40 protein-coding genes and 5 tRNA genes are annotated in these 57,671 nt (G+C 43.3%); 34 read left to right on the top strand and 11 right to left on the bottom strand.

Annotation, left to right across the window (positions count from 1 at the left end):
* Window positions 1–166 precede the first annotated feature (166 nt).
* Window positions 167–1,021, bottom strand: coding sequence for a MurR/RpiR family transcriptional regulator (locus tag ACVBIK_RS11555; protein ID WP_447164434.1), 855 nt, complete (start codon window positions 1,019–1,021; stop codon window positions 167–169).
* 315 nt (window positions 1,022–1,336) lie between these two features.
* Between ACVBIK_RS11555 and zwf the strand changes: the two genes are divergently transcribed.
* Genes zwf through ACVBIK_RS11535 form a run of 4 tightly spaced genes read left to right on the top strand, consistent with a single transcriptional unit; the run spans window position 1,337 to window position 6,030 of the window.
* On the top strand, window positions 1,337–2,809 hold the full coding sequence (zwf, locus tag ACVBIK_RS11550; RefSeq protein WP_447161955.1) for a glucose-6-phosphate dehydrogenase: 1,473 nt from the start codon (window positions 1,337–1,339) through the stop codon (window positions 2,807–2,809).
* A 10-nt stretch (window positions 2,810–2,819) separates the two neighbouring features.
* Entirely contained in the window at window positions 2,820–3,524 is a 705-nt protein-coding gene (gene pgl, locus ACVBIK_RS11545) for a 6-phosphogluconolactonase (protein WP_447164433.1), read from the top strand.
* A 10-nt stretch (window positions 3,525–3,534) separates the two neighbouring features.
* Window positions 3,535–5,361 carry a phosphogluconate dehydratase gene (edd, locus tag ACVBIK_RS11540; RefSeq protein ID WP_447169725.1) on the top strand — a complete coding sequence of 609 codons (1,827 nt, stop codon included), beginning with the start codon at window positions 3,535–3,537 and terminating at the stop codon, window positions 5,359–5,361.
* A gap of 21 nt (window positions 5,362–5,382) precedes the next feature.
* A complete protein-coding gene (locus ACVBIK_RS11535; protein WP_447161941.1) occupies window positions 5,383–6,030 on the top strand; it encodes a bifunctional 4-hydroxy-2-oxoglutarate aldolase/2-dehydro-3-deoxy-phosphogluconate aldolase in 648 nt (215 codons plus the stop codon).
* Between the two features lie 79 nt (window positions 6,031–6,109).
* Here the strand turns inward: ACVBIK_RS11535 and eco are convergent, their stop codons facing one another.
* On the bottom strand, window positions 6,110–6,703 hold the full coding sequence (gene eco, locus ACVBIK_RS11530) for a serine protease inhibitor ecotin (protein ID WP_447169724.1): 594 nt from the start codon (window positions 6,701–6,703) through the stop codon (window positions 6,110–6,112).
* 918 nt (window positions 6,704–7,621) lie between these two features.
* On the opposite strand from eco, the gene dmeF reads away from it, so the two are divergent.
* The 4 genes from dmeF to ACVBIK_RS11510 all read left to right on the top strand — a co-directional run bounded on the left by dmeF (window position 7,622) and on the right by ACVBIK_RS11510 (window position 12,190).
* Entirely contained in the window at window positions 7,622–8,665 is a 1,044-nt protein-coding gene (gene dmeF, locus ACVBIK_RS11525) for a CDF family Co(II)/Ni(II) efflux transporter DmeF (protein WP_447169723.1), read from the top strand.
* Between the two features lie 26 nt (window positions 8,666–8,691).
* The gene (locus tag ACVBIK_RS11520) at window positions 8,692–9,111 is read left to right on the top strand and encodes a MarR family winged helix-turn-helix transcriptional regulator (protein ID WP_447169722.1); all 420 of its coding nucleotides are present in this window, start codon (window positions 8,692–8,694) and stop codon (window positions 9,109–9,111) included.
* A gap of 314 nt (window positions 9,112–9,425) precedes the next feature.
* The gene (locus tag ACVBIK_RS11515; RefSeq protein WP_447169721.1) at window positions 9,426–11,045 is read left to right on the top strand and encodes a phosphoethanolamine transferase; all 1,620 of its coding nucleotides are present in this window, start codon (window positions 9,426–9,428) and stop codon (window positions 11,043–11,045) included.
* A 92-nt stretch (window positions 11,046–11,137) separates the two neighbouring features.
* Window positions 11,138–12,190: a GGDEF domain-containing protein gene (locus tag ACVBIK_RS11510; protein ID WP_447161936.1), complete on the top strand. Its 1,053-nt coding sequence runs from the start codon at window positions 11,138–11,140 to the stop codon at window positions 12,188–12,190.
* Window positions 12,191–12,333: 143 nt separating this feature from the next.
* Here the strand turns inward: ACVBIK_RS11510 and ACVBIK_RS11505 are convergent, their stop codons facing one another.
* Window positions 12,334–15,036 carry a bifunctional acetate--CoA ligase family protein/GNAT family N-acetyltransferase gene (locus ACVBIK_RS11505; protein ID WP_447169720.1) on the bottom strand — a complete coding sequence of 901 codons (2,703 nt, stop codon included), beginning with the start codon at window positions 15,034–15,036 and terminating at the stop codon, window positions 12,334–12,336.
* Window positions 15,037–15,417: 381 nt separating this feature from the next.
* On the opposite strand from ACVBIK_RS11505, the gene ACVBIK_RS11500 reads away from it, so the two are divergent.
* From ACVBIK_RS11500 to ACVBIK_RS11485, 4 genes are all read left to right on the top strand, one after another.
* A complete protein-coding gene (locus ACVBIK_RS11500; RefSeq protein ID WP_447161934.1) occupies window positions 15,418–16,308 on the top strand; it encodes a LysR family transcriptional regulator in 891 nt (296 codons plus the stop codon).
* Between the two features lie 90 nt (window positions 16,309–16,398).
* Window positions 16,399–17,502, top strand: a complete 1,104-nt coding sequence (locus tag ACVBIK_RS11495) for an efflux RND transporter periplasmic adaptor subunit (protein WP_447164428.1) — start codon at window positions 16,399–16,401, stop codon at window positions 17,500–17,502.
* 8 nt (window positions 17,503–17,510) lie between these two features.
* The gene (locus ACVBIK_RS11490) at window positions 17,511–20,585 is read left to right on the top strand and encodes an efflux RND transporter permease subunit (RefSeq protein ID WP_447169719.1); all 3,075 of its coding nucleotides are present in this window, start codon (window positions 17,511–17,513) and stop codon (window positions 20,583–20,585) included.
* Between the two features lies 1 nt (window position 20,586).
* The gene (locus tag ACVBIK_RS11485; protein WP_447169718.1) at window positions 20,587–22,077 is read left to right on the top strand and encodes an efflux transporter outer membrane subunit; all 1,491 of its coding nucleotides are present in this window, start codon (window positions 20,587–20,589) and stop codon (window positions 22,075–22,077) included.
* Between the two features lie 88 nt (window positions 22,078–22,165).
* On the opposite strand, the gene yegS is transcribed toward ACVBIK_RS11485, so the two are convergent.
* Window positions 22,166–23,110: a lipid kinase YegS gene (gene yegS, locus ACVBIK_RS11480; protein ID WP_447164425.1), complete on the bottom strand. Its 945-nt coding sequence runs from the start codon at window positions 23,108–23,110 to the stop codon at window positions 22,166–22,168.
* Window positions 23,111–23,441: 331 nt separating this feature from the next.
* Here yegS and ACVBIK_RS11475 point away from each other — a divergent pair, with 331 nt between their 5' ends.
* The 5 genes from ACVBIK_RS11475 (at window position 23,442) to prpF (ending at window position 31,138) form a co-directional block, all read left to right on the top strand.
* Complete coding sequence (locus tag ACVBIK_RS11475) at window positions 23,442–24,116, top strand: GntR family transcriptional regulator (protein WP_447164424.1); 675 nt, start codon at window positions 23,442–23,444, stop codon at window positions 24,114–24,116.
* Between the two features lie 112 nt (window positions 24,117–24,228).
* Complete coding sequence (gene prpB, locus ACVBIK_RS11470) at window positions 24,229–25,107, top strand: methylisocitrate lyase (protein ID WP_447161928.1); 879 nt, start codon at window positions 24,229–24,231, stop codon at window positions 25,105–25,107.
* Between the two features lie 164 nt (window positions 25,108–25,271).
* Window positions 25,272–26,426, top strand: coding sequence for a bifunctional 2-methylcitrate synthase/citrate synthase (gene prpC, locus ACVBIK_RS11465; RefSeq protein ID WP_447169717.1), 1,155 nt, complete (start codon window positions 25,272–25,274; stop codon window positions 26,424–26,426).
* A 204-nt stretch (window positions 26,427–26,630) separates the two neighbouring features.
* Window positions 26,631–29,267 carry a Fe/S-dependent 2-methylisocitrate dehydratase AcnD gene (acnD, locus tag ACVBIK_RS11460; RefSeq protein ID WP_447169716.1) on the top strand — a complete coding sequence of 879 codons (2,637 nt, stop codon included), beginning with the start codon at window positions 26,631–26,633 and terminating at the stop codon, window positions 29,265–29,267.
* Between the two features lie 623 nt (window positions 29,268–29,890).
* Complete coding sequence (gene prpF, locus ACVBIK_RS11455; RefSeq protein ID WP_447169715.1) at window positions 29,891–31,138, top strand: 2-methylaconitate cis-trans isomerase PrpF; 1,248 nt, start codon at window positions 29,891–29,893, stop codon at window positions 31,136–31,138.
* 211 nt (window positions 31,139–31,349) lie between these two features.
* Here prpF and ACVBIK_RS11450 read toward each other — a convergent pair whose 3' ends face one another.
* Window positions 31,350–32,006, bottom strand: coding sequence for a hypothetical protein (locus tag ACVBIK_RS11450; protein WP_447169714.1), 657 nt, complete (start codon window positions 32,004–32,006; stop codon window positions 31,350–31,352).
* A gap of 443 nt (window positions 32,007–32,449) precedes the next feature.
* On the opposite strand from ACVBIK_RS11450, the gene ACVBIK_RS11445 reads away from it, so the two are divergent.
* From ACVBIK_RS11445 to ACVBIK_RS11430, 4 genes are all read left to right on the top strand, one after another.
* Entirely contained in the window at window positions 32,450–32,752 is a 303-nt protein-coding gene (locus ACVBIK_RS11445; protein WP_447161923.1) for a YkgJ family cysteine cluster protein, read from the top strand.
* 863 nt (window positions 32,753–33,615) lie between these two features.
* A complete protein-coding gene (locus ACVBIK_RS11440) occupies window positions 33,616–34,449 on the top strand; it encodes a class I SAM-dependent methyltransferase (RefSeq protein WP_447169713.1) in 834 nt (277 codons plus the stop codon).
* Entirely contained in the window at window positions 34,446–35,543 is a 1,098-nt protein-coding gene (locus ACVBIK_RS11435) for an HNH endonuclease (RefSeq protein ID WP_447161921.1), read from the top strand. Before ACVBIK_RS11440 ends, ACVBIK_RS11435 begins: the two co-directional genes overlap by 4 nt.
* Before the next feature lie 730 nt (window positions 35,544–36,273).
* Window positions 36,274–37,248, top strand: coding sequence for a DUF4917 family protein (locus tag ACVBIK_RS11430; RefSeq protein WP_447169712.1), 975 nt, complete (start codon window positions 36,274–36,276; stop codon window positions 37,246–37,248).
* 173 nt (window positions 37,249–37,421) lie between these two features.
* Here ACVBIK_RS11430 and ACVBIK_RS11425 read toward each other — a convergent pair whose 3' ends face one another.
* The 3 genes from ACVBIK_RS11425 to ACVBIK_RS11415 all read right to left on the bottom strand — a co-directional run bounded on the left by ACVBIK_RS11425 (window position 37,422) and on the right by ACVBIK_RS11415 (window position 41,189).
* Window positions 37,422–37,979: a hypothetical protein gene (locus ACVBIK_RS11425; RefSeq protein WP_447169711.1), complete on the bottom strand. Its 558-nt coding sequence runs from the start codon at window positions 37,977–37,979 to the stop codon at window positions 37,422–37,424.
* A 2-nt stretch (window positions 37,980–37,981) separates the two neighbouring features.
* Window positions 37,982–38,920 (bottom strand): hypothetical protein, encoded by a 939-nt coding sequence (locus tag ACVBIK_RS11420; protein WP_447169710.1) that lies wholly within the window; start codon window positions 38,918–38,920, stop codon window positions 37,982–37,984.
* Window positions 38,921–39,545: 625 nt separating this feature from the next.
* Complete coding sequence (locus tag ACVBIK_RS11415; RefSeq protein ID WP_447169709.1) at window positions 39,546–41,189, bottom strand: glutathione synthase; 1,644 nt, start codon at window positions 41,187–41,189, stop codon at window positions 39,546–39,548.
* A gap of 761 nt (window positions 41,190–41,950) precedes the next feature.
* Here ACVBIK_RS11415 and ACVBIK_RS11410 point away from each other — a divergent pair.
* A complete protein-coding gene (locus tag ACVBIK_RS11410) occupies window positions 41,951–42,502 on the top strand; it encodes a DUF1090 family protein (protein ID WP_447169708.1) in 552 nt (183 codons plus the stop codon).
* Between the two features lie 172 nt (window positions 42,503–42,674).
* On the opposite strand, the gene ACVBIK_RS11405 is transcribed toward ACVBIK_RS11410, so the two are convergent.
* Complete coding sequence (locus ACVBIK_RS11405; protein ID WP_447169707.1) at window positions 42,675–43,757, bottom strand: AI-2E family transporter; 1,083 nt, start codon at window positions 43,755–43,757, stop codon at window positions 42,675–42,677.
* 282 nt (window positions 43,758–44,039) lie between these two features.
* Here ACVBIK_RS11405 and ACVBIK_RS11400 point away from each other — a divergent pair, with 282 nt between their 5' ends.
* The gene (locus ACVBIK_RS11400) at window positions 44,040–45,068 is read left to right on the top strand and encodes a helix-turn-helix transcriptional regulator (RefSeq protein WP_447169706.1); all 1,029 of its coding nucleotides are present in this window, start codon (window positions 44,040–44,042) and stop codon (window positions 45,066–45,068) included.
* A gap of 42 nt (window positions 45,069–45,110) precedes the next feature.
* Window positions 45,111–46,301, top strand: a complete 1,191-nt coding sequence (gene ftsZ, locus ACVBIK_RS11395; protein ID WP_447169705.1) for a cell division protein FtsZ — start codon at window positions 45,111–45,113, stop codon at window positions 46,299–46,301.
* Window positions 46,302–46,453: 152 nt separating this feature from the next.
* Here the strand turns inward: ftsZ and ACVBIK_RS11390 are convergent, their stop codons facing one another.
* The gene (locus tag ACVBIK_RS11390; RefSeq protein WP_447161912.1) at window positions 46,454–46,795 is read right to left on the bottom strand and encodes a hypothetical protein; all 342 of its coding nucleotides are present in this window, start codon (window positions 46,793–46,795) and stop codon (window positions 46,454–46,456) included.
* A gap of 365 nt (window positions 46,796–47,160) precedes the next feature.
* On the opposite strand from ACVBIK_RS11390, the gene ACVBIK_RS11385 reads away from it, so the two are divergent.
* The 3 genes from ACVBIK_RS11385 (at window position 47,161) to ACVBIK_RS11375 (ending at window position 52,326) form a co-directional block, all read left to right on the top strand.
* On the top strand, window positions 47,161–50,172 hold the full coding sequence (locus ACVBIK_RS11385; protein WP_447169704.1) for a UvrD-helicase domain-containing protein: 3,012 nt from the start codon (window positions 47,161–47,163) through the stop codon (window positions 50,170–50,172).
* Window positions 50,173–50,448: 276 nt separating this feature from the next.
* Window positions 50,449–51,306 carry a phospholipase A gene (locus ACVBIK_RS11380; RefSeq protein WP_447161910.1) on the top strand — a complete coding sequence of 286 codons (858 nt, stop codon included), beginning with the start codon at window positions 50,449–50,451 and terminating at the stop codon, window positions 51,304–51,306.
* A gap of 366 nt (window positions 51,307–51,672) precedes the next feature.
* Window positions 51,673–52,326 carry a CatB-related O-acetyltransferase gene (locus tag ACVBIK_RS11375; protein WP_447169703.1) on the top strand — a complete coding sequence of 218 codons (654 nt, stop codon included), beginning with the start codon at window positions 51,673–51,675 and terminating at the stop codon, window positions 52,324–52,326.
* 209 nt (window positions 52,327–52,535) lie between these two features.
* Here ACVBIK_RS11375 and ACVBIK_RS11370 read toward each other — a convergent pair whose 3' ends face one another.
* Entirely contained in the window at window positions 52,536–54,146 is a 1,611-nt protein-coding gene (locus tag ACVBIK_RS11370) for an ABC-F family ATPase (protein WP_447169702.1), read from the bottom strand.
* 340 nt (window positions 54,147–54,486) lie between these two features.
* On the opposite strand from ACVBIK_RS11370, the gene ACVBIK_RS11365 reads away from it, so the two are divergent.
* From ACVBIK_RS11365 to ACVBIK_RS11335, 7 genes are all read left to right on the top strand, one after another.
* Window positions 54,487–54,984: a VF530 family protein gene (locus ACVBIK_RS11365; protein WP_447161907.1), complete on the top strand. Its 498-nt coding sequence runs from the start codon at window positions 54,487–54,489 to the stop codon at window positions 54,982–54,984.
* A 471-nt stretch (window positions 54,985–55,455) separates the two neighbouring features.
* Complete coding sequence (locus tag ACVBIK_RS11360; RefSeq protein WP_447169701.1) at window positions 55,456–56,667, top strand: MFS transporter; 1,212 nt, start codon at window positions 55,456–55,458, stop codon at window positions 56,665–56,667.
* Window positions 56,668–57,041: 374 nt separating this feature from the next.
* A tRNA-Met gene (locus ACVBIK_RS11355) sits at window positions 57,042–57,118 on the top strand.
* 14 nt (window positions 57,119–57,132) lie between these two features.
* A tRNA-Val gene (locus tag ACVBIK_RS11350) sits at window positions 57,133–57,209 on the top strand.
* A gap of 38 nt (window positions 57,210–57,247) precedes the next feature.
* Window positions 57,248–57,324, top strand: a tRNA-Met gene (locus ACVBIK_RS11345).
* 2 nt (window positions 57,325–57,326) lie between these two features.
* Window positions 57,327–57,403 (top strand) — tRNA-Val (locus tag ACVBIK_RS11340).
* 194 nt (window positions 57,404–57,597) lie between these two features.
* Window positions 57,598–57,671, top strand: a tRNA-Met gene (locus ACVBIK_RS11335).

Raw genomic sequence — 57,671 nt, 5'->3', positions numbered from 1 at the left:
TTAAAAAATTCTGATTCTATATTACCAGACAATACCCGTTAATGTAGTAAAATTACGAACAAAATGATCTAACTCAAGTTTTTAATTTTGTGACCTGTTGCAACAATAATTTAGAAATCGGCAATTTAACTTAGGTTAAATTGCCGCAAATTATGTAGAAAGTCAGTTACAGAACTGGATCTTTGTCTATTCTTGATTCTTTTAACACTTCCTTTACTCGCTTCAAGTTTTCACGGAAACGAGGGCCTCTTCTGAGGGTAAATCCTGTTGCTAGCACATCTATTATAACTAATTGTGCCAAACGTGAAGCCATAGGTAAGTACATATCTGTATCTTCAGGCACTTCCATTGTTACTGGAAGTGTACAAACCGTTGATAACGGTGAGTTACGGGCAGTAATACCGATAACTGCAGCACCGTTTTCGCGAGCAAGTTTAGCGATGTCGATAAGCGACTTTGTACGGCCTGTGTGCGAAATAAGCACCACTACATCGCCTTCATTACTGTTTATACAGCTCATGCGCTGCATTAGAACATCGTCGAAACTGATGACAGGAACATTAAAGCGGAAGAATTTATTTTGTGCATCATGAGCAACGGATGCCGATGCCCCAAGACCAAAAAACGAAATGGTTTTTGCTTGCGTTAGAATATCTACAGCCTTATTAATCGCAGCGGTGTCGATACTTTGCCTGGCGGTATCTAAAGAGGCCATAGAAGATTCAAATATCTTGGTCGTATAAGAATCGGGACTGTCGTCCTCTTCTACATGGCGGCTGACATAAGGAGTACCATTAGCAAGGCTTTGCGCTAGGTGGAGTTTAAAGTCTGGAAAACCTTTAGTATCAAGGCGACGGCAGAAGCGGTTAACCGTAGGTTCACTCACATCAGCCATTTTAGCCAAAGTGGCGATACTTGAGTGAATAGCCGTTTGTGGCGAAGACAAAATAACTTCTGCAACTTTACGTTCAGATTTACTAAAATGGGTAAGGCTTTTTTGCACCTTTTCGAGGGTATTCATATGCGTACGTCCACTCAATAGTAATGTAGTTTTATTATATTTTGTTAAAGCTTTTAAGTTGTCGTTTTTAAACCGTGATTTCCGGAGCGTTTACGCCGACATTAATTTATAATGACAACAGGTACAAACACGATAAATTTTAGTAATTTTATCACAAAAGCATATCAGATTATGGGCTAACATACCTAATATGCTAACTTGAAGTTTATTATAGAATTTAGATGCAATTACTTATTTGTGTTGTTATATTACAACAAACGTGTGAATTCTCATCAAAAATGGTGGGGCACAGTGTCAAAAGGAGATTTTGAAGCTATGGGCATAACGACACCAAAAGCCAAAGCTTGTGATTTTGTTCTATTTGGTACCAAGGGGGATCTTGCTAAGCGTAAGTTACTTCCTTCTTTATACCAGCTTGATAAAGCAAACTTACTGAATGTCGATACGAAGATCCTCGGCGTTGCAAAAGATGACTTCAGTCAGGAAGAGTATCGCGAGTTAGTCATCACCGCATTAAAGACATTTGTTAAAGACGAACTCTGTGAAGAAACAGTGAATCGTTTCTTGAACCGTTGTCACTATATCGGCACTAACTTCACGGTTGCTGATGGTTACCAAGCATTCCATGATATTTTAGAGCCTGAGAAGCGCGTCATGGTGAGTTACTTCGCGACACCGCCAGCCATCTTCGGCGATATTTGTCGTTGCCTCCATGAACAAAATCTTATCTTCCCAGACTCTCGTGTTGTTTTAGAAAAGCCAATCGGCTCCGATCTAGCAAGTTCTCGCATCATTAACGATCAAGTCTCTGCTTACTTCGAAGAAAACCAAGTTTATCGTATCGACCATTACCTAGGTAAAGAAACGGTACAGAATTTACTTGCACTTCGCTTTGCTAACTCTTTGTTTGCCTCTAAGTGGGATAACCGTACTATCGACCATGTGCAACTCACTGTTGCTGAAGAAGTGGGTATCGAAGGTCGTTGGGGGTATTTCGACAAAGCCGGTCAGATGCGCGACATGATCCAAAACCATTTATTACAGGTGTTGACGCTTGTTGCAATGGACCCGCCAGTTAACTTAGATGCTGATAACATCCGTGATGAAAAAGTAAAAGTACTCAAGTCATTGCGTCCAATTAACGCTGACAACATTTATGAGAACACGGTTCGGGGCCAATATAGCTCAGGCTTCCTAAAAGGTGCGCCAGTACCTGGTTACTTAGAAGAAGAGGGCGCAAATGTTCAGTCTAATGCTGAAACCTTTGTTGCACTTCGCGTGGATATTGATAACTGGCGTTGGGCAGGCGTGCCATTTTACTTGCGTAGTGGCAAGCGCATGCCATTTAAGAGCTCTGAAATTGTGGTGTACTTTAAAAATCCACCCCACAACCTTTACAGCTCTAATTACCGTAACCTACCACCCAACAAGCTTACTATTCGATTGCAGCCTCATGAAGGGGTTGAAATTCAGATGTTGAATAAGGTGCCTGGCCTAGGTGAAAAGCAACGTTTGCAAACCACCAAGTTAGATTTAAGTTTTTCTGAAACCTTTAAAAATGAACGCATTGCTGATGCATATGAACGTTTATTACTCGAAGCGATGTTAGGTAATCAGGCATTATTTGTGCGCCGTGATGAAGTTGAGCAGGCCTGGAGCTGGGTCGACGGCATCATTCAAGCATGGGAAGAGACTGACGAAAAACCAAAGCCTTATCCTGCTGGAACATGGGGACCGGTGGCATCGGTCGCGCTTATCACTAAAGATGGCCGTTCTTGGGACGAGTAAGGGAGAACCAATGATTCAAGAAACTGTTTTCAAATCATTTGACAATAAAGAAGCACTCGAAGCGCAGCTGGCTGAACGCATTGCTAATCAATTGCAAGAAGCTGTTGATGCTCGAGGCAAAGCGAGTCTTATTGTCTCTGGTGGTTCAACTCCGCTTAAGTTATTTGAATTGCTCAGCAAGAAAGGTATTGATTGGAGTGATGTTTACATCACTCTAGCTGATGAGCGCTGGGTGAGTGCCGATCATGGTGATTCAAACGAGCGCCTTGTTCGCAATAATTTACTAAAAAATAGAGCCGCAAATGCGAAATTTCGTGGCTTGAAAAATATGTATTCTTCGCCAGAAGAAGGCTGCGCCATGGCGATTGAGCAGCTTGGTAGTTTCCCTAAGCCATTCGATGTTGTTGTATTAGGCATGGGTAATGACGGCCATACCTGCTCTTGGTTTCCTTGTGCCGCAAAAGCAGAACTTGACAACGCATTAACGACAACTGACTTATGTGTTGCCGTTAAGCCGGGCAATGCACCTCATTCAAGGATCTCGTTGTCGAAGTCTGCCATTTTAGCGAGTCGTCAAATTTATTTACATATCGTTGGTGAGCAAAAATTAGATGTTTACCGACAAGCACTAGCAAGCGATGACAGTCGTGAAATGCCGATTAGAGCCGTACTCGATCAGCATAAAACGCCTGTTGATGTTTACTGGAGCGCTTAAAGGAGTAATTATGCACAGCGTTGTACAATCTGTTACAGACAGAATTATTGAACGAAGCAAAGATTCTCGCGCTAAATACCTAGCGGCGCTCGATGATGCTAAAAATAAAGGTGTCCACCGCAGTGCGTTAAGTTGTGGTAACTTGGCGCACGGTTTTGCTGCATGTAACCCTGCCGATAAGTCAGCTATCAAGCAATTGAACAAGGCTAATATCGGTATCATCACTTCTTACAACGACATGTTGTCAGCGCACCAACCTTATGCTGCGTATCCTGACTTGTTGAAACAAGCATGTAATGAAGTGGGCAGTGTTGCTCAAGTCGCTGGCGGCGTGCCTGCTATGTGTGACGGCGTTACACAGGGCCAACCGGGTATGGAACTGAGTTTGCTAAGCCGTGAAGTGATTGCCATGGGCACCGCTGTGGGCTTATCTCACAATATGTTCGATGGAGCATTGTTGCTGGGTATTTGTGACAAGATTGTGCCAGGTCTATTAATTGGCGCACTGAGCTTTGGTCATTTGCCAATGCTATTTGTGCCAGCAGGCCCAATGAAGTCAGGGATCCCAAACAAAGAAAAAGCGCGTATTCGTCAGCAATACGCCCAAGGTGAAGTCGATAGAGCTGCACTTTTAGATGCAGAATCTAAGTCATACCATAGCGCAGGTACCTGTACTTTCTATGGTACTGCTAATAGTAACCAATTAATGCTTGAGGTTATGGGGCTGCAGCTACCAGGTTCATCTTTCGTTAATCCAGATGATCCACTACGCGAAGTCTTAAGCAAAACGGCTGCTAAGCAGGTATGTCGTTTAACCGAAATGGGGACCCAGTACACGCCTATCGGTAAAGTGGTTTCTGAGAAATCAGTCGTTAACGGTATTGTGGCGTTATTAGCTACGGGTGGCTCAACTAACCTTACCATGCATATCGTTGCTGCAGCGCGCGCAGCTGGCATCATCGTAAACTGGGATGATTTCTCAGAGCTTTCAGATGCCGTTCCACTTCTTGCACGTGTTTACCCCAATGGTCACGCTGACATCAACCATTTCCACGCAGCGGGTGGTATGGCGTTCTTGATTAAAGAACTGTTAGAGGGCGGTTTGCTACATGAAGATGTCGATACTGTGGCAGGCTTTGGTCTTAAGCGTTACACCCAAGAGCCGCAGGTTCGTGATGGCGAGTTAACTTGGGTCGATGGCCAACAAACAAGCTTAGATGATGAAGTGCTAACGAGCCTAGATAAGCCTTTTCAAAATAATGGTGGCCTTAAACTGCTTAAAGGTAACCTTGGCCGCGCGGTGATTAAAGTCTCTGCAGTACAAGAACAACACCGAATTGTTGAAGCGCCAGCTGTCGTTATTGACGATCAAAACAAACTTGAAGCCATCTTTAAAGCCGGCAACTTAGATAAAGATTGCGTAGTTGTCGTTAAAGGCCAGGGTCCTAAAGCGATTGGTATGCCTGAACTGCATAAGCTCACGCCAATCTTAGGAACGCTTCAAGATCGAGGGTTTAAAGTTGCGTTGTTAACTGACGGTCGTATGTCAGGCGCATCAGGTAAAGTACCTGCAGCTATCCACTTAACGCCAGAAGCGTTAGACGGTGGTCTAATTGCTAAGATCCATAACGGTGATTTAGTTCGAGTAAACGCCACAACGGGAGAGCTAACCCTACTCGTTGATGAGGCTGAACTTAACGCCAGAACGGCTGAAAAAGTTGACCTTCATAAGAGCAGCTACGGTATGGGACGAGAGTTATTCGGTGCCCTTCGTTCAAATTTAAGTAGCCCCGAAACTGGTGCTCGTTGCACGAGTGCAATTGATGAAAACTATTAATGTTTAAGGAAGAGTAACGCAATGCTTGAGAATAACTGGTCAATACAGCCACAAGATATTTTTAAACGCAGCCCTATTGTTCCTGTCATGGTGATCAATAAGATTGAACATGCCGTACCGTTAGCGAAGGCGCTTGTTGCCGGTGGTATTTCTGTGCTTGAAGTCACTCTACGCACTGACTGTGCGTTAGAAGCGATCACTAAAATTGCACAAGAAGTTCCAGAAGCATTAGTGGGTGCTGGTACTATTCTAAATAAGGCGCAGCTTGAGCAAGCGGTTAATGCAGGCGCACAGTTTGTGATTACACCAGGTGCGACAACTGAACTGTTAGAAGCTGCAATGGAAGGGACAACACCATTGATCCCTGGGGTTGCTAGTATCTCTGAAGTGATGAAAGGCATGGCACTGGGTTATACAAACTTTAAGTTTTTCCCAGCTGAAGCTTCTGGCGGTGTGAATGCACTTAAAGCCTTTTCAGGCCCATTAGCCGACATTCGTTTCTGCCCAACGGGTGGCATTACGCCAAGTAGTTATAAAGACTATTTAGCACTTAAAAATGTCGATTGTATCGGTGGCAGCTGGATTGCGCCAACGGATGCGATGGAGCAAGGCGACTGGGAGCGGATCACCGCTTTATGTAAAGAAGCCATTGGTGCATTAAAAGCGTAATTGGTTCTGAAATATTAAAAAAGCTACCAAATTGGTAGCTTTTTTGTTTTCAGCGTTGGAATAAGCCTTAAAACAGAAATTACTTGGTATTACCTGAGTAGTTAAACTGAGACTCTACCTTCCAAACACGGTAACGTACCTGGGCATTTTCTGGTAGATAAAATACTTTCGGTAAACGGCTATCGTATTTAACCATTAAGTCAGCATTGATCTTTAAGAACTTCTCGGTTTTTGCTTGCTCAAAGCAGGCCATCATAGTGCTTGGGCCTTCAGAGATCTTATCAACTTGATAGTAGCTATATCCCCACCCTTTCACTGTATGCTGTTTCAATTCACCCACTAAACGATGTTGATTACAATCAACCATTTGGGTTTGGCCAATTTCAATCTCCACCCTGTAGTCAGCTTCATTATCTAGCTTTGGTAATGTCAAAATATGCTGCTCTTGGCCAGTTGCTGGCTTAGGATACATTTTAGTTTCACTGGTAACCCCTGTGTCAGGATTGCTGTAATCACTGGCGCTATAAATCTTTGCACTGATCATATTTTGATTGACTCCAGATGGATGAGTTGGGCTGGTTGCACTGGCATTAAATGAAAAAGTAGCAAAAACTAAAGATGAGGCTAAAAGAGTACGGCCAAAGCGTTGGTTTAAGGTAGTCAGTAAGGTCATACATTCTCCAAAAGAATAGGTGTTGTGTGTCTAATACATCTATAAACGGGCTGGTTTATAAAAAGGGTTAAAAAAATAATATTTTTATTAAATGACAATAAAACCATTCTCAACGGTGTGAACAAAACTTGAACTCAACCCCATAGCGGGATGGAATATTACTTTTTATAGCCAGCTTGAAACTAGGTGGGTAAATGGATTACAAATGTGTTGATAATTTATCGGCCAGAGCTTTTGTTGTTAATCGAGCAAGTACCATAAAGCTGAGGCTTGAGGGAAGAGTCTGAAGCTGATCACATACTGGCTTTTTTTATTGAATTTTGGGATCTAAAGGCGTAAGTTTAGCTTGAGTATCAAAATAGTCGATTATCGAACTAGTTGATTATCGAACTAGTTAATTATCGAACTAGTTGATTATCGAACTAGTTGATTATCGAACTAGTTGATTATCGAACTAGTTGATTATCGAACTAGTTGGTTGCCGAACTAGTTGAAGGTCAAGGTAGATGGTTGTCAAAATACTTATCAATCAAATTAATTGGCGATCAAAATAATTGGCAGACAAAGTGGGTGAAGGTCTAAATATTTCGAAGACTTATAGTTAGTAGTTAGTAGTTAGTAGTTAGTAGTTAGTAGTTAGTAGGTCATGTGATATGGCCCTAAGACTATTATGTGCTGATGAGGTACAGCGGTCAGTCTAAACGGGTGCGTAAGCATAATGACTATGCATGATGTCTATTTATACTGTCTGTTCATAATGTCTATTTATAATGTCTGTGCATGAGGACTTATCATGATAGCTATGCATGTTTATACATAATTGAAGCCGGTAGGGCAGCAAAATACACATTTAAACAAAAGTATAAGCTCAGCGAACAAGCTTGAGGTCGTCAACAAAGCAAAAGGTAGAGGGTTGTTATGGGAAACGTTAAGCAGACAGTCATTAATTGTCCTCATAAGCAGGGTTTTTCTACCCACAATAGTGCAGGGGAGCGCAATACTGCCTATGTTCTAGTGCTAACGATAGTGACAATGTTAGCTGAGATTATTGCCGGCACCCTATACGGCTCTATGGCCTTGCTTGCTGATGGTTGGCATATGGGGACGCATGCTGCAGCGTTCATGATCACCTTATTTGCTTATCGATATGCCCGCAAACATGCTAATTCAGCAGAGTTTTCATACGGGACAGGTAAGGTGAGCGTACTGGGCGGCTACACCAGTGCAATAGCGCTAGGTCTCGTGGCGCTTGTTATGCTGGTTGAGTCTGGTGTGCGACTATTTAACCCTCATGAAATATTTTTTAACCAAGCCATTTTAGTTGCAGTGATCGGACTAATAGTGAATATCGTAAGTGTGTTTTTATTAAAAGACCATCACGGCCATGCTCACAGTCACTGTCACTGTCACTGTCACAGTCACAGCCATGCTCACAGTCATCATCATGACACTAGCGAGTATGAAAATAGCGATGACGCAGGTGATCAGCATGAACACACTCATGATAAAAGTGAAGTGAAGCATAACCCAAGTCATGACCATAATTTACGAGCAGCATATTTTCATGTACTTGCAGATGCGTTAACGTCACTACTTGCGATTGTTGCCTTGTTAATGGGTAAGTACTTTGGATTGAATTGGCTCGACCCATTAATGGGGATTGTTGGCGCCATCATCATTAGCCGTTGGGCTTGGGGGTTATTAAAGCAAACTGGTCCCATTTTGTTGGACGCGAGTATTGAACAGACGTATATCGAACAGATAAAACACACCCTTGAGCAAGAGCAGGCTCAGGTTGTCGATTTGCATATTTGGAAAATCAGCGCCGACCATTATGCAGCGAGTATGGTCATACATTGTGACTGCAATAACAACGTCGGTTATTTTAGGCAAAAGCTGTCAGATTTCGAGCGTTTATCCCATATCACTATTGAAGTTAATCCGCTGACTCAGGCACAATAAGCGCCTAATTATTAGGAACTAATTATATGAATAACCAAGATGATAATTTAAATCATGCCATGATCGAATTTTACGAGAAGTTATCATCTTGGGAAATGGCTGTAGTCAAAGATAAAGGCTTTAGTTTACCTCAAGTTCACACGGTTGAAATTTTGGGCTTAAATGGTCCAATGCGAATGAAAGAGCTCGCACAAAAGATTGGTATTACCACTGGGACATTAACTGTTCAAATCGATAAAATGGTTGATGCTGGCCTAGTTATTCGAGTCCCACATGCAAATGACAGACGCTCAATATTAGTTAAGCTGACTGAAAGTGGACGCGAAATGTTCGAAGAGCACGATAAACTTCACATACAGCTTACTCAAGACTTAACGGCTAAGTTTGATGCTACCGAGCGCGCTCAGTTATTACATTTTTTAGAAAGAATTAATCGAGAATTCTAGACAATAAGTTTAGCTGTATTAGTGGCTATACAAATATGACTCGAGAGCGGGTCATAATCAATTACACCTTCGCGCGTTACCACATGCTAAATAAGCTTGATCCCCAGTCGAACTTACCCAATCAAAACCTGTCTACTAGTCATTAGTTTCTTTCGCTGTTACAAATGATACGTTTTTTGCGAAAATGTATCATACATTTGTCTTATACGCTTTGAGTGATATGCCTCAGCTGCTAGTATAGAGGATATCTGTCGACAACAGGCTCCAGGCAAGGAAAGCCCTCAGCATTCAAAAAATTTAAGTGAGTAAACTAGGTGCTAGCACGTCTTAAAAATTTAAATAGTATTCAATTCACTGTCATACTTTCGATTTACTACGTATGCGTGTTTAATATTCCTCTTTTTCAAATCATCAAGCAGGGTATTGATAAACAGGCTGATGTTAATATGGCATTTATTGCCAGCATGCCTTTGTTTCTGTTTTTTGCTTTGTCTTTTTTATTTAGCCTCTTTAGTATTAAGTACCTGGCAAAGCCGTTTTTTATTATCCTGACGTTGATGTCATCGAGTGTATTTTTTGCGGCATTTCAATATGGAGTCGTGTTTGACTACGGCATGATTGAAAATACAGTTCAAACTAATCAGTCTGAAGCTGCCACCTACCTTAATTGGGCATCGGTCGTTAATTTTGTCGTAACAGGCGTGATCCCTTCACTGTTTATCTATAAAGCCAATATTCAGTACAAGCCTATAACGAAAGAACTGTTGCATAAGGTGATATTTATGTTGTCTATGCTGGCGGGCATAGTGGTCATTGCGATGTTTTATTATCAAAACTATGTCGCATTTGGACGTAATAACGACATTATGAAGCGTTATATCATTCCAACTTATTTTATTGGCTCCACAGTTAAATATATAAAAGTTAACTACCTACAAGAGCCGCTTGTGTACAAGCAGATAGGCTTAGATGCTAAAAACACCACAGATAAAACCAAGCCAAATTTAGTTGTTTTAGTGGTAGGGGAAACTGCCCGAGCAGCTAATTATTCTTATTATGGTTACGATAAGCCTACCAATGTACACACTCAAGATCAGGGCTTAGTCGTGTTTAAAGACACGCACTCATGCGGTACTGCCACCGCAGTATCTTTACCATGCATGTTTTCTAGAATGGATCGTGTTAATTATGATTCGCGCCGAGAAAAAGCCCAAGACAGTGTCATCGATGTGTTAAATCATGCGGGGGTCCAGCTCGAGTGGCTCGACAATGACAGCGGCTGTAAAGGTGTTTGCCAGAATATCGAACACGTCGTTATCGATCATGATAGCGACCCCAAACTATGTAATGGCGAGTATTGCTACGATCAAGTTTTACTAAATGCGCTGGGTAAGCGGCTTAAAACCATTAAAGATGAAGATACGTTATTAGTGTTACACATCATTGGTTCTCATGGGCCAACGTATTATCTACGTTATCCAGAGGAACACCGTCATTTTGTGCCAGATTGTCAACGTAGCGATATTCAAAACTGTAGTCACGAAGAGCTAGTCAACACTTATGACAATACTATTTTATATACCGACTTTATTCTTTCAGAAGTTGTTAATAAGCTAAAAGCATCAAGTGCAGAGTTTGACACCGCAATGCTCTATATATCAGATCATGGTGAGTCATTAGGAGAAAAAGGAATGTATCTTCACGGTACACCTTTCTCATTTGCGCCTGAAGAACAAACCAAAGTACCTTTCCTGGGCTGGTTCTCAGCAGGTTTTTCAAAACAAAATCACTTAGACCTTGCTTGCTTAGCGCAGGAAGCTAGCAAGGGCGGTTTTTCTCACGATAATTTATTCGATAGCTTGCTTGGTTTGATGAATGTAAGCAGCGAGGTTTATCGGCCTAAAGCTGATATCTTTTCAAGTTGTAGAAAATAAAATCAAAATTATTGATAAAAGGGGATGGCAACATCCTCTTTTTTGTTTAAAGTATTGATAAGTAAAGTTATCAAGATGGAGTGACTTATACAATGGATATGGCGCAGCATATATCAGAAACAGAACTATCAGCTAAGATTTTACGTCATGCAGTGCCTAAGATGTCTGAACTCAAAGTTCCAGTCACTCCGGAAAATTACGCTGTTTGGTATGAATACTATAAAGGGATTAACCTTGACTTAAAGCGTGCGATTGACGGCTTATTGAGTACCAACGTCAGCTTTACTCCAGATGTAAGTCATAGTTTGTATAAAAAGTATATCTTAGTTAACTCGCCAGAAGTGATTGAAAACGTCCAATTAGAAACTCAAGTACTGATAAATAGTTTACTGGCCAAAATAGCCAACATGAGTAAGGGCACATCACAATTTTCTACTTCATTAACTGACTTTAATAATGCATTAAAACAAGATCCCGATCCTATCGTTATGCAAAAATTGGTCGATAGCTTCAGTAGTGAACTCGATGAGATCATTGCAGCTAACAGTGAAATGGACAAAAGTTTAACAAGCATAAGTGAAGAGGTCGTGGCCCTTAAAACGGAGATGGTCGAGCTTCGATCCGTGGCTATGACCGATGAGCTAACGTCGTTGAATAATCGCCGTGCATTCGATAAAGAAGTGATCAGTCATATTGATAGCTTCAATCATACTAATTTTGAAAGTAGCCTATTGGTGGTCGATATTGACTACTTCAAAAGGTTTAACGATGTACATGGTCATTTAATTGGTGACAAAGTTCTGGCTTACGTTGCTCAAGCATTAAAGAACAGCGTTAAAGGAGATGATTTCGTTGCACGTTATGGCGGCGAAGAGTTTGTTATCTTGTTATCAAATACAAGACTCGAAGACGCAAGTATCGTAGCCGAGAATTTAAGGCGAAAGATCGCCGAGCGTAATCTTACGATTGGTAAAGATAAAAAGTTACCCCTTGGCAATATTACCGTCTCGGTTGGCGTAGCATCATTAAAGGCTGAAGATGATAAAGACAGTTACTTTATACGGGCTGATGAAGCCTTATACCGGGCTAAATCAGCGGGTCGAAACTGTGTCATTGCTGAAAGAGTTGTAGAAACTCCAATTTAGTTTGAACATGATTGAGTTTGAAAAAGATTGAGTACATGGTTTGAGATTTGACCAGCTTAAAGCTTGAAAGCTAAAAATGAAAAAGGCCGTTAAGATGAAATCTTAACGGCCTTTTTGTGATTGGCTCAGTTATACCAATTGTATTAATTGGGGGGGGATTTTAAATCCATATGCATGTTAATCAAGCGGTCTTCCATATCAAAAGTGACAGTAAAGCCAAGACGTTTAGCTAAGCTGGCCATATTTCTATTCTCAAACATGGTAAAGCCAGTCAGCACAAGGGTGTCGTTATCTTTGTAATACTTGATCAGTTTTTCAAGTAGCAGTTTTCCTAGGCCTTGTCCCTGGTAGTTACTGCGCACCGCCATGGCAAACTCAGCTTCGGTATTGTCAGGATCGATAGAGGCTCTTATCGCGCCTAAGGTCGTTTCTTCGCCCGCAGCATCTATCGAGGTGGCTATAAAGGCCATCTCGCGGGCGTAATCAATCTGGGTTAATACAGCCATCTCTTCATGGGTCATTTTAGAGCGCACACCAAAATAACGCTTATAGCGATCTTCATCTGACAGGGAGTTATCAAAAGCGAGATGTTTGGGTTCATCCTCCGGTAAAATCGGTCTTAACATCACTTTGCTGCCATTTTTAAGGGTGGCTATCTGCTCAAGTTCTTTTGGATAAGGTGAAATAGCCAGTCTAGAGGCGTTATCTATGGGTTCTTGTTGCAGCCCAATATTCACATCTAATAAGGTGATTTGTTCTCCAGCGCACAATACAGGGTTCAGATCTAGGGTAGCGATTTCGGGGCAATCTATGATGAGGTGAGAGATTTGCGTTAGCATAATACACAGTGCGTGCATATTTAAGCCCAGTGGCAAATGTCGATCACGAAGCTTTTGTGTTTTTAGCGCCTGGATCACCATATAGCGAGCCAATGTCATATTCAGTGGTGGCAGGGCAACGACCGCATCTTTAGTGGGTTCCCATTCAGAGCCACCTTCGCCAAGTAAAATTGCAGGCCCAAACACTGGATCATTGGCAACTGCGACGCGGATCTCTTGAGCCCCAGCAGTAAGAGCCATCTTCTGCACGATTAACCCCTCGATTTTCGCCTCAGGATTGAGTGAGATCACGCGCTCTATCATGGCCTTTGCTGCTAGTTCAACCTCAAGATCAGAGGTTAAGTTCAGCATCACGCCGTGCACGTCAGATTTATGGTGAATACTCGGTGATTGCACTTTTAGCGCGATGGGGTAACCCGCTTGGTTGGCAAATTCAACCGCCTGCTCAGGTGTGCTGGCAAACCAGGTGTCGATAGTCTTGAGCCCATAAGCATTTAAGATAGCGCTCGACTCATGGGTCTCTAGTATTGTCTTTCCTTGGTTTAACGCCTGTTGTAACCTGTCTCGCGCAAATGTTGCATCGGCGGGAATATTATTAGGGATAGATTGCGGAACTTCCTGCAACAACTTTTGATTGCGGCGATACTCCACCATGTGCATAAAAGCGCCCACGGCACCTTCTGGCGTCCGGTAAGTTGGGATCCGTGATTTTGAAAAGTGCTTACGGGCTTCATAAGCCGAGTCTTCGCCACTCCAATTGGTTAAAATATTGATCCGGTGACGATTCGGGTGTTCTGAAATTGTTTTAGCAATAGCTTCAGCTATCTCAACACTTTCCCCTAAAGCTGAAGGAGAATGAAGGACTAAAATGGCGTCGAGATCGTCACTATCCATTAAGATCTCAAGTGATTTAGCATAACGCACAGCGTCTGAGTCACCGCCAATATCAACTGGGTTTTGTCCAGACCAGCTCTTTGGTAAAAGTGTATTCAACCGCTGGCAGATCTCAGTAGATAAAGGAGGCAGTTTCCCGCCACCCAATATCAGTTCATCAAGGGCAAGTACAGCAGGGCCGCCGCCATTACTGATGATCCCAAGTCGCTCCCCTTGTAATGGTCTTGAGTGCGCTAAAGTTTCTACTGCGGCAAACAGTTCAATAAGATCATTCACTCGCAGCATACCGGCACGCCTAAAGGCTGCCTCATACACAGCATCATTGCCCGACAGGCCACCAGTATGCAGTTGTGCGGCACTAGTACCCTCTATGCTTCGGCCTGACTTAATCACGATTATTGGCTTATTACGCGATGCAGCGCGAGCGGCTGATAAGAAATGACGCTTTTCATTAACCGAATCGATATAGAGCAAGATTGCATCGGTTTTAGCGTCACGGCCTAAATAATCTAACAGTTCATCAAAGTTAATATCGTTGGCATCACCGAGGGAAATAAATGATGAAAAACCAATGCCTTTATTATTTGCCCAATCGAGCACTGTGGTACAGATAGCGGCAGATTGGGATACAAATGCGATTTTTCCGGGCAGGGCGGCAGTGTGAGCAAGGCTCGCGTTTAACCCTATGTTGGGCAATATCATGCCTAAACTGTTTGGGCCTAAGATCCGCATGCCGTATCGAACTGCAAATTGCTGCATCTGACTTAAGAGACTGACGCCATCCTCGTTAAACTCATCGGCCATACCCGATGCCATGACAATGGCGACTTTGCAACCAAACTGAGCCAAGGTCTCAATAACGCCAGGTACGCTTTTTGCAGCAGTGCAGATAATGGCTAAATCGGGTTTAAGTGGCAGTGATTGAATATTGGGATAAGCGAGCACGCCCATAACGGCTTCATATTTTGGTGTCACTGGCATGATAGGGCCGGAAAACCCACCGGAGAGCAGATTTTTCATCAATACATTACCGGCTCGCTTAGGTTTGTTTGACGCCCCAATAATGGCAACCGATGTAGGTTTGAAGAGTGTATGAAGAGTACGTTGGCTCATGAACTTATCCGATAAGTCAGTATGTTATGAGTGTACATGAGCCGTAAGGTTTTACCATAGTAGAATGGTCGAATTCATTCGCTACAAAGATTAATTTCCCCCTTGTCATTCCTGCCAGTTAATAACGCTAGCAAGTCACTACGCTCTTGCTCTTAGCGCTTGATTTTATGTGAACCATCATATTTTATTGCTGGTTGGTATTAACATCGTGGATCATACCAATGCTCAATATTATTGATGCCAATATCACCGCGACCAATTTTGTGGACTAGGCCACATGGGTAGACACAAAATTATGAGCTGAAGTGAAAAACCGCTACAGTTTTGCCGTATAGCTTGACTGGATTTTGCCATTTTATTGAAAATTGATGAGGTTATTCAATGCGTATAGAAGATCTAAAATTGTTCACTATTGTGGTTAAGCTAGGTAGCTTTACCGCAGCAGCCACCGCACTTGATCTGCCTCGTGCTAATGTCAGCCGCCGCATAGGTGATCTAGAAAAGTCTCTTAATGCGCAGCTTTTTTTCCGCACAACGCGTCAATTACGCTTGACCCAGCATGGCGAAACGTATTATCACGACCTGTTAGGTGTACTTGATGGCTTTGAACAAGCTAAGAATAAATTGCTCGATCTCGATGAAAAACCTGTAGGCAAGGTTAAAGTCGGATTTTTACCCGAGAGTGATGAAGCACTTCAGCCCGCATTGGCCAAATTTCAACTCCTGTACCCGGATATTGAGCTGGATCTGCGTTTTACAAATAACTACGTTAACGATATTTACAATCAAGGTTTAGACTTTGTATTGCATGCCGGAAAAATAAAAGATTCAGGGTTTATTGCCCGAAAAATCTTAAGTTTAGGGCGAGGCATGTATGCCAGCCCTGAATATATTGCCAAGCATGGCGCGCCGACGACGTTAGCACAATTGTCTGCTCATCAAACGATCTGTTATCGCTGGCCAGATGGGACATTAGATGATAACTGGGATTTAATCAGTGAGACGATTAAGGTTAATTGCCGTTTAAGCGCTAATCATATGGGATTAGTTCGTCGGGCGATAGTAGGCGGTCAAGGGATTGGTTTTATGCCTCCTTTGTTTGCTCTTGCTGCTATAGAAAGTCAAAACTTGGTTAGGATTTTGCCCGAGTATGAGTCAAAGAAAGAGGACGTATGGCTTATCTATCCAGACCGAAAAGGCATTAGTTTACCGACTCGATTATTGATTGATTTTTTATTACAAGAAATTCCTGAACGCGCATCTTTGTCATGATTTTCATGACAGTTTGGTGCGGTATCGCTAGATTATCTCAATAAGTTAAACACTTACACTTCCTCCCAATATCAGTATTGGGAGAAAGAGATGCAGATCTCAACTAAAACAATTAGCAAATTTGCTATCACACCATTGGCCTTATGCTTGCTCAGCGGATGCAGCCAAGCACCCGCTCAAACCACAACTATCACCAGTAAAATTGAACGTCCTGTTCAAATTATGCAGCTTAACGAGTCACAATTAAGCCAAGTCAAACAATTCTCAGGCGTACTAGAAGCGACTCAAACCGCGTATCTAGCATTTAAAGTTGCTGGCACTATTGAAGCCATTTTAGTTAACAGTGGCGATAGTGTGTTGCAAGGGCAATTACTCGCAACACTTGAGCCCCATGACTACCAAGTCAATGTGGCAGAACTCAACGCCCGCTTAGAAGAAGCAAAAGCGGCCCACCAACTTGCAAGCGCAGAGCTTAAGCGTGTTCAGCAAGCTATAGCAGATGACGCCATTTCTGCAGTGAACTTAGATAGAGCGCAAAGTGGATATAAGCGCAGCTTAGCAATGGTCGAAGTGGTGAACCAGAATCTGCAAAAAGCGAAAGATGCCTTACGTTATACCGAGCTCAGAGCCCCCTTTGACGGAGTGATAGGCTCAAAGAGTCAGCAAGCTTTTGAACAAACAGCGCCTGGTAACCCATTATTTTCGTTACATCAGCTTGGTGCAATGAAGGCGGTGGTTGATGTTCCAGAGAATTTAATGGCAAAGCTCAATAACAGTACGCTTGCAGAGGTGCGTTGGCATGGTAGTGATAAGGTGATAAAGGCAAAAATTGGGGCAATGGACACATTAGCCGATCCCATAAAACAAACCTACAAAGTTGAATTTGTGCTTAATCACGCAACAACCGCACTGCCAGGCAAAGCGGTACAAGTTGATGTGGCCTTTAAGCATCAGCTTAATCGTTTTTGTGTTCCTTATGCCGCAATTGTGGCTGACGGCAAAAACAACAACCTCTATGTCATTAAATCGCACCGAGCCGTACTCATGCCTGTGAATATTACGTCATTACAAAGTCACAGCGCTTGTTTGACTGGAGAGCTAACAAGAGGTGACCAAATTATCACTGCTGGAGTGCACTATATTGCGCCCGATCAGCTTATATCTAACACCATCATCAAGCCATTTAGTTATTAGGAGTCATGATGAATTTAGCTGAATTTGCCATAAAACAGCGAGTGTTTGTGCTGTTCTTTAGTGTGTTATGCGTGATTGTTGGTTTGGTGTCTTACTTTGAGTTAGGCAAACTAGAAGATCCATCATTTACGGTAAAAAGCGCTGTAGTGGTTACCCTCTATCCGGGCGCGTCTGCCAAAGAGATTGAACTGCAGGTAACGGATAAAATCGAAACGAAACTGCAAGAGATGGGCTCGATGTGGAAATTGCGCTCGTTATCTCGTCCGGGCAGTTCAATGATTTTTATTGATCTTAAGGAATCAACGGACTCAAAAGATCTTCCCCAAGAGTGGGATCTTCTGCGACGTAAAATTGCTGATGTGAAACTCTCTCTACCAGCAACGGCACAAATAAGCATTGTTCAAGATGAATTTTCAGAAGTGTATGGCATGTTATTTAGCGTTTATGGCGACAAGACTCAACCTGAAGCGTTACGTCAGTACGCGAAAGAGCTACAACGACGCTTAAAAACCGTAGACGGTATTAAAAAGATTGAACTTCACGGCGTGCAAAATCAAGCGGTGTATATTGATTTACCCGAAGAGCGCTTAGCCCATTATGGTTTGTCATCCATTCAAGTGATTAACCAACTCTCAACTCAAAACTTAACGTTTGACAGTGGTAGTTTTGCCGCTAATGACGAGCGTATTCGTGTCGATCAAAGTAGTGCATTTAAATCTGTCGATGATATTAAAAACCTCATCATTAAAGGCGGTATCGGGCCGTACAGCACAGGTTTGTTACGCCTAGGAGATATTGCCGATGTCAGTTTAGGTTACCAAAGCCCTGTAACCACACTAAGCCGTTTTAATGGTAAAGAAGCGATTACATTAGCAGTCAGCCCCGTTGAAGGGATTAATGTGGTCAGTTTGGGAGAAAGCCTGACCCAAGTGATTGAAAATTACCAACAAGAGTTACCACTTGGTATTGAAATTGGCACCATCGCATTCCAACCCGATGAAGTGGCTAAATCGATACAAGACTTTGTGATTAATTTGCTAGAAAGCGTGGCGATTGTATTTGCCGTGCTACTGGTGTTTATGGGCTTTAAAAGCGCAACCATAGTGGGCAGTAGTTTACTGTTTACTATCTTATTAACGCTTATCTACATGTATCTCGCCGGAGTGGATTTGCAGCGGGTGTCTTTAGGCACCTTCATTTTGGCCTTAGGTATGCTGGTAGACAATGCAATTGTTATTACCGATCTATTTGTGGTGAAACTTAATCAGGGCGTTGAGCGCACCAAAGCCGCGATTCAGTCGGTAAAAGAAACATCAAAGCCGCTATTTGCTGCCACTGTGATTGCGATTATGGGGTCAAGCCCTGTGTTGTTCTCACAAACAGACGCCGGGGAGTTCGCAAGTTCGGTGTTCTTGATTATCTGTTCATCGTTACTTTTTTCATGGCTGGTGGCGGTAACACTCACGCCCTTGCTATGTTGGCTATGGATAACCCCGAGTCATAAACACACTCAATCAGCGCCAAAACCTAGCCGATACCAGCGTGCGGTGGCTTGGACTGTTCAGTATCCGGTTAAAGCCATATCAATGGCAATGCCGTTGTTACTTATCACTGCGATGGCCGTGCCGTATGTTGCTATCAATTTTATTCCAAGCTCTGACAGACCTATGGTGTTTCTTGATTACTGGCTACCTAATGGCAGCAAGATAGAACAAACATCATCAGATATGAAAAAAATTGAAGGTTGGTTAATTCAACAACCAGAAGTTAGCAGCATCTCTAGTTATGTCGGTGCGAGCGCACCTCGATTCTCGGTAACGGTTGAGCCTGAGCCATATGATCCAAGCTATGGTCAAATTGTGATTAACGTCGAAGATTATGAGGCTATTGCAGAGCTCACTAAACGTGGCGATCTCTGGCTTGCTAAGCAGTTTCCTAATTCTGAACCAAGATTTAGGGCGTTAAAATTAGCCACTAAAGATAAGTTTAGTATTGAAGCAAGATTTACCGGTCCAGATCCTCAAGTGTTACATCAGCTATCGGATCAAGCGCAGCTGATTTTAGCCGACAATCCTAATATTAAATATGTGCGTGATGACTGGCGCCAACTCAGTAAAGTGATTGACCCCGTCATTAATCAAGAACAAGCAAGGCGAGCAGGTATAAACCGTACGGATATATCGTTGGCAATTAAACGAGCTACCGACGGTATGACAATCGGTATTCTCAATCAAGGCGATCAACTGATCCCAATTAGCTTTAGAAGTGCAGACAGCGACTTAAGTCATCTACAAACCTTGCCAGTCCGTTCACTGTTAGGTATTCACAGTGTACCACTGGGGCAGGTGGTTGATGAGTTTGAGCTTAAATTTGAAGAGAGCATGATTTGGCGTCGCAACCGGGTACCGACCATTACCGCCCAAGCGGATGTATTTGATATCACTCCAGCGCAGGCACGTAATCAAGTCAAAGCTCAAATTGAGGCGATTGAACTGCCTGCAGGCTATTCATTTGAATGGGGTGGTGAGTACTATGATGAAGATCGTGCAATCTCTGACACGTTAAACCAAATGCCTAAAGCATTGTTGATGATGGTGGTGATCATGGTGGCGATGTTCAACGGCTTTAAGCAGCCGGCCATTATTCTAATTACGCTTCCTTTAGCGGCAATTGGTGCAACTTGGACTTTACTATTACTTGATAAACCCTTTGGTTTTATGGCGCTTATTGGTGCTATTACTTTAGCAGGCATGATCATCAAAAATGGCATTGTGTTGATGGATCAAATTGAACTTGAGCGCGCTGCTCATAAACCTCTTAAAGAGGCGGTAAAAGCGGCGACGCTAAATCGTACTATGGCGATATCAATGGGAGCACTGACCACGGCGCTAGGCATGATTCCCCTCTTAAGTGACAGGTTGTTTGATCAAATGGCGGCAACCATTATTGGTGGCCTAGCTGCTGCAACTGTGCTGTCGTTGTTTATTATGCCGGCGTTTTACTGTTTGTTTTATCGCAACAGTGAACTTAACTGCCAACACGTTTCCACGCCATTAACTCAAGCTGTTTTGGAGCAAAAATAATATGAAACTTTTACCTCTTGCACCAATAGCGATTGCGTTAATGCTCTCAGGCTGCGCCGTTGGCCCAGACTATCAAGCACCAACTAGCCATTTAGACAGTGAATATTTAAACCAAGGTGTTCAAGGTACCATCACAGGTAAGCAGCAACGCAGTGAAAATAGTGCGTGGTGGCAGCAGTTTAATGATCCAATACTGAATCAACTGGTCATCGACGCACAAAACCAAGCTATACCGATTAAAATTGCCGCGCAGCGGGTCAAGATGGCGCAATCTTATCAACAAGCGATAGAGTCTTTTAACGTGCCAACCGTCAATTTAGGGGCTGGGTTTGGCAATGCGCAAATCAGTGAAAATGATCCATTGTTAGGCAGTGCCATTACCGCGACTCATCCCATGACGGGAGAATCCTTAGGTCTAGTTGATGACAATAACAGTGCCTTTTTTGCGGGAGCAACCATTGCCTGGGAGGTTGATCTATTTGGCCGGATCGACAGACAAGCCAATGCAGCCGCTATTCGTAAAGATCAGGTGGTGATTATGCGTGAGGGCTTAACCACATTGATAACATCAGATGTGATCCACAATTATTTGCAAATGCGAGGCGCACAGGAACGACAGCAAATAGCGTTGCAGACCATAGCAGATCAACAACATACTCTGGATCTGGTTAAGTTGATGGTTAAGAGCGGCTACGGCTCAAAGCTTGATGAAGCGCAGGCAAAGGCGATGTTAGCAGCCACGCAATCGGTGCTACCACAACTCGAGATAGCTGAGAACGTGCATAAGCAGCGTTTAGCCATTTTATTAGGGGAAACGCCCAAACAAGCACAGCAACGGTTCGCTAAGGTTATGCCGTTGCCCAACTTTAAAGGGGTGATCCCAACAGGCTTGCCTGCTAAGCTGTTAAATCGTCGCCCTGATATTAAGATAGCAGAGCGTGAAATGGCAGCATTGAACGAAGAGCGCGCAGCATCGATTGCAGCTCAATACCCGAAAGTGTTTTTAACGGGCTCGCCAGGTGTGCTGGCAAAAGATTTTGATGATTTATTTAGCAGTGACTCCGTCGCCTGGCTTGGCGCTGTGGGGGTGAGTTGGAATGTATTTGATGGTGGCCGCGGCGACGCCGTCGTAGACATGCAAAATGCACGTTTTGATGCCAGTGTATTAAGTTATCAGTACGCGGTAATTGCCGCATTTGGTGAGGTTGAAACGCTATTGCAAGGGTATGGCCACAGTCAACAATATGTGCAGTTAGTGATAGAGGCTGAACAAGAAACGACTAATGCGGTTAATAAAGCCAAGTCATTGTACAAAGCCGGCCTCAGTGATTACTTGTCTATTTTGGATGCTCAGCGGCAGCAAAATATGCTAAAAGATCGAGTCGTTGCCGCAAAACTGCAAACGGCGCACATGACCATTGGCCTGCATAAAGCGCTTGGGGGTAACTGGCAAGTGACAAATAAAACCTTGCTGACAGGCAGCCTTAATTAGCAAAAATCCGTAAATGGCTCGTGGTTTAAGCAATAAAAGCAGTGCTAGGCACTGCTTTATTGTTTTAATTCGTTCAGGCGTTCAGATGTTAGTCTTGAATCAAAACGGGGCAATTTTCAGGACAAACGAGCTTTATCGCTTTAGGTAAGACTTTTATGTGATGAAGTAAATATGAAGTCGGCTCGCCGTCAAGGTTTACAGGCAAAGACTGTGTTGAGGTTAAGGTTATTTCAGTCACTTGCATTCGATTAACGTATTTGTCATCAACATGCTTCCCATCAACATCCTTGGCATTAACTAACGGTTGTTTTAGTTCATCGATAACTTGCTTAAGCGCAGATGTAGGAAAATGTTTAATTAACAACACATCTAACAGACCGTCATTGAGTAAGGCGTTAGGTGCTAGATTTTGTCCACCCCCCGCTAAGCGGCCGTTACAAATGGCGCCGAGTAACCCCTCACCATTGAGATCAACTTTGTCACCGTTTGCCAGTGTCGCAGAGACTTGTCCCTGATAAGGCGTAAAGTTAAGTGCTTGCACTAATCCAGAGAGAAAGTAGGCCTGGCCACCAAGTAGGTCTTTTAATTCAACAGGCGTATCAACTGTAACTTGCGCGCCAAAACCTGCTGATGCGACATTGATAAAGTGGCGTTCATTTGCTTTCGCCATATCAATTGCAACAGCATTGCCATTAACGGCAAGAGCTAATGCACTTTCTATCTCAGAGGGGATCAAACAGGCGCTTGCAAAATCATTAGCGGTGCCTAAAGGTAAAATCGCTAATTCTATAGCGGGATCGGCAGGGCTAAGTTGAACAATTGCTTCAGCGACTTCATTAACGGTTCCGTCTCCGCCCCCCGCAATTACGCGCGTAATACCTAGGTTACTGGCTTCTTTTACAAATCGCTTAACATCACCGCCTTCCCAGGTACAGCGCACTTCTACTTTGTGACCTTGAGCGCGAAGCGCTAAAACGGTTTCTCTGATCTGTGGTAATCCGGCTTTTTTGCCATTAAGGATTAACATTATCATTATTCGCTCCCTGTTTGCGGCTAATGCAGTGTGCTTAATTTGCTACCACTGTACAGCATGCCTAACAGGTTGTGCAGCATAAGTTTTATACGTTTGGTCAGTTTTTTGCCTACTAAGTCTAATGATAAAACGCCAACAGAGCCTGTGTAAAATCGACTTGTTTTTAAGGTGACTCTGTAACGATTTCTCGCCATATATTTAGCCAGTCATAGATAATTGGCTGTTAGGCTTTACTCTGGCTTTGTCGACAATTTGTTGGTTTACTGTTGACTATTTATTGTTATCTGGCTAGATTGTCGACAATCCATTAAAAACTAATATTGTATTTTCGATGACATTTTTCAATGAACAGCCCATTACCAGTACAGATAAAACTTTCTTTCAGCTACGTAAAGCCATCGTAGAGGGCGAGATTGTGCAGGGCTCAAAGTTGAGTGAAACCGAGTTGTCGACAAAATACAGCGTCAGCCGCGCAGTGATCCGCGAAGCGATTAATCGTCTAGAGGCGAGTCATTTAGTTGAGCGCAGAGCCAATGTGGGCGCTAGAGTCGTGAGTTTAACTGCTGAGGGGTTACTTGAGCTTTATCAAGTGAGAGAGTCCCTTGAAGGGATGGCAGCAAGGTTAGCGGCATTAAACATGACCGATCAAGAGATTGATGATTTGCAATCTTTGCTCAATAGCCACTTTGAGAAAGTCCAATCAGCAGGCAGTTATTACCAAGAAGCGGGCGACGTCGATTTTCACTATCGCATCATATTAGGCAGTAAGAATAAACATTTAATCTCGATGCTTATTGATGGCATTTATCATTTAGTGCGCATGTATCGCGTGCAACTGGGTATGACAGGCCCACGTGTTACCACCGCCTTTGATGAACATAAACACATAGTGCAAGCCATCTGTAACCGAGACGCCGAGCTTGCCGAGATGCTGATGCGTCGGCATATTTTATATTCAAAATCGAGTATTGAAAACAAACTCGCTAATGATTTATCAAAACCATAAAAAATCAACAATTGACAGTTAAAATATCATTATAAATTTTGCCGTGCTTGAGCTAAGCCCTAAGCCCAGTAAAGACCACAGCACTGCAAGCGATAAACAAAAGGAACAGCACATGAGCGCAGGAAAGAAGTTTCGTGAAGCACTAGCGGCAAATAAGCCCCTTCAAATCGTTGGTACCATCAATGCTTATTCGGCGATGATGGCTAAAAAGATTGGTCATCAGGCGATTTACTTGTCTGGCGGTGGCGTGGCCAACGCATCATACGGCTTACCCGATCTTGGCATGACATCACTAAACGACGTGATTGTTGATGTGCAGCGTATTACTTCTGCTTGTGACTTACCTTTGCTGGTGGATATCGACACCGGCTGGGGCGGCGCGTTCAATATTGCTAAAACCATTCGCGACATGGAAAAGGCCGGCGCAGCAGCAGTACACATGGAAGATCAAGTAGCACAAAAGCGTTGTGGCCACCGTCCAAATAAAGAGATTGTGTCGACCCAAGAGATGGTTGATCGCATAAAAGCGGCAGTCGATGCCCGTACTGATCCTGATTTTTTCATCATGGCCCGCACTGACTCATTTGCTCAAGAAGGGTTAGAGTCGGCGATTGCACGTGCTAAAGCTTATGTCGCGGCAGGTGCTGATGGCATTTTTGCCGAAGCGGTAAAAACCGAAGAGCACTACCGCGCGTTCGCCGATGCGCTAGATGTTCCAATTCTCGCCAATATCACCGAGTTTGGCCAAACCGAGTTATGGAACAAAGAGCAACTGGGCGAGTGGGGCGCATCTATGGTGCTGTATCCACTGAGCGCCTTTAGAGCAATGAACAAAGCGGCTGAGATGGTTTACAGCTCCATTTTAGAAAATGGCGATCAAAAGGCGGTTGTGGATTCAATGCAAACTCGAATGGATCTTTATGACTACCTGGGTTATCACGATTACGAGCAAAAACTAGATAGCCTGTTTGCAGAAGGTAAAAACCTGTAAACAAGAGAAAGTCGCGGTCAACATGCCGCGACGCGCATACCTTACAACTTGTGTTTGGGCACGTAGTTAAGTGTCACAGTCATAAGCAAAAAAATTATAAAAAATGCGGGGCAAGACGTTAACGTTTTAGCCACCAGCAATACAAATTGAAAAGGAAGACAGTCATGGTTGATACAAAAAAATCGGAAAAACAAGCGGTTGATAAAAAGCTAAGCGGAGCGGGCCTACGTGGTCAAAGCGCAGGTGAAACCTCACTTTGTACCGTGGGCAAGTCGGGTTCGGGCTTAACGTATTGTGGTTACGACATATCAGATCTCGCCGATAACGCAACATTTGAAGAAGTGGCTTACTTGTTGTTTAACGGCGAGCTTCCTAATCAAATACAGCTTGATCACTATAAAACGGAGCTATTTGCTCAGCGTGATCTTCCAAAGGCATTAAAAGAAGTGCTACAACGCATTCCTGCCGATGCTCACCCAATGGATGTAATGCGTACCGGCTGTTCATTCTTAGGTAATCTTGAGCCTGAAAATGACTTTAGCGAGCAAAACAAAGCAGCAAACCGTTTGCTGGCCGCGTTTCCAGCCATCATGTGCTACTGGTACAAGTTCTCTCATGAAGGCGTTGAAATTGACTGCGTAACCGATGAAGACTCAATCGGTGGACATTTTTTGCACCTGCTTAATGGCAAAGCGCCATCTGAGCAACATCGCCGCGTAATGGATGTATCACTCATTCTGTACGCAGAGCATGAGTTTAATGCTTCAACCTTTACGGCGCGGGTTTGTGCGTCAACCTTATCAGACATGTTCTCGTGTATTACTGGGGCAATCGGTACGCTCCGTGGCCCACTGCATGGCGGTGCTAATGAAGCGGCTATGGATATGATCCAAAAGTTTAGCTCGCCAGAAGATGCAAAAATCCAAATGGCTGGCATGCTTGAGCGCAAAGAAAAAATCATGGGATTTGGTCATGCGATTTACCGCACCTCAGATCCACGTAACGTGATCATTAAAGGCTGGTCAGAAAAGCTAGCTAACGAGTTTGGCGACACCTCACTTTACGATATCTCAGTCGCTTGTGAAGAGTTTATGTGGGACAGCAAGAAGCTGTTCTGTAACGCCGATTTCTTCCACGCATCGGCTTACCATTTTATGGGCATTCCAACTAAGTTATTTACGCCTATCTTTGTCTGCTCACGCCTTACTGGCTGGGCAGCGCACGTGATGGAGCAGCGCGCTAACAACCGTATTATCCGCCCAAGCGCAGACTATACCGGTAGCGAGCCACGTACGGTCACACCTATCAGTGAAAGATAGAAGCTAGAACTCAGGACCTAGGACCTAAAAGCGAAGCGCCCTAGCACCTTATCTTAGCTTTTGACTGTATAGCAGGGCGCAGCCCGCTCTAGCCGCGAAGCGTCCTAGCAGTGAGCCTGCGAACGCTCTAGCACCTAGAACCTAGCACCTAGTACCTAGAAGCGAAGCGCCCTCGAACCTGTACGAATTAAATTGGAATGCATCATGACTGATATCAACACCCAATACCGAAAACCCTTGCCAGGCATAGAATTAGACTATTTTGATACTGAGGCCGCCGTTAATGCCATCAGCCCTGGCGCTTATGCCAAACTACCGTACAGTTCGCGTGTCTATGCCGAGAACCTAGTGCGCCGCTGCTCACCTGACACATTAACCGATTGCCTAACACAGATCATCGAGCGTAGACGCGATCTTGATTTTCCTTGGTATCCTGCACGCGTGGTGTGCCACGATATTCTTGGTCAAACCGCGCTGGTGGATTTGGCAGGTCTACGTGATGCCATTGCTGAAAAGGGCGGCGACCCATCAAAAGTAAACCCCGTGGTACCGACACAGCTGATTGTCGATCACTCGTTAGCCGTTGAACACGCTGGTTTTGAAAAAGACGCGTTTGAGAAAAACCGCGCCATTGAAGATAGACGTAATGAAGATCGTTTTCACTTTATCAACTGGACCAAAACGGCGTTTGAAAATATTGATGTGATCCAGCCGGGTAACGGCATTATGCATCAAATTAATCTAGAGAAAATGTCACCTGTGGTGCAGTCCCGTGACGGCGTAGCCTTTCCCGATACCTTAGTCGGAACCGACAGCCACACGCCACATGTCGATGCTTTAGGCGTTATCGCCATTGGTGTGGGCGGGTTAGAGGCCGAGAGCGTGATGCTAGGTCGTCCATCTTATATGCGTCTTCCAGATATCGTGGGGGTTGAGCTGGTAGGCAAACACCAAAGTGGCATTACCGCAACCGATATCGTGCTGGCGATTACCGAGTTTTTGCGTAATGAAAAAGTGGTATCGACGTACCTTGAGTTCTTTGGTGAAGGTGCAGCTAACCTCACCTTAGGCGATAGAGCAACGATTTCAAACATGACACCAGAGTTTGGCGCCACGGCTGCCATGTTCTACATCGATGACAAAACCATTGATTACCTCAAGCTGACCGGACGTGACGACAAACAAGTGAAACTTGTGGAAACCTACGCCAAACAGGCAGGACTTTGGGCCGATACCCTTGAAAATGTTGAATATGAACGCGTGCTGCGTTTCGATATATCAAGTGTTGGGCGTAACATTGCTGGTCCATCAAACCCGCATCGCCGCGTTGCTACTGCAGACCTTGCCGCTAAAGGCATAAGTGGTGAACTTGAGGATATGACGGGTGACAAAGCAGGCTTAATGCCTGACGGCGCCTGTATTATTGCCGCGATCACCAGTTGTACCAACACCTCTAATCCGCGCAATGTGATTGCCGCAGGGTTACTTGCACGTAACGCGAATGCAAAAGGATTGACGCGTAAGCCGTGGGTAAAAACCTCATTGGCACCGGGGTCAAAAGCGGTGCAACTGTATTTAGAAGACGCCAACTTGCTTACAGAGCTTGAGCAACAGGGCTTTGGCATTGTCGGTTTTGCCTGTACCACTTGTAACGGCATGAGCGGCGCGCTTGATCCGAAAATTCAGCAAGAAGTCATCGACCGTGATTTGTACGCAACTGCGGTACTTTCTGGTAATCGTAACTTCGACGGTCGAATTCACCCTTACGCCAAGCAAGCTTTCTTAGCGTCACCGCCATTGGTGGTTGCCTACGCTATTGCTGGCACAATTCGTTTTGATATTGAAAAGGATGCACTGGGCCAAGACAATGACGGCAACGATATTTTACTTAACGATCTTTGGCCATCAGATGAAGAGATTGATGCGGTGATCGCAAAAAGTGTAAAGCCGGAGCAATTCCGTAAAGTATACGAGCCGATGTTCGACCTTAAAGTCGACTATGGCGACGATAACCAGCAGAAGGTCAATCCTCAATACGAGTGGCGACCACAAAGTACTTACATTCGCCGCCCGCCTTATTGGGAAGGCGCACTCGCAGGCGAGCGCACTATGAAGGGAATGCGGCCGCTTGCAGTACTGGGCGACAACATCACCACCGATCATCTGTCGCCATCTAATGCAATTATGCTCGACAGTGCTGCTGGCGCGTATTTAGATAAAATGGGTTTACCAGAAGTCGACTTTAACTCCTATGCGACTCACCGCGGCGACCATTTAACCGCCCAGCGCGCTACCTTTGCTAATCCAAAACTGTTTAATGAAATGGTCACTAAGCTTGGTAGCAATGGTGAAGTTGAAGTTAAGCAAGGCTCTTACGCACGTATAGAGCCAGAAGGCATTGAGTCACGCATGTGGGAAGCGATTGAAACCTACATGGCGCGCAAGCAGCCACTTATCATTATTGCAGGTGCCGATTACGGTCAAGGCTCGAGTCGAGACTGGGCCGCAAAAGGAGTACGCCTTGCAGGAGTTGAAGTGATTGTTGCCGAAGGTTTTGAGCGAATACACCGCACTAACTTAGTCGGCATGGGCGTATTGCCGCTTGAGTTTACCAATGGCGCTAATCGTCACACGTATCAGATTGATGGCACAGAAACCTACGATGTGCTGGGTGAACGTACGCCGGGCGCATTGCTAACGGTGATCATGACGCGCAGCAATGGCGAAGTGGTTGAGATCCCGGTTAAGTGTCGACTCGATACCGCAGAAGAGGTGTCAATCTATGACGCGGGCGGCATACTCCAGCGTTTCGCCCAAGACTTTTTGGAGTCCTCAACATGAGCCTTCAGCGAAATAAATAGAGAGTCTTCAGCGAAATAAATAGAGAGCCTTCAACAGAGCCATCAGCGGATAAAGAGTAGAGCTTTAATCTTTTCTCTATAAGCTTGCTGTTAAAAAGAGGTCTTGTATGGTGAAGATACCATACAAGGTTCGACTCGGTAGCCTAGATGAAGTCTCTATCTATGAAGCGCGCGGTATACTCCAGCGCTTCGCCCAAGACTTTTTGGAGTCCTCAACATGAGCCTTCAGCGAAATAAATAGAGAGTCTTCAGCGAAATAAATAGAGAGTCTTCAACAGAGCCTTCAGCGAATGAGAGAGTAAGAAGTCTTCGGCTAATTAAAAGTTGGAGCAATGGTTTAGCTACAGAGGTAGGAAACGATATTGCAATGTAGATGAGACGCCGCAAGTACATCCTTGTAGGCTCTGGGGTGGCATCGAAGCCAAAAAAGCCACCGAAGCTCATCTACTCAGCAATATCGTCGACTAAATTTAACGCTTTCTACTTTGGCCATGCTAGTTAGTGCGGGACCGAATGAAAGCATGTCTCAAAAGAGTCATGGCTGATTTCGGACTCGTTTGTTAGTGAAATAACCAGCTATCAAGCATTCAAACGGTAAAACACATGACCACATCAACTGAATCAAAACCAAGCAAAGCATTTGCCCCGCAAATTAAAGTCGCAGCCACCTACATGCGTGGCGGTACCAGCAAAGGGGTATTTTTTAACTTAACAGACTTGCCAAAAGAGGCGCAGATCGCAGGCGCTGCCCGTGATGCATTGCTACTTAGAGTGATAGGCAGCCCCGATCCTTACGGCAAACAAACCGACGGCATGGGCGGTGCAACGTCAAGCACTAGCAAAACCGTTATCCTTGCCAAGAGCGAACGCGAAGATCACGATGTCGATTACCTATTTGGTCAAGTCGCTATCGACCGTCCTTTTGTCGACTGGAGTGGTAACTGCGGTAATTTAACTGCTGCAGTGGGGTCATTTGCCATCAGTAATGAGCTCGTTGATAGAAGCCGAATACCAGAAAATGGCATTGCCGTTGTGCGAATTTGGCAAAAAAATATCGGTAAAACCATCATAGCCCATGTACCCGTCACCCACGGAAAAGTGCAAGAGACCGGTGATTTTGAACTTGATGGTGTCACGTTCCCCGCAGCTGAGGTGCAAGTTGAGTTTATCGACCCCGCCGATGGCGACGGCGCAATGTTCCCAACAGGCAACTTAATCGACAACTTAATGGTGCCAACTGATGTGGTACCAAGTGGTGTTTTGCAAGCCACTATGATTAACGCGGGGATCCCGACGGTATTTATCAATGCTGCTGAACTGGGTTACACAGGTGCAGAGCTACAAGATGCGATTAACGGTGACGACACAGTATTAGCCATGTTTGAAAGCATACGTGCCCATGGCGCAGTGCAGATGGGGCTGATTAACCACATAGATGAAGCGGCGAGTCGACAGCATACGCCTAAGGTCGCCATTGTTGCTGACCCTATCGATTACACCTCATCAAGTGGTAAAGCCATTTCAAAAGAGGTGATAGATTTAAACGTACGAGCACTGTCTATGGGCAAACTGCATCACGCCATGATGGGCACTGCTGCCGTCGCTATAGGCACAGCAGCCGCGATTCCCGGTACATTAGTGAGTATTGCCGCAGGCGAGGGTAAGCGCGTTGCAGTAGCTGCTAGAGTCAATAAAGGCTTTGTCACCTTTGGGCATCCTTCAGGCACACTTAAAGTGGGCGCACAGGCGAGCCTGATTGATGGTCAATGGAAAGTTAACAAAGCCGTCATGAGCCGCAGCGCGCGCGTACTGATGGAAGGATGGGTAAGGGTGCCGGGAGATACCTTTTAACGTTGAGATTGAGGTTGTGATTGATTTTGAATTTAAGGTTGAGGATGGATTTCATGAGTGGAGCTCTGAAATATCTATCTCAGATTCAAGCAAAGGCGTCGGGCTCAATTGAAAGTTTCTGATTTAAGGCCATGATTTAAGGCTATGATTTAAAGCAATGATTAAAAGCCATCATTCGAGTCTTCTCAATGATGGCTTTTGTATATTAAGCTCACTTTGCCGCAACGTCAGCATTGGTGTCACCCATATAGAACGTGGTGTTAAAAGGATTTTTAAATACAAAATGCCTATCGGTTATCCAAGTAAATTCGCTAATAAAGTAAAGGTAGTAACCGGTTGAACTTTCGTCAGCAGGCTTGGCATTCTCTGACATTGTTACCCATTGGTTATCTACCTTTTTTTGTATAAATGAACTTGGCTCTTGTCCATTGTAGTAGCCAGAAAGTCTGTACTTACCATCCGGAGAGTAAATTCGTAGTTCTGGTGTTTCATCAATGTAACGACCATCGACCATAGATATTACCGTGTCAGATTCATGGCCACATGTAAAATACAGGCTCTGCTCTTGAGGGTAGTACGCATTGAATAAGCATTCATCATCGAAATGCTCAAGTTTAATAATACGCTCTGCGTTGCTATTTTTTATCTCTAAATAACCGTCTAGCACTAAGCGACCAGAAAGAGAGGCCATTAATTGTTTTTGGTCAGTAATTTTTTCAATCGTGGGTTGTGGGTAAGGCTTACGTTTGGTCATTTCATTATGATACGCCTCTTCTGAGATGGTCATAATGTTGACTGTTAGCTCGTTGGCAAAGCTTGTAGAAATACTCGCGATAAACAGCGAGGTGACTGCGATAATAGCCTTCATTTATTAGGTTCTAATCAATAACGTTAATATTATCAGTCGATTATGTCATAAGTGATGCAGGTGTCTATCGGATTAACTAACGGTATCTAAAAATGAGATGCATGACTACGTTTAAGCGTAGCGACCTGATTTCATGTTGTAACCTGTAAAATTCATATTAAAAGCTAAGCTGACACTCGATATGAGTGCTAGCTCATAGCGATAAAACAACAATAGACAAGTCCCACTGACGGTACAAAGTCAGTAGTATTTTGTACACAGCTGGTTATTGAAAATTTGATTGCGGTTTAAGACGATTGCTATATAAAACAACTCACACCAAGCAAAGTAAACTTAAATAAGGCCGTTAGTAGAGCGGTTATAAGAACGAGAAAGAGCAAATAAGTCGTGAAAACTGCAGTTTTAGCGTATCCTAGCAGCCATTAAATTTAATACTGCTGTTTATGAACATTGACGTAAAAGATATATCCGATCCCGTGATCAACACCGAGATCACCTGCTCAAATTGCCAAGCGTGTTGCTGCCGTTTAGAAGTCATGATAGTGACCGATACTGGCGTACCAGATGAGCATATCAGTGTCGACGAATATGGCGCCGAAACCATGTTACGCCTTGATGACGGTTGGTGCTCTGCAGTTGATAGAGACACCTTAATGTGCACTATCTACGAAAACCGCCCATGGATCTGCCGACTGTTTGAAATGGGATCGTACGAGTGCATCAGTGAACGTAAAGACCAAGTCTGAGCTAATACATATTAGCGACTAGGCTTAAGCATTAACATTTAGCAGTAACCTTCAGCAATAACATTTTTCTTTTGCATAAAACTCATTTAGAACGAGTGAATGGTTATGCCAGCTAATGTAAACCCAGATAACTAATGCAAACCAAGATAACTAGTTTAAAATCAGATGCTTAAGGGTATGCGTTTGAGCTTAGATAAGTGAAGCCTAAATGTTTGAGTTCAGATGTTTGAGCTTAGATGTTTGAGCTTAGATAATTGGAGCTTAGATGTTTGAGTTCTGCCAATGATAGTGGCCATCGCAACAATACAAAATACGCGACGGCCATTGCTGACTAGTTAATAAACGATGACGGCACTTTCTTGGCCGTTTTTGCGGCTTTCTTCTCTTTAGCAGTTAAAAGCGGTTTCTTTTTAACGTTCTTTTTACTGTCTTGTCCTTTACTCATGATACTTACCACCTAATGTAAAGTAATGAACCTAAAGTTGTTTTTTCATCAACTAAAGGCTTTTTGTTTCTCAAAATAGCTTTGTATAGCGTAAAACTCTTAAGTAACTACTCCAGTATGTTCCTATTGCAGAGCAATAGATAGCGATACATTCCCCGCCAAAAATTCCGACTCTTTAGCGATAAATCTCGGCTTGTTATCACACCTCAAGAATTTCGTGAGTTTGATCAAACTAAATAGATATAAAGTCATGAACCGATTATTCTTTTTGCTAACGTAATGTGCTAATTTGATTGCAGTAATTATCGGTGCAATGAATCTTGAACCTTTCTAGATTAACCTCGATTCGTACCAAGATTGATTCAGAAGTGATGACCTAACAAACGAGCTTAAGCGAGTAACACAAGGGAATGTGCTAGTGATCTCAGAGCAAAAACAACGCAACACAACTAACTTCTATAACATGCATGCGGCTAAACTTGCTGAGCAGTATGACTCTAAAACCTTTAAAGAAGTCCATGCTAGTTGGTTTCATCACTTAGCCGATATCTTCGTGTCTCACAGAAAATCCAATCAAACGCCGTTACAAGCCTCATTAAGTGAGCAAGCCTGCTTAACTCATATGAGAGGTAATGTAAGAGTTAATGTGTTAGATATTGGCGCGGGCTCAGGCCGAGATGTTAAATACTTCGCAGAGCAGGCATCCGAGCAGCAAGCCGTAACTGTGTATGCTGTCGAGCCCGCACATGAACTGGCTGCAATAGGCCAAAAACTTACTCAAAGCCTTAACGTCACGTGGTTACAGGATTCATTACCAGAGCTTAACGCGCTCGCCACATTAGATACGTTAGCTAAAACGGATGCGCTAGTTACAACAGGGCTGCGTTTTAAGCTGATCCTACTGAGCGCCGTATGGATGCACATCCCTGCATCAGAGCGTTTACAATCCTTGAATCGATTAACACAACTACTAGAACCTACAGGCAAGCTGATCATCACACTACGCCATGGCCCAAGTGGCGATGAGCGAGAGATGCATCAAGTGAGTATTGCAGAGCTTGCAACAATGAGCGCTAAAGTGGGGCTGACAATAATCGATAGTGTTACGGCAGAACAAGACAAGTTAGGACGAGCCGAGGTGCATTGGGAAACCGTTGTTTTACAAAGATCGACTATCACCAAGGAGCCCCCAACAGGCGAGGTTGTTTCACTAAGTGATAACGCTAACGCCTTATTAGGTGAAAATGTATGAGATTAGATTTTGCACCTCAAGTAGATGCTCAACTGCAAGTTGATTTCATTACCTATTTACAGCGTTTATTGGTGGAAGGCGATTTTGTCGCTACATACAAATTTGCACTGCTACACGCACTTGCTGATATCTGTATAGAGCGACCACTACACAGTGATGTGACAGCAAACCTGCACGATACATTAGACAGCGTTATTACCATCGATGAGTTAGTAGTGAAGTTCATCGAGCTATATTGGCAACACTCGCTGCCTTATCACGGCGTTGATAATAACCCCTTTATTCTTTTACAAAATTCCGGCGAACAATCTGCATTGGTCAGAGATTTAGCGGCATTTCGTCAGCAAGGCATACGCACGCTTAATCAGCTAAAACAAAATGCTGGCTGGAACAAACTGGTGAGTAAAACCCGCAATACATTTAAACAAGGGCCGCTTTGGCGTTTACAGCTTCTTTCGGGTAAAGAGGAATGCTTTTACTACAGGCACGATAAGTCTCAAAAGTATATTGTACTTAAACCAGGTATCGCCTTTTGTTTTAGACGTTTTTACGACCTTGTTGTATCGCTTTCAAGAACGCACTGGACACAAAAGGTCAGCGCCTTTCCTGCAAACTATGCGGTACTTGGTGGTAAAGGCAACTTGTCAGATTTTTTATTTGGTAGCGACCGGAGCTCGATTATTAGTGCAAGACCCGTATTTGAACAGATCCAGCAAGGAAAGTGCTTCTACTGTAATAAGCCGCTAAAAGAGAGCGAACATAACAAGGCCGAGGTCGATCATTTTATCCCGTGGGCGAGATACCCCAACGATCTAGGGCATAATTTTGTACTAGCGCATCGCAGTTGCAACAATGCCAAACGCGACCACCTAGCAGCGCAAGAGCACAAAGATCGCTGGCATGAACAAAACATCATTCAAAATGAAAAACTGATCACAACAGAACTCAGCAACTACTTTGTGTGTGAAAGTGGCCGCTCAGAGGCGATTGCCGCATGGGCTTATCAGTTAGCGCTGCAAAGTGAATCATCTTTGTGGCTGGCGGGTAAGCAATTTGAAGCTGCGATTAATGATGACAAGGTTCAGCTGACTTAGTTGGGTTTAGAGGTCGATGAAAGTTGGCGAAGAACATAGGGATAATTCACGTGAAGCGGTTAGCTTTAGCATGTTAATGCCCCAAAACGTGTTTGCCTTTGCGTAAAGGTGGAACTAATCGCCTCCAGCGGGGGAATGTGCAGATACTGCTGAGGCTCGCTGCGAGCACGTCCTTGTGAGCTCAACGAAAACGTCCCTGTTTTCGACGGCCTCAGCCGCATCTACACTGGTAATTGGTGCCTTCATTTGGGCCGTATAGGTTTGAGTACTAGCTTGGAAATAACCCAAAGTTGGTTAGCCTTCAAATGAAGATTGATTACATTTATTTTTGGGTTGGTGTTATCAAGTAGAGTTTTTGAACTTGTTGCTTCGTAGTTATCAATCGCCTCCAGCGGGGGAATGTGCAGATACTGCTGAGGCTCGCTGCGAGCACGTCCTTGTGAGCTCAACGAAAACGTCCCTGTTTTCGACGGCCTCAACCGCATCTACACCGGATAATTGGTACTTACATTTGGGCTTTAATTGTTCGGCTTACAACTTGGAAATGCCCCTTTCCAAGTTAGTGCCAATATGAGAGCAAGCCGCAGTAACTGTTTTTGCGATACTTAGGCTAATGGAAAGGTAAAAAGTAAGACGCGCCCCATTGGTTGGCTCTGTGACTTAGGTATGTAGAATAGTGGTAAGCAAGAGGGTATAGTTGCATATCAATTCACACAGGGAGCGTGAGATTATGCCACTACAATCTTTTGAAGATGCGATGAATACTCGTGTGCCTGACAATAAAAAACCATCTGTCCTACTGGCGAACGGCTTCTCACAAGCGTGGGATCATACAATTTTCAACTATAAAAACCTGCTTAACGGAGCGGATTTTGGCGATCGTGATGCAGAGATAAGGGAAATTTTTACGAAATTCGATACATACGATTTCGAACAAGTAATGCGTGCTCTAGAGGCTGCCGAAGCTGTCTGCGAAACTTATGGTATTGATACTGCAAAAATTGATGAAATCAGCACAGACCAAGAGCAACTAAAGAATTCATTAATTGATTCAATTTCTGATACCCATCCAGAAAGGTCAAGCCATGTTTCAGTAGCACAATACGAAAAAGCTAAACCATTCATCCTAGAATTCAAAAACATCTTCACTCTCAACTACGACTTATTGCTTTACTGGATAGTCAATAAAACTGAGATCGATCCAGCTGGCTACCGTACAGGTGATGGGTTTAGTTTTACTACCTGGGAAAACCGATCAGATCAGAATGTCTTTTTCGTTCATGGCGGCCTTCATCTCTACGACACCGGAACCAAAGTTAAGAAGCACACATTCAATGACGATTTTGATGTCAGTATCATAGATAAGGTTCGCGAGAATCTAGATGACGGCAAATTCCCTTTGTTTGTTTCAGAGCCTACTAGTTCCAAGAAATTGGAACGCATCAAGCACAATTCATACTTGAATGACTGCTATAAAAAAATATCAAAACTCAAGGGAACGCTATTCATCCATGGCCATTCAATGGCTGACAATGACAAACACATATTTGATCAAATTAGTGAAAGTGAAGTAGAAAAGGTATTCGTAAGCATCTTTGGAGATGAAAATTTAAAGGCGAACCGTGAAACCATGGCTAACGCTAGACGCTTTGTTCATGCTGATGTTGAATTCTATGATGCATCAACAGCACCTATCTGGGCTTAATGTACGTTTACGGTCCCTTGATTGAGGAGCCGTTTTGTTGTCCGTAGTTCAATGATTGTCCTGTAATGGCTGGAGATAATATTAATGGCAATACCAAATACTATCCTAAATGCCACAGAGTTGTTGAGGTCAAGAAGATAACCATAACCTTATGAAATCAATTTTGATATGGTTTATTTTTCATCAGTAAATTTGGGCTTTTCTCGATGTATCTTGTCTATCAAGAAATGCATTCCAAGTACTGTAGTTGTCATGATATTACACACAACGAAAAGGTAGAATGTAACACATATGACTTTTATTAAAGCATGAAGATCAGCTGTCCAATATGAAATACTCGAAGCCGATAATTGTATGAACCCACCAATGAAGTACATTGCTATGCTCATAAATGCTAAGTACCCAAATAAGTATGTTAGAAAATTTCTTCTCGTAAGGGGGATGCCTTTGAGCTTAGGAGGACGTCCCTCCATTTTTTCATCCATACCTTCTCTTTGGAAAGTAGCCACAGCGGCCATAGATGCAATATAGAAGCCAGATAATATCTGTAGTATGCCATTAACTAGACTTATCAAACTGTCTTTGCCGATCAGTGCTATTGGCTTAGGGAGGTTAAAAATGATAATACTAACAAGCACAGCAAGAATCGACGGTATGATAATATCAAACCATCGTTTCTCAGAGTGTTTAATTCCTATGTAACTCATAGGCTTGAGTAGTTTATCTAACATTTTTATTGCTTTTCCATTTTTTTAAGAAGAGCTATCATTTTCACTTTAAGTTTATCATGTATTTTGACTTGGCACTGAGCTATTGGCTTATCAAATGTTACAAGCGAACTCTTCGCAAACATTTTCTCCCCAATATTTTCTTCTCTAGCACCAACATCTAAAGTTGATGAGCGCTTGCTATCAGCTTTGTATCGAATCTGTAAACGTGTGTATTCACGTTCTTGTATGGTGTCTCTTGCTTTATTGATCAAAGCCATTGCTTGCTCACCACGACTTCGTTTGACTTTGAGCACAATGCGTTCATCTGCAATTTTAAGTTCACCTTCTTCATCAAGAGCAGGTTGTACACCCGTTTTAACAGCAACAAAACCACTAATTGTTCCACTTTTCAATAGCTGTTGTAATGTTTCATTACCATTGTGCTTCAATGTGATTTTAGGACGACACTGTAATGGCTTTTTCGCATCTGGCTTTTCGAACTGTCCACCAGCACATTCGTTTAACATGTGTGTTAGTCCAGCTTCAATCACAGCTCGACTAATTCCTGGAACCTCTTCTAAGACAGCATCATGAAACATACTTAACAGTTCACTGGTGGGTTTTCTACGAATAATCAAGTGAGCTGAAACAGAAATGCCTTCTCCATCTTGCTTCTCTTCGGTTCTAGTTGCGCCAGTTTCAGTATGGGTGAAAGATGGGTCTGAGGCATTTTTATCTGCATACTGAAACAACATAGTGATCTGGTCGTCTTCAGGTACAAGTTTGTAGAGTCTTAGAGTGATGCTTTCTTCTTTGGTTCGATGAACGGCTTTATTTTCTTCAACCAGCTTTTGCAGCTTAGGTAAGATCATATCTAACTTATAGTTAGGTGCATCATCAGGGATCTTCCCTATGGCAAAAGTGCATTCCAGTGCGAATCGTTGGTATTCCTGTAGCAGCATATCATCAGCTCTATTTCTAATATTAAAATCAATTTACACTACGACATTATAACTATCAATAAGTGCATGTGTTTGTTGTGAAAGTTATGAGGTTCTGGTGATTTTCTGATAGTTCATAGAAGTATGCGAATAAGTGGGGTCAGCGAAGTAAGCGGGGTCAGTGTAAACTTTAATTGATAGCGATACATTTCCTAATTCCACTCCCCATTCTTAGACCCTTTGCACTAACGCATTTCTGTCCAGAAATGAGTTTGTAACATCTGAGGCCGCTAATTCAGATAGATGAATAATCAGATGTCGATGCGGCTGTGGGCTTAGGTTTCAAGGATGAAACCGCAGAGCGGCCAAGGACGGCTTTATAGCGTCCCACAGAAGTAGTGACATGTGAGCTTACTACGAGCTGTTGCCTTTCTTTGTGGCCTCTGTGTCCCAATAACATCTGTGTTTAACGGCCAGTTCGCTATCCCTAGCTCTCGCTTAGTAGCACATGGCTTCGCCATATTCGCCGTGGTAAATGGCTATTGTTCATTAATTAGTTAGAACTCCTTACTTCAAGAAAATAGCCAATTTGTGTTGGCTATTTTCTTTTATCACTATCTCTATTTTCAATCGCTAATCACTAAACTCAGTCACTAAAAACCAGCGAATCTAATACTCCCATGCCGCTGTGCACGCCGCCTTCTGTGGTGCGGGCTGATTTACTTCTGATCAAGTAACCTGCGTAGGCTTTTTTGTCGGTCGCTTGATCTTCTAAATTTTCACCGGCTAACCTTTCAACGTCTACTTTTTCAACAGATAATTTTTTAACATCAATCGCTGCTTTGCCGTCGATATGAACGGTGAACATGCCTATTTCGCTGATTAAGTCATCGACTTGATGTAACTCACCTTTGCGAACGGTTAACGCGGTTGTGGGTCTTGCTGTTGGGTGCAATCTTCGCATAAGTGACCAGGCTTGATATTCGCTGGGGCTGAGTTCCATCAGCTTTGGCTGTATATCATCACTAAATATGCAGTGGCCGCCACCTTCGCCTTGGTTTTTAAGTACCCAATCATCAACGCTGCTTTGAGATATTAAGGCTGTGCTGTCTTTGGTGACGGGGCGCATTTCGCCAAGTAAGCCTTTAACGGTTTTGGCCTCATCTAGGGTTAAACCAAATTGGGTGAGGGCATCGGGCGCCATAGAAGACAGTAACATCTGTACCCGTTTGCTGCTGGCAAGCTGTTGGCTTACGGTGGCGTTTACGGCTACTCGGTGTTTTTCGATAAAAATTCGAGTTTGCATTAATGCTTCGCAGCATACGCGGCTGATGATGTCATTAGCATGATAATCACTATACTGATAGCCCGCGCGCAGATATACAGTATCGATGGGGCCGACACCTTCTAATAACAATCTGTGATTTTTACCGGTTGAGAGTTTGTCGTGCAATTCGCGAAAAGTATGTCTGACCGTTCTAATCCCTTTAGCTTGTAGTGCATCTTCAAGCAGATGTTGGTCGTACACGTTGTCTTCGTTTTCTTGTACCACCATCAAAAATACCGGCGGGGTATTTTCAATGCTATCGATAACGTTATCTGTAAACTCGTGTTTAATCTTAAACGTCGCGTTGGCAATACCTCGAGATAAGCGTTCTATGGCCTGGTTTGCGACAAGCTCAGTGCCTTGATGGCTTGACCACTGCTTAAATTCATCTGGCCATTGCTGTTGTAGGTATTTATGTAATTCATGGACTCTTTGACCAAATGGTCCCATACCTGCGGCGATGCCGTTGAACTCAATGAGCTTAGGGCCTAAAGCGGCATCATCCATAAAGTCGCTGCGCATAATTAATAGCGGCAATCGTTTAGCGCTGCTTTCATGGGTACTTATTTCATTAGCGCTATTTCCACTAGTAGCGTCGCTGTGCTTGTCGGCATTATTTGAATCACGATTTTTAGAACGGCTATGGCAACAGTTATTAGCGTTATCGGGGTCATGGATTGCATCATGCATCTCGAGTAAGGCTTTAAAGAAAGGCTCGCCTGAGGTGATTGGCGCGATAGCATGACTTAAAAATTGATGATCTTCTGATGCGAAGTGGACTAACTTACCTAGCAGGTTGACCGAAGCGACTAAGTGTTGAAAACGTTCACGGCTAATGGCGGTTGGCGTAAAGCTAAATGCGGTGTGAGACGCTGAATAAGGCGTAGTTTTAATTACCATGCCATGGGTTATCGCCCATTCTATAGCGTCTTGTGAAGCTTGTTTGGTCGTGTTGTTAATCATGTTTGCCACCCGTAAGGTTTTTGATTTTAGCTGTGAGTACGCCGAATTTAGACATTCGTGCGTGCATTTACTTTGGCACGTTAAGCTGTGATGTGTATTTTAAATTGCTGCAGTGATGTCAGTTTAAAAGAACAGTTTAAAAGAACAGTTTAAAATTTGCATACAGCGATAGATAAATCAATACATACACAAATAGATAAACATGGGCACATAAGGGTAGAGCATCAAGGCATACACTGACGTCATGCAGGCGTACTACACAGGTGCAATATCGCCGTTATAAATTATCTACCTCATACACAGGTGAAATAGGTTAGCGCAGTACACTAGAGCATTACCCTAGAACAGTACTCTGGCGTGGTACATTGGCGCAATACTCAAACCTGTACATCCGCGATATAAGTTTACTCTGTAGGTGTTTTCGTAGGTGTTTTAGCTCTGACTTTTATTTTAATATATATTTCGACCTATATCGAAATGTAGGTTTGTGGTGTTAACTTGTCAAACTAAATTTCGATAAACGTGGAATTGATTGTAATCAGTAAAGTGCTTTGTTTCGGTTGATACTTTTGTCAGAGAGAGTAAGTTAATGATACACAGCAGTTTGTATTATCATTTGGCATTTTTATCTGCACAATCATCTGCTATTTGGCTGTAAATCAGCTGTTATGTTTAACTCTTGGCTCAAGTTTTTAGCGCTGTTTAACAAGAAGTTTTCGCTACTAAATGGACGTTTGGTAATGCAGTGTCTATAAAACAGTATGAGTAATTTTTTTTATTACAAACCAAGTTGTCGATATCGTACTAGGGAAATTTTTATGAAAAACAAAACATCTAGTTTATTTTTAGGTTTTACAATGAGTTGTAGCGCACTAACCTTTGGTCTTGCCTCTGCTCAAGCTGCCCCTGCAGCAGACTGTGCTAGTTTGGTAGGTTGTGCTGAGCGGAGTTGTAAGATTGAAGCCTTAATTGTGAATGCAAAAGCTAAAGGCTACGACAAAATGGTGGCTCAGTTGCAGTCTTCGCTTGAGCTTGTTAAAGCGAATTGTACTGATAAAGGCCTTAAGAGTGATTTACACACAGAAATTGCAGCAGTGCAATTGCAACTTGAAAGCTATCAGGATGAATTAAAAGCCGCAAAAGCGGCAAATAAGCTCGAGCTATCTTATAAGTATGCGCAAAAAGTCCTAGCTGAAAAATACAAGTTAGCGCAGCTCAAGCAAGAGCTAGCAAGAATGAGCAACACAGAAGTAACGAAAGAAGTAACTGATCAGGCTACAGAAGATGCTAATCAAATAATTGAAGCTTTTTAAACTTAAGCCTTTAAAATCAGCGCTTCTACAACTTAAGCTGCCCTGTAAAAATATGCCCCTTAGTACAAGGGGGATTATTTTTACAGGGCAGTGTTATTTTAAAGGTCAGCCTCAACTCCCTGCCTCAACAATCCACCTAAAGAAGCGATAGACTACAGCTTACCTTACGTATTTATTCTTTATCTTGTTGGTCGATAAAGTCCTTAAACTCAATCTCATATAAGCGGGCTAACACTAAGGTTACTGCAAAGATGATTGGGCCATAGACTAAGCCAATTAGACCAAACAGCTGTAAACCACCGAGCAGTGAGAAAAATAGCAGTAGGGTGCTCATCCCTGTATTACCTTGCATAAGCCAGGGTCTGAGAAAGTTATCAATTGAGCCAATCACCACTACACCCCAAACAATCAAAAATAGCGCCCATTGCCAGTCACCGGTGATGAATAAATAAATCGAGGCTGGCAGCCAGATCATCGCGGTGCCCACAAACGGAATAAAGGACGCAAATGCCATCATGGTGCCCCAAAATAACCCCGAGAACCCGGCTAATGCCATTGCGATGCCGCCTAACGCGCCCTGGGCTAACGCAGTAAGAAATGCACCTAACACGGCTGACTTGGCGACCACACCGACTTCATTGAAGATTAGCTCTTCTTGCGAGCGAGATAATGGAATGATGCGGCGGGTATTTTTGATGATTTTTTCTTGATCTCGCAAAAAGAAAAATAATACGAATAACATCAAGCCAAAGTCTAAAACGGTATCTGCTATATCGCCGGCAATGCCGGTACTGGCACTTAACAAGCTACTACTTAGTTGGGTGACTTTTCCTGCAGCTTGTTGCACGAGTTCATCAATTTTAATGGTGTCAAATGGCAGCCACTTATTTAATAAGGCCATTGCGCTCTGAATAGAGGGGTGAGAAAGAAAGCTTTTGGCTCCCCCTTCAGTCAGCCACTGATAGGCATTACTCATAAAGTTAATGCCCTCGTTCATTATCGCCATTGCCACAAACAGTAATGGCAGCAATACCATCACTGTGACCAATGTACATGAAAACACTGAAGCCAGATTGGGCCGGTTAGGCATACGTTGCTGAATGCGTGCGTGAAGAGGGAGAAATAATATCGAGACAATAAACCCCAGTACGATGGCGCCTAAATATGGCTCGACCAGTAAATAGCAAACATAGAAGGCAATTGCTAACGCAAATAGTAATGCCAAGTGGTGCGGTTTGAGTTTAAGGCTACTCATCAAAAAAGCTCCCAAATAAAAGCAAGGTAGAGGGTTAAAGATTGATTATGGGCTACAGCAGCATTTAGTCAACGCTAACAATGGCTTCTGTTACTCTGCATGTTTGCTGAACTCGACGGTTATGTTTCGTGACACTGCAGCCTTGTAACGGCTGTGTGCTACTGATTTGCATCGAGTTTATGGGTGACTTTTACTGATTTGGATATAAAATCATATTCCTGCGTCATAACTTGTCGTAGCTGTGTATTAAGCTAAACCCACTGCAAATTTTGAGAACATTTGATGCAAACCAATATTCCGCGCCAGCTTGCAATGCTTGAGCAAATACCCCGCCAACCAAGACGGATCTCGGCCATTGCTCTGACTGAAAAACTTAACGATCGCGACTATGACGTTGGCATACGAACGGTACAGCGAGAGCTAAAAGCGATGCACGATATGGGGCTGTTTGGTTTAGTGCTTGATGATAGGTGTAAGCCTTTTGGCTGGTCTATTGCCGCCTGCTGGCGTGGTCTTAACTTAACCTTGATGGATCAGCATATGGCTTTGGCGTTTCATACGTTAAAGCATAGCGCTAAGCAATTGTTACCGCCGCAAAGTGTAAAGCAGCTGACGCCCTATTTTGAGCGTGCTGATCAGGTGTTGGGGGACGATCCTGATAACCCCTGGCTTTACTGGGCTTGTCGAGTCGCACAGTTACCTGAGCCTTTGCCTATCTCTTACGCCGAACACGATCCCAAGTCACTTGAGATAGTGCAAGAAGCGCTCTTGAGTAAACGCCAAATAGCCTGTGAAATTCAGCGATTTATTAAAGGTAAAAGCTATTGGATTGACTACCGACCGATTAATGCTGAAGGAATAAAAATATCGGGGGGCGTGATTATGCTGGCCTTTACGGTAGGCACGTCTCACACAAAGCGTTATGCAAAACCCATTAATTTGCTGCGAAATATTCGTTTACTTGAAAGTACCTCTATTACCCGTGATGATTTTGATATTGCGCTGACTGGCGAGGCGAGTAAAACCACGCCGATTAACATTGAGCTGCTTCTCTCGCCGTCTGCAAACCTTATTCAACGTAATGCGCGTTTGAGTGATGATCAATGTATTGAGCGTTTAGAAAATGGCTATTACCGCCTTAGTGCCAGCGTGGATGATACGCCCAAATTACGCGAATTTTTATGGGGAATGGCCGACAGTGTTGAGGTGATATCACCACCTAAACTTCGCGCTCACTTCACCCTTTTAATTAATAAAGTAAACATGCGATATCAAAACGCTACGACGGAGTCTGTCGCAGCCGCAGGTTAATCTCTTTGGCACTTGTTAAGGTCAATACCAAGGATATGTCCTATGTTCGATATGATTACTCAAAATAGCCAACCCCCTCGCATAGCGGTATTTGGCGTAGGTGGCTGTGGCTGTAATACCATAAACCAACTCAGTCAGGCATCTTTAGGTGACAACGTGCAACTGATTGCGGTGAATACCGACGCACAATCTTTGGCAATATCGGATTGCAGTACGCGTCTGCAGATAGGCCTTGAGGCGACTAAAGGGCTGGGCGCTGGTGCTAGGCCTGAAAGAGGCCATGAAGCGGCTAAGGAGTCACAAGCGCAGCTAAGGGAGCATATTGAACTGGCTGACATTATTTTTATTACTGGAGGCATGGGCGGGGGCACTGGGACTGGGGCGATTCCGTTTATGGCCTCTGTTGCCACAGAGCTCAATAAACCTTTGGTGGCGGTCGTGACCACACCTTTTAGTTTTGAAGGGCATCAACGAGGACAGCTTGCTAAAACGGGCGTAGATCAGTTGATGCAGCATGCCAATGCGGTCATTGTGTTGCCGAACGATAAATTAATACAAACCCTTGATAAAAACGTGAGTATTACTAACGCTTTTTATCAAAGTAATCGCATTCTTCAAGATGTATTGCAGGGGCTCACCACCACCATTAGTCAGTCGGGTTTAATTAATATCGATCTTAATGACTTTATCGAGGTCATAAGCCATCCCGGTCGCGCCGCGATGGGAGTGGCTAAACAAATGCCAGGCGAAGATCTTCAGCTTACAATCAGTAAGGCGTTAAAAAATCCACTACTAGAAGATATCGCACTTTCTCGGGCAAAAGGTGCCATTGTTAGCGTTATGGCTACCGAGAATATTGAGCTTAATCAATACAACAGTATTGGCGAAACCCTGCTGCAGCAGCTCGATCCTGGTGCCTTAGTCATTATTGGCTTAACCATAGTGCCAGAACTTGAATGTGAACTAGAGTTGATGGTAATCGCAACGGGAATGCAGGAGGCTAGCGGTTTGCTAGAAGCTCATGAGACACATGAGATAGAAAAAACAGAAGAGATAGAAGAATTACCGCAGAAGAAGGTGAACCCACAGCCACATAAAGATCGTTTTGCCTCATCTGAACTACTGAATCTACATGATTTTTTAAAAGAGAAGTCGGCTCGAACAAACCATTATGATCACCTTGCATCAGAACTTGAGATCCCAACCTATACCCGCAACAGAAAACTAAGCTAGCTTAAGTTGAGTTAAGTTGAGTTAAGTTGAGTTAAGTTGAGTTAGGTTATCTGTTTATCGTCAGCAACAAGGCTTAAACAAGATAACCCCTTGCGGGGTTATCAATTTCGGTAAGCTGAGGTGGTAAGTTTTAACAGCTTAGCAAAGTCGCATTAATCTACTTTTACGAAATCACTTTCACGAGCAAATTTAATGGCGTCGTCACATAATACGACTTGTTGTGCTTGATTAGCACTTTGAAATCTAGTCATGTAAGCATCTAATGCTTGGCTAGTTTCTTTAGACATGATCATCTCTTCAATGCCTGCATTTCTATGAGCCATCATAGACTGACCAACAATAGTGCCTTCAATTTGCATATCATGTTCAGCGTAAAACGATGTGCAAATCATCAGACTTGCCATGCCAAGAGCAGTATCTTTGTCAAGGTTTTCTGCACTAGCAGTACCTGCGAATAAACAACTTAGAAGACCTGCAATTAGTACTTTTTTCATTACGGTAACCCTTTTTATCATTCCAATATTAGATAAGTTATCTAGATGATATTACATAGCATTTCTATTGATTTTGGGCTGCTATGCACTTGTTATTGAGGCTATCATGCAGTTATCGCTAGATATGTGATACCGCGCTTAATATGCGGGTTTCGATTCGTTTTTGCGTGGTTTATCACGCTTGAAATGCCTTTTTTACATGTAAAAAAAACTAAAAACGCCAATGCTATCTAGCCTGTTGATTTTATGTACTATTCATTGAGTTCTGCCAGAGGATGTTTTTATGCCGCAGAAACAATTACTGCTATTTGCGCTAGGCATTAGTTGATAATATGCCGCGGTATTTTGTGGTTTCGAGGTAGTCAATGCAGCTTAGGCGACATTCTGTTCAGTTTGGTTTATTGCAGGGGCTCTTTTTCTGTAATAGCGCGCATTTGTGCGATCAAGGTTTAACGATTAACGGTACGCTTTATTCGTATCCTGAGATAGATAAAACGGTGGAGGTAAAGCGAGGCTGGTTTACTCAAACATTGGTTTGGGGCGACAAGCACTTTAACTTTTTCCACTTGGTTAATTGCAAACCTTTGTTTAGATTAGCGCTTAATAACCGCCTTGAGTTTTGCCGCACGTCTCTTAAGCTAAGCTTCGATAACGTGCTGGTGGACATTGCCGCTTTTGATCGCGCTTTTGGCCAGCATCAGCGATTCTTACGCGACTCTGACAAAAAACGTCTACAGCACCAATTTCAACACTCACGAGAGGCTTTTGATCTGGTTGAGTATTTTACCACGCTAGGGTTTGAGGTGAGTCAACTCAATTGCCGTCTGGCAAAGTTTATCAAGCAACCCGATCTCTTTACCGCAAAATATAATCAATGGTGGCAAACTAAACAGTTGCAAGCCCATGGGCCGTTATTTGACACACTTGAAGCGCACCCGTTAACTCAGTTGCAGCGCCAAGCTTGTGTGATTGATGAAAACAACACCTTAGTGATAGCGGGCGCGGGGACAGGCAAAACCAGTACGCTGGCGGCTAAGGCGGCTTATTTAGTGAGTCAAGGTTTGGCTCGGCCTGAAGAAATATTAATGTTGGCCTACGGCAAAGACGCCAGAGTAGAGCTTGAACAACGTGTGAGCAGTATTGCAGCGCTTTGTGAGCCTAGTGCTGTAAAGATCAGTACTTTTCATGCCTTGGGTAAAGAGATCATTCAGCATGACTTAAATCGCTCGACACTTGATCAAGTACAGGTGTCTGTTCTTGCTAGCGATGAAAAGCAATTCACCCAATTTATTGATCAACAGATTGACGAGATTGTGGCCGATCCACACATGGCCGATCCAGTAGCCAATTACTTTGGCCGCTATCTTTACCCGCAAGTTAACGAACTCGCATTTAAGTCTGACGGACAATATCGAGCTTATCTTAAAAATAATGAAATCAGAGCACTGTCGGGCGATCTGGTTAAAAGCTTTCAAGAGCTCGCTATCTGTAATTACCTTTATATCCACGGCATTAAATTTGAGTATGAGCCAAAGTACTGCGTGCCTGTAACAGAGCCGGGTAGGTGTGTTTATCAGCCTGACTTTTATATTCCTCAGCTCGATGCCTACTTAGAGCATTTTGGCATTGATAAACAGGGCAATACTCGCCCAGATATCGACAAAGTCGCCTATAACCAAAGCAGGGAGTGGAAGATTGCGCTGCACCAACAGCACAATACCTGTTTGTTGCAAACGTTTAGTTGGCAGGCCGATATTGGTGAGCTAGAAAAAAGCTTAGAAGAGCAATTGTGCGAGCGCTGTGAACAACTCGGCCTGAGTCAAAGTGAGGTGTTTAAACCTATCGCTCCAAATGTACTGTTTGCTCAGGTTAAAGCCTTAGGCATATATCGAAATGTTAGTCGCTTAATGGCAAGCTTTGTCAGCTTGTTTAAGTCATCAGGGATGACTTTTTCTAAACTTGAAGCTTTGAAACTGCCAAAAGCTGACACGAAACAATCAACCCATTATAACCAGGTGAGATGGAAAGCGTTTTTGCATCTATTCAACTGGGTGATTACGCGTTATGACGCGCACCTCACTGCCAATAACACCTTAGATTTCTCAGATATGATCGCCAAGGCGTTAAAAGTGGCTCGATGTAGCGATTTTCATCAGCAAACCGCTGAACGTTTCCGCTACAAGTACATCATGGTGGATGAGTTTCAAGATATCTCGCTTGAACGCGCCAATCTCGTTAAAGCGTTAAGGGATGCAAGTCCTGGTTGTGCACTTTTTTGTGTGGGTGATGACTGGCAGGCTATCTATCGTTTTACCGGCAGCGATCTCAGTTTAACCACAGAATTTGAACGCACATTTGGTACCACTCAAACGATTACCTTAGATAAAACCTTTAGATTTAATAATCAGATTGAAAAGGTGGCATCACGGTTTATTCAGGCAAATCCCGTTCAGTTGAAGAAGCAACTTACCACCCATAGCCAGAGCGATAATCCTGAGGTTTGTTTACTGGTTAATGATAAACAAACAGCCTTAGAGCAAGCTTTTGCAAGCATCACTGAAGCAACGAGTAATAATCATGCAAGTGTGATGCTGATTGGCCGCTTTAAAAGCTCATTAAAAGCGTTAAGTCGCTGGCAAAAACAATATCCTCAGCTTTCCATTTCAGCTATGTCTGCCCACGCTTCAAAAGGTAAGCAGGCTGATTTTGTTATTGTGCTGGATGTGAATGACGATAAATATGGCTTCCCATGTAAAATTGATAACGATCCGATTTTAGAAACCTTGTTACCAACACTCGATAGCTATAAAAACACCGAGGAGCGGCGACTGTTTTACGTTGCGTTATCACGCGCTAAGCAAACGGTTTTTGTGCAAGCTGAGCTAGGTAAAGAGTCGACATTTGTTAGGGAACTTCGTGCTTTTGGCGAGGATGTGCGCTGCTATTTAAGCGATTTAGCGCCTATGTATAACGACTCCTTGTGTTGCCCACAGTGTGGTGAGGGTAAACTTATCCCAAGAGAAGGGCGCTTTGGCCTGTTTTATACTTGCTCGCTGGGTAAAGAGTATTGTGACACTAAGATAGAGGCATGCTCTGTGTGCAACTGTGGCCCAATGCTGCGTAATGACACTCACCATTTTTGTGGCTCAGCAGGCTGCAACCATCAACTTCAAGTCTGCCCAGAATGCCTTTCAGGCAAGCTTATAGTACGTAGCAATAGTAAAAACGGTCAGTCATTTTTAGCCTGCAGTGGCCATAGAAAAGGTGATAAAAATAGTTGTCAGTACACCTGCAATGCAGCAACCCCCTTAAACAGCCATGTTGCAGCAGATGTAACGACTCACGCTGTCGATAAAGTTCAGCGAGATCTGGCTTAATATGGGGCATCACTTGCTAAAACTGTAATTTGCTCAGTTAAAGTGCTAATTTTTCTTCTGAAAAAGTACATCTTGCATAGAATTTGCTACATTGAATGACATAGCTAAAAAGCTGTGCCTTAGCCTTTGGTTTATAAAGCACAAAACCCGAGGAAAGATTTAAAATTAAAATAAATTCAATATATTGGATATATTGGATATTGAGGCGAACTTTTGGTAAATAAGTCGTGATATTGTTGATGAAGATCGCCGTTATTTAATAGGGAGATAAATAACTTGAAGCATAAAACTAATATTAAAACCAATGTCATTTTGCTTGCAAGCTTACTGGTCGCAAGTTCACTCCAGGCAAAAGAGCAGGCGACTATTAGCAACGATATCACCGGCGTAGCGGGGGTAATGCCCCAAGAAGACCTGTATAAGCTGACGATATTTGATAATAATTTTGTCTTACCTGTTTATCAAACTCAAGCGGCAAATCAAGCTTACTATGCTCCACAAAACCCAAATAAAGAAGATATCAGCAACACCAATGTCCAGTTTCAGTTCAGTTTAAAATACGGTTTAGCCAATAATATATTGACTGATAATGACGGTCTTTATATCGCTTATAGCCAGATTTCTAACTGGCAAGCTTATGACAAGTCGGCTTATTTTAGAGACTCACAATACCAGCCTCAGGTATTTTGGTTTTGGCAGCACTCTGATGAAAGTGATCTGTGGCAAAGCACTAGCGTTGGTTTTGAGCACCAATCAAATGGTAAAGGTGGCGTGTATGAAAGAAGCTGGAATCGCGTTTACTTAGAGTTTTCACTAGCGTTGAGTGATATTGAGCTTAGCATCAAACCTTGGATTAGAACTGACTTTTCTAATACTGACTATAACCCTGATATTGAAGACTATATGGGTTATGGTTCGGTCAAAGGTGACTGGTACTTTGGCGAACACCAAATTAGTTTGACCTTACGTAACCTGGTAGAAAGTGGCTTTTCTAAAGGTTATGAGGAGCTCAGTTGGCGTTTTCCAATCTATAAGGGGCTAAAAGGTTACTTAAAGCTGCAAAGCGGTTATGGCATGACCATTTCAGATTATAACCATTTTGATAACGCTGTCGGTATTGGTATCGCGTTTTAAGTGAATAATGATGTTATGGTCAAATAGCGGTAGGCTTGTTGCCGCTTAATTTGGCTGGTTACTCACCAGTATGTGCGTGCTGGTGAGCTAACTTTTCTATTTATTCTGCTGATTATTCTTTCTGACGAATAGCGCTAACTAAAATTGCTGATATTATTTCTGATTAATGTTGCAGACTAATGTGAGTCATGCCTTCTGAGAAAAGGCGGAGATCTAGTATTCTGTCATTATTGTTAGGGGCTTTAGGTGCAGTATTTGCTTTACCTAATAGTTAATAATTATTACTTAATAGCAAATAGCAAATAGCAAATAGCATAAGACAGAGCCAAACCAAACCAATCTTTCTACATTTTCCTAGGCCTAAAAATGAACGAGTTTACCAGCTGGCTAGAATCTAAAAGGCTTAAAGATCAAGTCGTTAACCCCAATATTGAAGTTGGGGAATATTCTTATTATTCAGGTTTTTATCATGGTAAGTCTTTTGAAGATCAAGCTGTGCGCTATCTGCTCGGTGATGGCTCGACCATAGATGTATGGGAAGCGGGAGTCTTTGGCGAAGTCGATAAGTTAATTATTGGAAAATTTTGCTCAATCGCTTCTGGAGCATGTTTTATGCTTGCTGGTAATCAGGGCCACAGACTCGATTGGATCTCGACTTATCCCTTCTCGCGTGATGAGTTTGGTGAAGGGGTGTGCACCGGCTTTGAGCGTGCGGGTAATACGGTGATCGGCAATGATGTTTGGATTGGCTCAGAGGCGATGATCATGCCTGGGGTTACCATTGGTGACGGCGCAGTGATTGGCGCTCGAGCGGTGATCAGTAAAGATGTCGCGCCTTATAGTGTGGTGGTTGGTAATAACAAGTTAGTAAAGTTGCGTTTTACGAGTGACTCGATAGATAAGTTATTAACGTTGAAATGGTGGGATTGGCCGCTAGCAAAGCTTAAAGGCGCAATGCCAATTTTATGCAGTGGTGATATTGACGCTTTATATCAATATCATTTGGAACAATCATCTTAATTAATTTTATGTAATCACTTAAGCGCTTATTCACTTATTCAGTGAGTTATTTATTTAAACCATCACTATTTCAAACTATCAATTATTCAAGCGTTCACTTAAGCAATCAACATAAATCACGCAATAAAAAATGGCGCTAACGTTTAGTTTAGCGCCATTTTAATATGCAGTTTACGGCAACATTATTGCTGCCGTTCACCCCGATCCGCTTAAGCGTTTTTCTTGGCTTCTTGCTCAGCTTGACTCGCCATGTACTCATTAAAAGTACCTTGGAAGTTTATAAGCTTCTTATCTTTTACATCTATGATGCGAGTCGCTAAAGATGATACAAACTCACGATCGTGGCTCACAAAAATAAGCGTGCCTTTGTAGTCTTTAAGCGCATTGTTCAACGCTTCAATCGCTTCCATGTCCATGTGGTTCGTAGGTTCGTCCATGACAAGTACGTTGATATCCATCATCATTAACTTACCGAATAATAGACGGTTTTTCTCACCACCAGAGCAGTTGCGTGCCTTTTTGTTGATATCGTCTTCAGTAAATAGCAAACGGCCTAGCATGCCACGTACCATTAGGTCGTTATGCTTTGGTAAGCGCCACTGCGACATCCAGTCAAATAGAGTTAGGTCATTATCGAAATCTTTGCTGCTGTCTTGCGGGCAATAACCGATAGAGGCATTTTCAGACCATTTGATTACGCCCTGGTTGTTTTGCAGCTCATTAACCAAACAACGTAAGAAAGTAGACTTACCGACACCGTTTTCACCGATAACCGCAAGCTTAGCGCCAGCTTCTAGGATCAGCTCGCCAGCTTGAAATAGCATTTCGCCATCAAAGCCATGGCCAACATCTTCTAGGATGAGCGCTTGACGATGCATTTTCTTGCCTTCATCAAAACGCAGCGATGGTGTCATACGGCTAGACGATTTGACTTCATCAAGGCTGATTTTATCAAGCTTCTTTGCACGAGAACTTGCTTGTTTGGCTTTAGATGCGTTCGCACCAAAACGGTTAACGAAGTCTTGCAGCTCGGTCATTTCAGCGCTTTTCTTAGCGTTACCAGCTAATAATTGCTCCTGGATCAACGAAGAAGCTTCTAAGAAGTACTCGTAGTTACCTGGGTAAACACGTAGCTCGCCGTAATCGATATCGGCCATGTGCGTACAAACAGTGTTTAAGAAGTGTCTGTCGTGCGAGATGATGATCATGGTGCACTTACGCTTATTCAGCTCTTCAGCCAACCAGTTAATGGTGTGAATATCCAAGTTGTTGGTTGGTTCGTCAAGAAGCAAGATATCTGGATTTGAGAACAGTGCTTGTGCCAAAAGTACACGTAGCTTCTTACCTGGAGCGACCTGGCTCATCAAGCCAAAGTGGAACTCTTCATCAATGCCTGCTTCAAGTAGAATTTCGCCTGCGCGACTTTCTGCACTGTAGCCGTCCATTTCAGCAAACTCACTTTCAAGTTCACCCACTTTCATGCCATCTTCTTCAGTCATGTCTGGTAGTGAATAGATGCGCTCGCGTTCTTGCTTAATTTCCCACAGCTTAGCATCGCCTTGAATAACAGCATCGATAACACTGTATTGTTCGAATGCAAATTGGTTCTGGCTCAAGGTACCTACTTTTTGGCCCGGAGTAATTGAGACGTTACCTGAGGTTGGCGCAAGCTCGCCACTTAGGATCTTCATGAAGGTGGATTTACCACAACCATTTGCGCCAATTAAGCCGTAGCGATTGCCGTTACCGAACTTAGCGGAAATGTTTTCGAATAATGGCTCTGGGCCAAACTGCATCGTGATGTTTGCGGTAGAAATCAAAAGAGTATCCTGAGTGATTAATAAAACGTGAAAGCCAAAGACGTAAACAGGTTACGGAGAGTAAACCTGCTATAGAGACAAAACAGCCGCGGATTATACAGAGGTAGGTGCTTAGATGTCGAGCAATCATGCAAGCTAAGGCCTGATATTTATCTTGTTTGAGCTTGCTTTAATGAATAAATGCCAGCGCAGAACGATTTGATTGGGTGATAAAGGCTTTTTGTTGTTATTATTAAGGCATTGTTTTGACCAGCGCTATGATTGGTCTGCACTTCTGATTAAATGATTATCATTTTATCGGTGCGTGCACTTTATATTACCTGCGATATTTGGACGTCCCATGATTGAACATCAACAGAATAACCCGCTTCACGGCCTAAAGCTTGAAACCATGCTTACAGAACTTGTGAAGTTTTACGATTATAAAGTGTTGTACGCAGCACTTAAATTGGCATGCTTTAATTTGAATCCGAATATGGAGTCGTGCGTTAAGTTTTTGAAAAAGACCGAATGGGCGAGGGAACGTGTAGAAGCTTTTTACCTATACCGTTTTAAGCGCATGCCAAAAGGCAACGAAGCGCAAATGGAGTTAAAACCACGGGAACGTGGTTTCGCTGATGGTATTGTGCCGCGCAAACCTGAAAAGTTAACCGTGGAACTTGTTGCAGAGATGCGTGCAAAGGCTATGGAAAACTATAAGGAAATGAAGAAAAACGGTCCAAGTCCACGTTACGGTAAAGATAAGCCGAGAGCAAAAGATGCTTACTCGCAAAACCGTAGTAGTGACAAAAAGCGTCCATCAGCGTCTCAAGACCCAACTAACCCTTGGGGTAAGTAACGTACAGTAATTTATTGGCGTAATTAACACTTTTAGTTGAAAGGGGAGTTTCTTAAGGAAACTCCCCTTTTTTATAGTGTATCGATTTTAAATTTAAGCATCTGCTAGGGTTTGCTTATAGAGCTCTGCGGCTTTATCTTGACTTTGTAGATTGCATAGGTGTGCTACAAGCATCGTTCATTTGTCTGGTTATGCGTTTTATGCATAGTGTTGTTTATCTTTATTCATTTGCCTCATGAAAGACAAATAAGTAGCATGCGCTTCCTTTTTGTCTAAGCCGTGTTGATCCATGCGTTCACAATCGTTAATTGCGCAACTTATGCGTTTGTCTGCCACATTAGTTTGTACCCTTATTTTAATTAATTACTGCCAACCTCTACTTGATGCATTTAGTCTTAATGCAACAGACGTTGGTTGTCATCAAATGCCACAGAATGCTGATGGGCAACCTACTAAGCAGGTTGTGCAACCATGAGCATATTTAGATTTCCTGCTTTAGTTTGGTTAGGTATTGGGATCCTGATAATCAGTTTGGGTATTCGTCAGTCCTTTGGGATCTTCATGACGCCAATATCAATGAGCTTTGAGGCTGGCCGTGAGTTTTTTAGTTTTGCGATTGCATTGCAAAACTTGCTTTTTGGCATGTTCCAACCTTTTGTTGGGATGGCGGCAGATCGGTTTGGTTCTAACAAGATCATTATGTGTGGTGCACTCACATATGGTTTGGGCTTATTACTGACCTCAATGTCAACCAGCAGCGAAATGTTCTACTTCTCTATCAGTATGCTAATTGGTTTAGGTTTAAGTGCCACGAGTTATGTTGTGGTACTAGGCGCTGTCGCAAAAGTGGTGCCGGCTGAGCATACGGCGAAAGCGTTTGGCTTAACAACGGCTGCAGGTTCATTTGGTATGTTTGCGGTGATCCCAGGAGCCCAAAGCCTACTTACTCACTTTGATTGGCAAACGGCTTTACAGGTATTTGCCTTGCTGTGTTGCGTGATGTTGGCTTTTGCTTCTTTTATGAAAACAGCAAGAAGCACTCCAAAAAGTAATGAATTAGCCGATACTCAAACTTTATCTGAGGCGCTCAAGCAGGCTTGTACTAATCGAAACTATTGGTTAATTCACCTGGGATTTTTTGTGTGTGGATTTCACGTGATGTTTATTGCGACCCATCTTCCTAGCTACCTAGCAGATAAACACCTTGATAGCTCAACTGCGGCGCTAGCTTTGGCCTACGTGGGCATATTTAATATCTTCGGCTCTTACTTTTGGGGCGTGATGGGGGATAGGTTTAGTAAACGCTACGTTATGAGTGCGCTCTACTTTGTGCGTACAGCTGTTATTGCTGCATTTGTGACTTTACCCGTTACCGACAACACTGCCGCTATGTTTGGTGCAGCGATTGGTTTCTGTTGGTTAGGTACTGTGCCTTTAACATCGGGCTTAGTTAGACAGATTTTTGGTGCTCGTTATTTATCGACACTTTATGGCCTAGTGTTTTTTACTCATCAAGTGGGTAGTTTTTTAGGTGCTTGGGTCGGCGGCCGAATATATGATTATTACGGCAGTTATGAACCTATTTGGTGGAGTACCGTAGTTTTAGCGTTTATTGCAGCTTTACTGCATTTACCTATAGATGACAGACCGCTTATACAAAATTCACTAGCCGTGACTCGTTGAGCGCCTTTATTGAGGTTTGCTTTGCTTATGTATAGTGAAGAGCGCAGGCCTAACGTTGAACGCATAAATGGCAAAACGATAGGTAAAACGCATAATATAAGTGACAACCGCAAGCCAAATTGGCCAAAAGCTATAATAGAGAGCAGTCTAATGAATAAATTATCACAAGGTTTAGCCGTAAAAAGGGGCCTTAAACATCTCCCTTTGTAATTGTTTTACTTAAAAATTGGCAAAAGTGCTTAAACGCTACTCGAATTGGGTAGCAAACAACCGCTTGGAAGTTTATTGTGTTTTTTTACTTGCAACAATTACGGTATCGCCATACTATAGCGCTCGTTCCAAGGCAACAGCCAAACGGACAGCAAGAACACAGTCGCGGGATGGAGCAGTTTGGTAGCTCGTCGGGCTCATAACCCGAAGGTCGTTGGTTCAAATCCAGCTCCCGCAACCATTTTCTTGAACAGTACAACCGTAGCTCAGTTGGTTAGAGCACTACCTTGACATGGTAGGGGTCGGTGGTTCGAATCCACTCGGTTGTACCAATTCTTTTATAGAAGAATTAAATCATCTATTATCCTGTCGCGGGATGGAGCAGTTTGGTAGCTCGTCGGGCTCATAACCCGAAGGTCGTTGGTTCAAATCCAGCTCCCGCAACCAATACAACCGTAGCTCAGTTGGTTAGAGCACTACCTTGACATGGTAGGGGTCGGTGGTTCGAATCCACTCGGTTGTACCAATTCTTTTATAGTAGAATCAAAAATCTATTAGTGTTAACCGGATGCGGGTTAGAGCAGCGTTAAAGTTACTCAGGCTCAATTTTCTTGTGTAGAACATGGCGAATTAATTCCTCCAGCTTCTATAAAGAGAAGTTCAGTTTTCTAAAACAATTCTTTGTAAGTAGAATTAAAACAGCTTTCAGCGTTTATCGGACGCGGGATGGAGCAGTATGGTAGCTCGTCGGGCTCATAACCCGAAGGTCGTTGGTTCAAATCCAGCTCCCGCAA

The sequence above is a fragment of the Shewanella sp. 125m-1 genome (assembly GCF_052977065.1).
Note: the sequence above shows the minus strand (reverse complement) of the source record. Positions and strands in the feature narration are given on the sequence as shown.

What these genes read in the sequence shown, in the direction of transcription:
- ACVBIK_RS11415 (WP_447169709.1), bottom strand. Translation starts at nt 41,189, where the DNA reads ATGATTAACAACACGACCAAACAAGCTTCACAAGACGCTATAGAATGG.
- ACVBIK_RS11555 (WP_447164434.1), bottom strand. Translation starts at nt 1,021, where the DNA reads ATGAATACCCTCGAAAAGGTGCAAAAAAGCCTTACCCATTTTAGTAAA.
- yegS (WP_447164425.1), bottom strand. Translation starts at nt 23,110, where the DNA reads ATGATAATGTTAATCCTTAATGGCAAAAAAGCCGGATTACCACAGATC.
- ACVBIK_RS11505 (WP_447169720.1), bottom strand. Translation starts at nt 15,036, where the DNA reads ATGAGCCAACGTACTCTTCATACACTCTTCAAACCTACATCGGTTGCC.
- ACVBIK_RS11510 (WP_447161936.1), top strand. Translation starts at nt 11,138, where the DNA reads ATGGATATGGCGCAGCATATATCAGAAACAGAACTATCAGCTAAGATT.
- ACVBIK_RS11375 (WP_447169703.1), top strand. Translation starts at nt 51,673, where the DNA reads ATGAACGAGTTTACCAGCTGGCTAGAATCTAAAAGGCTTAAAGATCAA.
- ACVBIK_RS11425 (WP_447169711.1), bottom strand. Translation starts at nt 37,979, where the DNA reads ATGTTAGATAAACTACTCAAGCCTATGAGTTACATAGGAATTAAACAC.
- ACVBIK_RS11420 (WP_447169710.1), bottom strand. Translation starts at nt 38,920, where the DNA reads ATGCTGCTACAGGAATACCAACGATTCGCACTGGAATGCACTTTTGCC.
- ACVBIK_RS11490 (WP_447169719.1), top strand. Translation starts at nt 17,511, where the DNA reads ATGAATTTAGCTGAATTTGCCATAAAACAGCGAGTGTTTGTGCTGTTC.
- ACVBIK_RS11475 (WP_447164424.1), top strand. Translation starts at nt 23,442, where the DNA reads ATGACATTTTTCAATGAACAGCCCATTACCAGTACAGATAAAACTTTC.
- pgl (WP_447164433.1), top strand. Translation starts at nt 2,820, where the DNA reads ATGATTCAAGAAACTGTTTTCAAATCATTTGACAATAAAGAAGCACTC.
- ACVBIK_RS11385 (WP_447169704.1), top strand. Translation starts at nt 47,161, where the DNA reads ATGCAGCTTAGGCGACATTCTGTTCAGTTTGGTTTATTGCAGGGGCTC.
- prpF (WP_447169715.1), top strand. Translation starts at nt 29,891, where the DNA reads ATGACCACATCAACTGAATCAAAACCAAGCAAAGCATTTGCCCCGCAA.
- dmeF (WP_447169723.1), top strand. Translation starts at nt 7,622, where the DNA reads ATGGGAAACGTTAAGCAGACAGTCATTAATTGTCCTCATAAGCAGGGT.
- ACVBIK_RS11535 (WP_447161941.1), top strand. Translation starts at nt 5,383, where the DNA reads ATGCTTGAGAATAACTGGTCAATACAGCCACAAGATATTTTTAAACGC.
- ACVBIK_RS11450 (WP_447169714.1), bottom strand. Translation starts at nt 32,006, where the DNA reads ATGAAGGCTATTATCGCAGTCACCTCGCTGTTTATCGCGAGTATTTCT.
- ACVBIK_RS11390 (WP_447161912.1), bottom strand. Translation starts at nt 46,795, where the DNA reads ATGAAAAAAGTACTAATTGCAGGTCTTCTAAGTTGTTTATTCGCAGGT.
- ACVBIK_RS11430 (WP_447169712.1), top strand. Translation starts at nt 36,274, where the DNA reads ATGCCACTACAATCTTTTGAAGATGCGATGAATACTCGTGTGCCTGAC.
- ACVBIK_RS11500 (WP_447161934.1), top strand. Translation starts at nt 15,418, where the DNA reads ATGCGTATAGAAGATCTAAAATTGTTCACTATTGTGGTTAAGCTAGGT.
- ACVBIK_RS11485 (WP_447169718.1), top strand. Translation starts at nt 20,587, where the DNA reads ATGAAACTTTTACCTCTTGCACCAATAGCGATTGCGTTAATGCTCTCA.
- eco (WP_447169724.1), bottom strand. Translation starts at nt 6,703, where the DNA reads ATGACCTTACTGACTACCTTAAACCAACGCTTTGGCCGTACTCTTTTA.
- ACVBIK_RS11405 (WP_447169707.1), bottom strand. Translation starts at nt 43,757, where the DNA reads ATGAGTAGCCTTAAACTCAAACCGCACCACTTGGCATTACTATTTGCG.
- ACVBIK_RS11365 (WP_447161907.1), top strand. Translation starts at nt 54,487, where the DNA reads ATGATTGAACATCAACAGAATAACCCGCTTCACGGCCTAAAGCTTGAA.
- ACVBIK_RS11360 (WP_447169701.1), top strand. Translation starts at nt 55,456, where the DNA reads ATGAGCATATTTAGATTTCCTGCTTTAGTTTGGTTAGGTATTGGGATC.
- acnD (WP_447169716.1), top strand. Translation starts at nt 26,631, where the DNA reads ATGACTGATATCAACACCCAATACCGAAAACCCTTGCCAGGCATAGAA.
- ftsZ (WP_447169705.1), top strand. Translation starts at nt 45,111, where the DNA reads ATGTTCGATATGATTACTCAAAATAGCCAACCCCCTCGCATAGCGGTA.
- prpC (WP_447169717.1), top strand. Translation starts at nt 25,272, where the DNA reads ATGGTTGATACAAAAAAATCGGAAAAACAAGCGGTTGATAAAAAGCTA.
- ACVBIK_RS11400 (WP_447169706.1), top strand. Translation starts at nt 44,040, where the DNA reads ATGCAAACCAATATTCCGCGCCAGCTTGCAATGCTTGAGCAAATACCC.
- ACVBIK_RS11520 (WP_447169722.1), top strand. Translation starts at nt 8,692, where the DNA reads ATGAATAACCAAGATGATAATTTAAATCATGCCATGATCGAATTTTAC.
- ACVBIK_RS11410 (WP_447169708.1), top strand. Translation starts at nt 41,951, where the DNA reads ATGAGTAATTTTTTTTATTACAAACCAAGTTGTCGATATCGTACTAGG.
- ACVBIK_RS11435 (WP_447161921.1), top strand. Translation starts at nt 34,446, where the DNA reads ATGAGATTAGATTTTGCACCTCAAGTAGATGCTCAACTGCAAGTTGAT.
- edd (WP_447169725.1), top strand. Translation starts at nt 3,535, where the DNA reads ATGCACAGCGTTGTACAATCTGTTACAGACAGAATTATTGAACGAAGC.
- ACVBIK_RS11495 (WP_447164428.1), top strand. Translation starts at nt 16,399, where the DNA reads ATGCAGATCTCAACTAAAACAATTAGCAAATTTGCTATCACACCATTG.
- zwf (WP_447161955.1), top strand. Translation starts at nt 1,337, where the DNA reads ATGGGCATAACGACACCAAAAGCCAAAGCTTGTGATTTTGTTCTATTT.
- prpB (WP_447161928.1), top strand. Translation starts at nt 24,229, where the DNA reads ATGAGCGCAGGAAAGAAGTTTCGTGAAGCACTAGCGGCAAATAAGCCC.
- ACVBIK_RS11445 (WP_447161923.1), top strand. Translation starts at nt 32,450, where the DNA reads ATGAACATTGACGTAAAAGATATATCCGATCCCGTGATCAACACCGAG.